The sequence below is a fragment of the Sphingopyxis sp. MWB1 genome (assembly GCF_000763945.1).
In the GTDB taxonomy this organism is placed as follows: Bacteria; Pseudomonadota; Alphaproteobacteria; order Sphingomonadales; family Sphingomonadaceae; genus Sphingopyxis.
Map to the genome: position 1 here is coordinate 1,419,811 of NZ_JQFJ01000002.1, position 55,287 is coordinate 1,475,097.

Consider the following 55,287-nt stretch of genomic DNA (forward strand, 5'->3'; position numbering starts at 1 on the left):
AAGGGCAATTACGGCAATCTTCTCTTCTTCTGGGATGTGCTGTTCGGCACCGCGAAGATCACGCGGCAATATCCAGTGAGCTATGGCGTCGAAAATCTGCCGCCCGCGACGCTCGGCCAACAGCTTCTCTGGCCGATTTTCCCGGAAAACAAGGATATGGAGGCGCGCATCCCTGGCGCCGCCCCGGCCAGGCCCGCCAACCGATAATCTATGGAGAAAACTCTAACAAAATCGAGGTCGCTGTTTCTGGAAGAGGCAGGGCGTTGGCGGCTCCAAAGCCGTGGCAAGAAATGCAGCCAAAACCACGCCCGCACTTCTCTCTTTTGTTCGGCTATGGTGCACCGCGACCGCTGAAGATGAGCACTACCGCTTGGCTATAGCGCTCTAGGATAGCGAGCCGATTTGCCCCAGATCAAGGTTTCAAGCGTTGATCCATAAGCTTTGCGATGATCGCAGGCAGTGCGATGTCATTTCCTCCATCGTCGCCCGTCGGCTGATCGGGCGAGGGCCGAAATAACGCGTTCAAAATCACTAGCCGGTCCTCGTTGGACGCCGCTCCCTCTTTGATAAGCGCCAAATAGGTTTGCGTCATGATCCGCCGTTCTTCGGCGTCGAGCTCAAGCCGACGCTCGGTGAGATAGTTCCGAACGAGCACTCGGGCCGCCCAAAAAACGGCCGTGAGTGCAGTACCGACGGCGGCCGTAACGATCACATAGGTCGCGAGCGCAATAGGGCGATCTTTGTGCGGTTGAATTAGCATCCAATCCCACACGTTGACCCCTGACGCCTCAAGCATGAAGGAGATTGCTGCCCAGAACAAAAGAATGGCGGCCAAACCGGCGATTCCCGAAAACCAGCGCAGATATTTTAGCGCGTCCGCCCGTCCCGCCGAATGCAGATTCTTCTTCGTCTCCCAATACTGAACCGAGGCGCGAAGCTGCATATCCTCTTCATATGCTTTGCGGACATTATCGATTTCGACGATCGATGCGCCCGACCTCTTGGCAAGAGATTGGCGTAACTTGGCGCTTCTACGACCTATCTTCCAGAAGCTGCGAACCGCGAGCTGATCGCTTCGGGCCGACAAAGCTGCGAGCTGGTCTTGATGTTCCTCAAACAAGCCATCGTGGCGCACCAGAAGAGCCTGCGCCTCATCGCTCCAACGCTTGTAATCTGATTGCGAAGCCGCTCTTGTGGCTTCCCTCCCCATCAAGCTGGGGTTGGCAACAAGAAGTACCGCGCGGGCGTGCAGCGGGTTAACCCAGCTGACACCGAGTTGACCAATATAGATGCCTGCTGCCACCGCCGCGACTTCGTCTCCCTGGGTATCGCGAAGTGCAAATATTGCTCGGCCGATGTCACTGGTCGAGTGAATAAGCTGCGGCGGCATCCCCTCGTAATGTCCACGAAGCGTTTGCGGGGGATCATCACCATCCAACGATCCTCGGGCGGCGATGCTCTCTGCATACGCGACAATAGCATTGAGCTGATTCATTATGTGATCGCGAATGCTGGAAGGAAACTCCGCCTCTCCCACGCCGTGCAACCACATCCAGCGATCTCGTTCGCGAGCTGCCCACTTCGCGAACTGCGGCAAAGAGGTAGGCTTGAAGACTTCTCCTCCGCGACCAGTCGTCGCTTCAAAAAGCGAACTTTTCTTTTCAGCCACCCCTACCCCCCAAGATATCGCTCTTCTCGTTTTAATTCACATCTTCCCGTCCGCGAACATCGTTCCGACACTTCGCGGTCGCCTGTCCAGTTTTTAATCACTCAAACTGGATTAAGCATTGTGGGGAGAATGTTCACGCTGATAGGAGGGGCTTTTTTAGGCGCCTCGAAAAAGCGGTTCCTCAATCAAGCCAATCGGCTTGTTTCATGCCTTTATTCGCAGCCTTCGTCATAAAGTTCACTGTCTCGGAAATCTTATCCAGAATGTAGCTTGCCCCGTTCTTATGCCCCACGGCATAACCCGGATGGGAGCTGAGCCCTTCAAATTGCTTCCGAAGATAAGTGTAAAAGTCACGCAAGATCGAAATGCTTTGGCTCTGATTTATTTTCCCAAAACGATTTTCATTCTGCATGAGATCGAAGACCCGTGCCTCAAATACAGAATCGTTTATCGGTGTTGTTGGCAAAACTGAAGTCAGATACTCGGATCTCCCTGCGAGTATCCTCATATGAGCCCAACCGCTCGCAGACGCCTTGATGCTTTCGCTTTGCGACACCAAGAGAGCGGTTGCAGAGTCAGCCTCAATCAGCTCCTTTTCAAGAAGGTATTGGGACGCATCGAGAATATCACCTCTGACGAACCCCATTTTCTCAAGGTGATCTTGGACGCGGGCGATTGAGACAAATCCCATCTGGCCGTTGTCACCTCTAACTTTGCGCTCCCCGATTAGAAAAAACAAAACCTCAATAGTGAGGAAATTATTTGGCCTCGATCAGTTTCTTCCACTATAAAATAGATTAGATACAAATCCCGAATTTTCATTGAAGAATCTGTAATCTTGACGCATCAATATTCTTAGAACAAGATATTCCGGGAAGTTCCTGATCTGCTTTCCCGATGCGACATTGGTGATTAAGTCTTCAGGCATATGGCCAGAAGTTATAATCGCCATGAACATGTCTAACGCCTTGCGAACATTACGCCCAGCAAGGCCCTCAAGAACCCTTGATACGTTATTAGGACGGGAAAAGAGCTCAAGGTATACACCACGCAGGAAATCTCCCGCACGGTCTTTAGAATAAGAAATACTCATCCCTTTAGGCGTGGTGTACCGAATCGTCTTTGGCGCTTGCGCCTCAATTTCTTTTAAGCTGAGCTCTAGTCGTCTTTTCACAACGTCTATAAAACGAGGAGGACTGATGTGAAAAATTTGGCCTGTCTTATATGTATCGAGCGGCCTCTCATTTTTATGCGCTTCAAAGGTCGTGTCGCGCATCTGCAGGATGACGAGACATCTCATCTGATCCATGAACCAGAGCGCAAGCTGGAAGGCCGCAAGCTGATTTTCGACATCCCGCCGGTCGACGTTATCGAACACGACGATGACCACCTCTCCGCGGTCACCTTGCAGGTGCCGAGCCATACCCTTTGCGAGTTCGACCGGCTGTTGCCTCCATCCCTCTAAGTCTCGCGCTTGCTCAAGCAGACCTCTGCCCGGCTCCGCGCGATCCATGCGCTGATAGAATGCAGCGCGATCTTCCAAGTTAGTGGCGAACACCCTCTCTTGATCGTCCGGGTCTCGAAGGTCGATGGGTGCGCCTTCTTCGATCACACTCTTGGCGAACTGGCTACAAATCCAGTCTTGCGCATCAGCCAACACATCTGGCGCGAAATTGAAGTCGAGAAACGCCCAATGGCTGCTATCTTCAAGGTTCTTCGGCTGCAGGTATTCTTTGTAGCGCCGCGAAAAGAGAGATTTTCCTGAACCAACGCCACCGGTAATTAGCTGTAATTCTCCGCTTGGCGACTTGTTTGTAGCAAGATCGCTGAGACGCTTTGATATCTCGTCGGCACGCTTTTTGGTCGTCTGTATCTCAATCCTTGAGCGACTGCGGGAGAGGCGGTCGATCAGAAATGATTCGAGGATCTTGTCGTAGCTAGTTACCTCGTTCGATGAGACGTAGGCGTTCTTATAAATTTCAGGATCGCTGTTTTGGTCACGAGATGAAAAATAGCGCCGCAAAATGGGTGACAGGTCAGCCGCAAAAGTGTTCGGTTCAAGTTTCGATGCAATCAACGCGGGGCCATTCCCCTGATTAAACGGCCTTTTGAAGCCTACAAGTTTGAGAGAAGCGCTTGCTATCTCGCCAAGTCGCTCAAGTTCGGCAGCCCCCATCAGAGACCGAAGCTCATCCAAAGCGGCACTCCCAACCGCCAAGTCAGAGACTTTGGTTGTTAACGTCGGCGTGGAGTTGTCCCACCGCCCAGCCACAAGGTCGATTCCATTGGTGGCGAGAATGATCTCACACGGATTGATTTTTGACGAATATCGTTTGTTCAAAGCATGGGCGTAGAGGGATGCTTCTTCCCACGCTTCCGCAACCGGGACCGCCGGCGCCTTTACCTCAATCGCCGCGATAGGGACGGATAGCTCGTAGATGGAATAATCAGGAACATATCCCTTGCGCTGCTTCGCGCCTTTTCCGATGTCAAAGGCCGCTAGAAACTCTTTGCTCTTCACCTTTTCGACTTGGATGCCGAGGAACTCGGCTCTGGTCAGAAGAGGGGCAACGACCTGTGTTTCAACATCACCCTCTGTAGCATCAGTCGGTAGCGCGAATGCCATTCCTGTTAGGCCCCTTCGAAGAAGACGCCCAACGAATAGCGGCATAAGCAATTGAGCGATACCCACGACCTCCGCCGAGCTGGACGCCGCAAAGTGTGAGGGTTCAGCTAGCCTCATCTCGCTGCTGGTTGAATTGCCGTACGCTAACGAATTGATTTAACACATAATTCCGCAACCGCGTATGGCCGTGTGGAACACCTGCCATACGGCTAATCCTAGATAATCCAGTATGTTAGCGACCATCGGCTGGCAGCGCTTTTATCTCGCCTTCCCAAATCCACCCTCCCCGCCCGCTTTCCCGGCCCCAAAACCGGTCACAGACAACCTTATAGAAACACCCGATTGCAGGCGCTCGATGCAGTGCTAATCACATCACCTCGCATCTTGTGCTTCGGCTCGCAGGGGAAGACAGACAGTGATGTTATGGCGACGATACTTGGCGATCATCGGCGCGCCGGTAGTGTTATCGAGCATGGGCTGTGCGGCCAAAGAGCCGGCGGACTATGTCGAGCGCCGGGTAATCACGCTGCCATACCCCGGCGGGATTGATGCCGAGCGCCTGAAGGAATCCATCGTGATACGGTAGAGGGACTCAAGAAGCGGGCCGCAAGCGAGACGCGCGATGCGGACTATCAGCCCCAAGTAGGCTCATACGCTGTTTATCCTGTCGGAGATGCGCGTCCTTGGGTTGTCTTCGGAGCAGTCACGCCGCGCAAAGGGGTCTTCTACGCGATACCCTATGGCCACTACGCATCGCTCGACGATTATAAGAATGGCCGGATCGAACAACTCAATGGCAAGATCAGCGTGTGCCGGATGGAAATCCGATGGGATCAGCTTCCTGATGGCCCGATCGCGCCCGGACGGGGATGGGCAGGCATGTTTATGTCTGGCGCTGACTGTAAGCCGCCACCCACCGATCAATTGGCCATGTTGGACGAATGGAAAAAGTCGGCCGCAGACTATTTTGTCGAAAGCAAGGCTTCAAACGGCAATGTTAGCGTCGCCCTGATACGAGAGGTTCAGCGGAAAGGAGCCAGATACAGACCTTTCGATCCCGTCGCTGCTTCGGCGACAATTAAGGAAGCCGGGGATGTCATCATATGGGCAATACCGCTGCTCGACGACGATCTGACCGCATCGGTCCTCGCGACACGAGGCGGGGAACTATTCGCGTTTTTCACTGACCGTTTTCAGGGGAGAGACTTCCCCAACCTGGCGTGTGGCGTGAACGGGTTAAAATGGCCTGACATCGCGGGAGAGAGCCCCGGTGTATCCAGCATGTCGACCGCGCGGCAGCTTTGTCGCGACATGATTGAGCAATACAGACAACGACGGAGCGAAGAGGCTCGGCGGGCCTATGAAGGAAATCCGAATACAATCCAGTCGATACCCCTGAATAGCCAAATCGATGGAGAGAAACCGTGATGCGGCGACAACGGGCGAATGGCGCCGCACTTCTCTCCTAACAAGATTACCGGGCCGGAGCGGTCAGTGTTCGCATCACGTTCCCATTAGTAAATTTGCTATCGCCTTTCTGAAACGCCACCTCAAAACGCGATGTTGCCGGGCCGCGATGCTTCGCATCGGACCCACAGTTTATAGTCACACACCTTACGCACGGGTGCATAGCGCATTTCCGCCACTTTTCGAGGGTGCGATCCGGCAGCGCGCGCTGCCTCGCATCTCCAAAACGACGGTTTTCTGCGACATTTCGAGGCTGCGCATCGCACCCTCAATAGACGCGAATATTGCGGACGGACGTGGGTGAGTTGCCTGACCTACCCCTTGCCCCCGACGACCAGCGCCACTGTCGAGCTTAGAGCTTTTGCTCTTCTTCTCGCTGTCGAAGCTCGCGCTCGACCGCCTCGCGAATGAACTTCGCCAGCTGACGATTACCGACCTGCGCTTCGATCCGACGGATCGTGTCCACAGATAGCCGGATAGTCGTGGCTTTCATTCCAAGCGGCGGGCGTCCCATGCCGTCGTCGCTATCGGCCCCGCGCTCAATCTCAAAGAGAATCGCGTTAATGACATCGTTTATTTGCATATACGCTACCGTTTATGATATAAACGATAGCGTAAACAAGGTTTGTTTCATCGGCGGACGATTAGCTGAGGCCGAATCACGATAGCGATGGAGGCGGTATCATCCACGAGGGCACGAGAGGGCGATCCAAGGGCGCCGGGATGATGCCGCCAGCTCCGGCCTTTGCTCCAATCCCTTCGCAGGGCCAGTTTCATCTGGCCCCCGTTCTCGAAAGATCATGCGCCCGACGCGCGCTAAGCAAGACACGCTATCGCAACGCCGAGGGCTTCTTCCTCGCGATTGAGGAGCAGCTTTTCGCGGACAACAGCGACCTTCTCTATCAAACCGGCATCGTGGCGCAGTTGGCGCTCACCTCGCATCTGCTCGACGTCGGGTTCGACGACAGATGGTGCGCCCGACATATCGGCCTGCATATCGACAAGGCGTTGGCCTACGCCAATGCGACCGGCCTCAATTATCACTCCGTCGCGCTCCAGCGGCTGGCCCCGGTGCTGTCGCCCTACAACGTCTGGCGCAATCCCGACCTCGACGGATCGCGGCCCCTGCCACCTATGTCGATGCCGGACATCCCAGCCCTGCTCCGGGAATTGCTCGATCATGTGCGAGGGGTGACGGGACACCCTAGCCCCCGGCGGAGGAAAGCTCATGGCTGACGATAACCTCGCCGCCCGCTTCGCGCGCACAATCCGCGACCTGCTCGTTCCGCCGCCGGTCGTTCCCAATTTCGATGAAGATGTCGATCCCGAGATAGCGCGGATCGAATGGGCGATTGCCCGCCTGCCAAAGCGAACGCGCGATGTGTTCCTGATGCACCGCTTCGACGACCTTCCATACGACCGCATCGCCCACCGCCTCGGCATCAGCGTAAAGACGGTCGAGCGGGAAATAGCGAGGGTGTTATGCGCTATCCGCGAGGCGCGAGAAGATCATGCCCGCGAGCAATCCAAGTAGGCGTTTGGCATCCCTGCACCGGCTGGTGATTCGCTCGACGAGGTCAAAACGGAACCCGAAAAATGCGGACCCGGCTTCCCGCAATCTTTCCGAGAGTCAGTTTTTCTTCGCTGGAGCCCTACTCCCGGTCTTGAAGGGCGGATTTATGTTCCGCCGCGCGCTGAACCGCGCAACCATTGCGGAATGGCCCGCCCCTCCCCCGAGCGAGCGCCCAGCGCATCGGAGCAGCTTGAAGCGCTGCTCGGCAAGCCGTGGCCCTTTCCGGGCCGCCCTCCCAAGCATGACCTCTCGACATGGCGCGTCACCGATGATTGGCCCGATCCCGTTCCGGTCACACTGGAAGAGGTCGAAGTGTTTGAACGCTGGTTCGGCGACCTGTTCAACGAGTTCTTTTCCCCACCCCTCTAAGCTGACCCTACGGAGACTGCCATGACTGCGCCGCAGACCATCACGGGGGGGCGCGCGGCCCTCTACCTTCGCGTCTCGACCGCGCGGCAGGCCGAGCATGACGTGTCGATCCCCGACCAGCGGCGGCAGGGCGAAGGCTGGTGCGCCGCGCGCGGGCTCAAGGTGGTTGATACCTATGTCGAGTCCGGCGCCTCCGCGACGAATGACCGCCGCCCAGAGTTCCAGAGACTGATTGAGGCCGGGACATCGAAACCAGCGCCGTTCGACCTCGTAGTGGTTCACAGCTTCTCCCGCTTCTTCCGCGATCATTTCGAGCTTGAGTTCTACATCCGCAAGCTCGCCAAGAATGGCGTGAAGCTAGTCTCCATCACGCAGGAAATGGGCGATGACCCCATGCACGTCATGATGCGGCAGATCATGGCGTTGTTCGACGAGTATCAGTCCAAAGAGACCGCCAAACATGTGCTGCGCGCGATGCGCGAGAATGCGCGGCAGGGCTTTTGGAATGGATCGCTACCGCCGATCGGCTACCGCGTCGTCGCGGCTGAACAGCGCGGCGCAAAGGTCAAGAAGCGGTTGGAGATTGATCCCTTCCACGCCGAAACAGTGCGAACCATTTTCCGGCTTGCTCTGGCAGGCGATGGGGTATCGGGTTCGATGGGGGTCAAGGCTATCGCGGCTTGGCTGAATGAAAGGTCCATTCGCACCCGCGATGGCGGGCGTTGGGGCCTCGGTGCCGTCCACCAGATACTCACCCGCTCGACCTACACCGGGCGTCACGAGTTCAATCGACGCGGCAAGGACAGGAAGCTCAAACCAAAGTCGGAGGCGGTTGTGGTCGAAGTGCCCCCGATTATCGATCAGGAGACGTTTGACGGGGTGCAGGCGCACTTGCAGGCCCACAACCCCAAGAAGGTGCCCCCTCGCGTCGTAAGCGGCCCTACGCTGCTTACAGGCCTCATTCACTGCGCGAAGTGTGGCGGCGCGATGACCATCCGCACCGGCAAGGGCGGGCAGTATCGATATTACTCCTGCTCGACCAAAGCACGGCAGGGGCCGACCGCCTGCACCGGCATGACGGTGGCAATGGAGAAGCTGGACGATTTGGTCGCAAAGCATCTGGAGGACAGGCTTCTCCAACCCGACCGGCTGGAAGCCATCTTGTCGGCCGTGCTGGATCGGCGGCAGGAACAGACGGCGCGCAAGCGCGCCCATGTGGCCGATTTGAACAAGCGCGCCGCCGAGACTGACCTGCGGCTAAAGCGGCTCTTCAACGCTATCGAGAACGGCATTGCCGACCTGAACGATCCCGACCTCAAGGATCGCATCGCAACGCTCAAGGCGACGCGCGATCAGGCCAAGGCCGACGCGGAGCGCGTAACCGCCTCGCTCGGTGCGACGGGCCAAAAGTCGTTCGCGCCGGACATGCTGGCGAAGTTTGCGGCCACCGCGCGCCAGAGGATGCGAATCGAGGGCGGCGGCTATCATCGCGAGCATCTCCGCGCGCTTGCACAGCGCGTGGAGGTCGATGTTCGAGAGGTTCGGCTTCTCGGCTCGAAGAGCAATCTACTGCAAGCACTGGTCGCGGGGGCCGCCGAGACAAAGCCGGGCGCGGTGCCCAGTTTTGTTCCGAAGTGGTGCACCCGACAGGATTCGAACCTGTGGCCCCCAGATTAGGAATCTGATGCTCTATCCTGCTGAGCTACGGGTGCGTCGTGTTTCGTTTAGCGGGCGGGGCGGCGCAGCGTCAATCGGCCTGTCAGTTTACCGCATCGGGCGGTGCGATCGGGACGAGCAGCGGCAGCGCGGCAATGCCGTCGTCGTGGAGTTCGCGCACCTCGTCGGGCGAGGCTTCGCCGTGGATGGGGTCTTCGGGTGCGCGCCCTTCGTGCATCGCGCGGGCGGCGGCGGCAAAGTCGCGGCCGACCCAGCGCGAGCGGGGTAATATTTCCGCCTGCCGCGCGGCAATTTCGGCGATGACACGCTGTACCAGTTCGGGGGGGAGCGCGGCGGCCGGTTCCTTCCCCGCCGGCACCGGCGCGCAAGCAGGAGCTGGCGCCGGAACCGCCGCGCGCTGGTTCGATTTGGCACCGACGCGCGGCGCCATCACTGCCTTGTCCACATCGCTGTCACCGCAAATCGGGCAAGCGATAAGCCTGCGCGCCTTTTGCTCAGCAAAGCTGTCGCTGCTCGCAAACCAGGCTTCGAACCGATGCGCGCCGCCCGCGCAGCACAGGTCGAATACGATCATGACGCGGCGTTGTGCAGCAAGGGGTCGAGCCCCCCGCGCTGATCGAGCGCCGCCAGCTCGTCGCTGCCGCCGATATGCCGGTCATCGATGAAAATCTGGGGCACGGTGCGGCTGCCATTCGCGCGTTCGACCATCGCGTCAAAGCCTGCGCGGTCCATCGTCACGTCAATTTCCTCAAAGGCCGCGCCCTTGCTTTCCAGCAAGGCTTTGGCGCGGGTGCAATAGGGGCACATGAATTTGGTATAGACTTGGATTTTCGCCATCTATTCTGAGATCCTTCCGCTCTCCATATCGGAATCGAACGTGGCAAAGTCAAATATGTTGCCCGTCATCAGCGCGTCGGGGACGACCCGCGCCCAGCAGAGCGCCGAAACACGCGCCGCACCGCTGCGCTGCAAGGCGCGGGCGGCGGCGCGCAGGGTTGCCCCGCTGGCATGGACATCATCGACCAAAATCAGATGCCGTCCCGCCAGCCGATCGCGGGCACCGGATGCCAGTGCAAAGGCGCCCGAGAGGATGCGCTGCCGCTCGCGCCGCCCCTTACCGCGCAGCGGGGCGGTGGCTTTGCGGCGGACGAGCAGATGCGCATTGGCCTCGATCCCCGTTTCGCGCGCCAGCGCAGCGGCGATCAGCGCCGCCTGGTTGAAACCGCGCGACCAAAGCCGTCCGCGATGCAGGGGAATGGGGAGCAACAACGGGAGGGGCTCCTCGCGCCCTTCCGCCGCCGCGCGCTGCGCTTCCTCTTCGACCAGCCGCCGCAACGGCCGCGCCATCAGTCCCGCCATCAGGCGCGCATGGCCCACGCGCCGCCCATATTTGAGCCGCAGCGCGACGGTGCGCGCGGCGGGACCATAAGCGACCGCGGCGGGCGCCCCTTCAAAGGGTGGCGGGTCGGCCAGGCAGGCGCCGCAAGCGACCGTCTGCCCCGGCAGCGCGGTCGGCAGGGGGATCGAACAATGGATACAGGCCGGGCCATCCAGAAAATGCAGCGCCGACCAGCAGGACAGGCAGAATTGCCGGTCGGCCTCCACCATCACCCCGCATGCGGGGCAGCGTGGCGGAAGGGCATAGTCGAGGATCGCGCGCCCCGCGCGGCGGAGCAAATGCAGCGCAGGCCAGCGGCGCGCCATCGCCGGGCCATCCATGCTGGCAGAAAGGCTGTCGAGCCGGGCGTCCCCCGATGCCGCGTCCATCTGCCTCTTGTGCCGCATGGCGAGGAGCGGCACAAGCGCGCGCATGTCGCACCCCGCTCCCCTCTTCTCCCCCGCGCGCAACGCCGCCCAGCGCGACCGCATGGCGAACTTACCCACCGATGCCAATTTCCTCGCGCCGATCATCGCCGAATCGCTGATCGACCGGCTGGCGATGGTCACGCGCCGCTTTGACCGCGCGCTGCTGATCGGCGCGCATGATGCAGCGCTGATCGAGCAATTGCGCGCGCGGGTCGGGGCGCTGACGCTGGTGGAGGCGGGGCCGGGTCTTGCCGCGCACACTGGCGCCCATCGAGCCGAAGCCGATGCGATGGATTTGCCGATCGGCAGTTTCGATCTGATCGTCTGGCCCGGCGGGCTGGAGGGGATCAACGATGTTCCGGGCGCACTCGTCCGCTGCCGCGCGCTGCTCGCCCCCGATGGGCTGCTGCTCGGCACATTGCTGGGCGACGGGAGTCTCGCGCGCCTGCGCCGCGCGCTGATGGCCGAGGGCGTGCGCTCGATCGCGCGCATGCATCCGCAGATCGACCTTGCCTCGATGGGTAATTTGCTGCAGCGCGTTGGCTTCACCATGCCCGTCGTCGATGTCGAGGCACTGACCGTACGCTATGGCGACTGGCGCGGCCTGGTGCGTGATTTGCGCGCAGGCGGCCTCACAAGCCGCCTCTCCCCCGCCCCGCCGCCGTTCACCCGTACCGAGGCGGCGCATATTGCCGCTGCCTTCGCCGCACAGGCCGACCCCGATGGCCGGGTCGCCGAGCAGTTCAGGCTGGTCCATTTCAGCGGCTGGACGCCGCACCCCGACCAGCCCAAGCCCGCGCGCCGGGGCAGCGCTACCGCTTCGCTGGCCGAAGCACTGAGGCCGGGGAAGGCATAGCCCCTCCCAAGCTGCCTTCTAAACCAGCGCCTCCAGCAGCCCGATGAGCGGCTTGTCCGCAGGCGGCATGGCGAGGCCGTGCAGTTCAACCGGACGAACCCAGCGCAAGGCGCTGGCATGGCGCGCCTCGGGCACGCCGCCCCATTTGCGGCACACATAAAGGAGCAGGAGCAGATGCCGCTCGCCAAGCGTATCGCTCGCGAAACAAGCGGGAGCTAGGCAGCTATGATCGACGTCGATACCAAGCTCCTCGTCGAGTTCGCGGATCAGCGCCGCTTCGGGAGTCTCGCCCGCGTCGACCTTGCCGCCAGGAAATTCCCATAATCCCGCCATCGGCTTGCCCTCCGGTCGCTGCTGCACCAGCAGCCTCCCATCGCGGTCGACCAGCGCGGCGGCGACCACCAGCAGGTAATTTTTCGGCAGCACAAGCCCGCTCGCATCCGACAATTTCTTAATCCTTCCGTGGCATAGCCGTTACGCAAAGCGCGAGACCAATCCGGCTGGCGGCTCCACGGGGGCTTAGCGATGCGTCGCTATGCGGCGCAAGGGCCGGGGACGGACGCATGAGGAAAAAGCAAAGGCGGGGACAAGATATGCGGCGTTTCTGGGCAAAATTGGCGCGATCGACCGCCGGCGCAACGGCGATCGAATATGCGCTGATTCTCACCCTCATCTTCCTCGCAGCGGTTGCGGCCATGACCAATGTGGGCACGAGTACCAGCGCAATGTGGACGCATGTTTCAACAACATTGAACGGCGCAGTCAATTAATGTCCACATATGGGACAGAAGAGCGTTGAACGTCTGTCAGGCCATTAAGATTTTCAAAACCAGTTCGCCGTAAACCCGTCGCTGTTGACCCGACCAGATTGTCAACAGGGTAAGTGAAATTTCAGGAGACCAGAAATGAAATTCTTCAAAAAGCTGGTGCGCGACAACGAAGCCGCCACCGCCATCGAATATGGCCTGATCGCCGCGCTCATCTCGGTTGCTGCCATTGCCGCTCTCGGCACCGTTGGTACGAACCTCACGAGCACCTTCACCACCGTGGGCAGTTCGCTGGCTCCCACCGGCGGCGGTTCGACCTCGACTGGCGGCTAATCGCACAGCGTTCGGCCGCGCCTCACAAAAGCGCGGCTTTGCTGGAAAAGAAAGGGCGGGGGAGCGATCCACCGCCCTTTTTTTCTTGTTCGCCGTGAGCGGCAATCGGCCACCTCACTCCCGTTCGTGTCGAGCGTAGTCGAGACACCCATCGGGGTAGCTCCATGCTCAGCGGTGTCTCGACTGCGCTCGACACGAACGAGACGGAGAAGTCGAAGCGGAAGCGAAGCTATCCCCTGCCCCTTACCGGCTGGCGTAGGTTACAATTTTCACCTTCTGCCCCGGCGACAGGCGGCTGTTGGCGCTCAGCCGGTTGAGCACCTGAAAGCGCTCGGCCTGATAATTGGAATAAGCCATGCGCTGCGACAGGCTTGCCACCGTATCTCCCGGCCGCACTGTCACCACATCAACCCGGCGCGGGCGGATCGCGGCGGCCTCGCTCGCGTTCAGCTTGCGGACGCTGTTGAACATCGAACTGAACACGCCCGCTTGCCCCGCCTTGGTAATGGTCACAAAGTGAAAGGCCTGGTTGCGCGAAAATTCATAGGCAAAGACGGTGACATCGACTTGTCCCGACTGGCTGTTCGCGCGCGCGGTCGAATAATAGGCCGGAATGCCGTTTACCGTGGTGCGTTGCAGGCTCGACGGGCTGATCGCATTATTACCCGCAACGGCGCGGAAGACGGCGGAGACATAGGCATTCATATCGCCATTATAGGCGCCGGTGGAAAATTGCCCCTGCCCGCCATTGCCGCTGATCGTCACGGCGGTGGTGCCATTTTGCATCCCGAAACCGCGCGGCACGGCGAAGGCGAGGCGCAGATCGGGGTGAAGGAAGCGATTCCCCTCGACCACGCCCTGCGCCGGATCGTCGCCGAAAAGCACACCGTCGATCGAGCTGAGGAAGGTGTCGGCGTTACGCACCCCGCCGGTTCCGGCGCGCGCGGCGAGCGACTGGGCGTTGCGCACGCGCGAGGCGGGATCGGGGTGGGTGCTCGCCCATTCGGGTAGCGAGCGCGCATCGCCACCCGCCAGCCGCGCGTCGAGCGTCGTCTGATTGGCGAGGCTGGCAAGCATCGTCGAAAGCGCCAGCGGATCATAACCCGCGCTGCGCAGATATTGGACGCCAAGCTGGTCGGCCTCCAATTCCTGACTGCGCGAAAAGCCCAGCGTCGCAAGCTGTGCCACTTGCATCGCATTATTCTGGAGCAAACCGCCCAGCCCACCGAGCAGGCCGCCGCTGTCGCCGATCGCGCCGCCAATCACCGCGCCCAGCACGCCCAAAATCGTGTTACGCGTCGCGCGCGACTGGCGCTTCTTGCTGTGCTGCGCAGCGACATGGCCGACTTCATGGCCCAAGACCCCCGCCAGCTCGGCCTCGTCATTCATCAGCGCCATCAACTGGCGGGTGACATAGACATAGCCACCGGGAATGGCGAAAGCATTGTTCACCGGCGAATTGAGCAAGGTGACGGTGAAGTCATTGCGGGCGTTGGACAGCCCCGATTGCAGGGCGATATTCTGCCCGACGCGGGTAACATAGGCCGCCTGCGACCCCGAATAGTTGCCGCCAAATTCCTGCATCAACTGCGGATGCGCCTCGGCGCCCTGGCGGCGTTCTTCCGCTGAAATGCTGTTCGTGGTCTTGACCGTCTGGGTGCGCGCATCGGCGGGGCTGTTGACGCCGCCCCCGGCCACGCATCCCGCCAAAATCACCGCGATTGCGGTCGTCATCGTCATACGCGCCATAAACCCACCTCCCTGTCCTGCTGCCATGCCTATGTTATCCCTGATTTTGTCGAGGGCAACCGCTCGCATCCGCAAACGGGGCCTTTTCATAAATCAGGGAACGCGGCGGGAAAGGATCGGGTTCCGCCCTGCCCGAAGGGTCCGCTTCACGGGGTCAGCCCCGATGGATCAACGGCGCCCCATGGCGAGGAATTTTTCCTCGCGCGCCGAGAGCAGGCTGTCGCGCGGCTGGCCCGACAGGGCGTCGAGCTCCTCGGCCAGCGCATCGCCCAGCGATTGGATCGCCACTTCGGGCGCGCGGTGCGCGCCGCCCACCGGTTCGGGCACGATCCGGTCGATGATCTTCAGCGCCAACAGGTCGGGCGCCGTCATCTTCATCGCCGCCGCCGCATCCGCCGCCTTGTCCGACGTGCGCCACAGGATCGAGGCGCAGCCCTCGGGCGAGATCACCGAATAGACGGCATGTTCGAACATCAGCACGCGGTTTGCCGCCGCCAGCGCAATCGCGCCGCCCGATCCGCCTTCGCCGACCACCGCCGCGACCATCGGCACGCCCAGCGCCAGACATTGTTCGGTCGAGCGGGCAATGGCTTCGGCCTGCCCCCGCTCCTCGGCCTGAATGCCGGGAAAGGCGCCCGATGTATCGACGAGCGTGATGACCGGCAGGCCGAAACGGTCGGCAAGCTGCATCAGGCGAATGGCTTTGCGATAGCCTTCGGGCTTTGCCATGCCGAAATTATGTTTCATGCGCGAGGGGATGTCGTCGCCCTTTTCATGGCCGATCACCATCACGCGCCGCCCGCGAAAGCGCGCAAAGCCACCCAATATGGCCTGATCGTCGGCGAAGTTGCGGTCACCCGCCAGCGGCATCCAGTCCTCGAACAGGCCCGCGACATAATGTTTGAAATGCGGGCGGTCGGGGTGCCTCGCAACCTGCGTTTTCTGCCAGGGCGTCAGCTTCGAATAAATGTCGCGCAAAAGGCGCGAGCTTTTATCCTCCAGCCGCGCAATATCATTTTCGATATTGAGCGTCGGGTCATCGCCCATTTCACGCAGTTCGGAAATCTGCCGGTCAAGCGCGGCGACCTGTTTCTCAAAGTCCAAAAAGGCTGTCATAGCGCGCTTCGCTAGGCCGAAGGCGCGTCGTCGTCAACGTTTCGCATGTCGGTCCGCATTCGCGCGAGCGGGTGGCGGTGGTTGACCAGTTCGACGAGGCGGCGGCTGTCGACATGGGTATAAATCTCGGTCGTCGCAATATCGGCATGGCCCAGCATCATCTGCAAGGCGCGCAAATCGGCGCCGCCCTCCAGCAAATGGGTGGCAAAGGCGTGGCGCAGCACATGGGGGCTGATCGACGCCGGATCGATCCCGGCGCGCGCCGCCAGTTCGCGCACCATCTGATAGAGGCGCACCCGCGACAAATGCCGCTTTCCCGACGGGAACAGCCAAGACGTGCCATCGGGCAAAAAACCTGTCCAGCGGTCCAGCGCCGCGCGCGCGCGCGCCGACAGCGGCGCCAGCCTTTCCTTGTCGCCCTTTCCCCGGATGATCAGAAATTCGCGCTGTCCCGCCAGCGCGCGGCGCGGCAAGGACACCAATTCGCTCGCGCGCAGCCCCGATCCGTAAAGCAGTTCGAGCAGCAACAGCATCCGCACCGCGCGCGCGGGTGGATGCGTGCCCCCGGCCTCCGCGCTCGCCTGTTCGAACAAGCGGTCGACATGCGCATGGCTCAAAATGCGTGGCAACGGGCGGCGCGTCGCGGGCCGCGCAAGATCGAGCGCCGGATTGTCCGCCCGCTCGCCTTCATCGAGCAAAAAGGCGAAAAACTGCCGCAGCGCCGATAATTTGCGCGCCGCGCTGCTCGCCGACACATCGGCATAGCCTGCCATCAGCGCGCGTAGCGCGGCGAGATCGGCCCCGGCCAGCGCGCCCTTGGCGCGCCCGGACGCTTGCTCCAGATCGCGGCGATAGGCGAGCAACGTGTTGCGCGATGCCCCGCGCTCGGCCGCCATCATTTCCAGAAACCGCTCGATCAGCGCGGCGTCAGACACGCACCAATGCTTCGGCGGCGATCATCCGCGCTTCCGCCTCCAGCCCGACCGCGCGCAGCGAGCGAACGATATGATAGAGGTGATAGGGCGGCATATCGGCCCATTCGCCCTGCATCCCCGTCGCGGCGAGCAGCGCGACCATCCCCGGCTCGCGCCGCCGTGCCGCCTCTACAATGGCGCGGGTCCAGCGCGATTGCTTGCCCAGCGGAACGTTCAGATCCTCGGCCGCCGACGCGATTTCGCTCTGCTCCATCCGCCCAAGCCCGGCAAGGCCCGCGAGGAAAAATTGCGAACGCAATTCGCCCGCGCTGTCGTCATTGCCGGCAAAGGCAGAGACATCGCCGGCGTCCATGGCCTGCCCCTGGGGAAGCCCCACGGCGAGTACGCCCCATGCGCGCGTGCCGCGGTCGACGCGCGACGCCCAGGCGGCGGCATTGCGGTCGAATCCGCCCGCCATCATCGACCCCATCAGCTGCCACGGATCGTCATTCACCTCGGTCGAGGGGGGCAATCCTGCGGCGGCGCGCGCGGTGCCGACCATCGCGGCATAGCGCTCAATCGCATTGGCGCCGCCGTCCCACAGCGCGGCCATGGCGACATAGCGGTCCGCGCCGCTGGGCGCGCGAAAGGCGCGGCGCAGCGCCTCGGTACGCGCGACCAGTTCGGCATCGGGTTCGGCCTCGCTCGCCGCGGCGCTGAGCAGCGAGACGAAGGCCTCGTTCGACAAAACGCCCCGCGCCGCCGCTTCGGGAGCGGCCGCCACGCGCTCAGCCATGTCAGCCATGGGCGCCAGCACGGTCCAGCCGCGCATATAAAAGGGCGCCTTGGCGCGCAATTCGGCCGGAATCTCGATGGCCGTCGCGGTGGCGAGGCCAAAACGCCATGGGGTCAGGCGGTCGACATCGGTCCACTCGATCGTCGTCGCACGTCGCGCTTCACCCGTCGCGCCCAGCACCCGCTCGGCCAGCAAAATATCGAAATTGTCGACCTTTCGACTCGACCGCACCCGGCTGATCGACCATCCGGCCGGTCCTGCTTCGCCCGACATGCCCGAACACATGCCCGATGCCAGGCGCCATGTCTGCTGATCGCCATGGTCCATCCCGGCGCGCACATAGGGGCACAGGCCCGCCGGGTCGGCATTGGCGAGATAGGTTTGCTGCGCGACGCTCACCAGCTTCTGGCTCGCCCGGTCGAAATCGACCGACTGGACGATCCGCCGCGCCGCGGTCGATTCGCCAAGGCGCAGCAGCAAGGCCGCGCGTTCGGCGGCCAGATCGGCGCCATTGATCGTTTCCGGCGTATCGATCGACGAGGCGAGCGCGCGGCGCAGCAGAATCTGCGCCCAGCGCGACGCGAGCGGCCCCTTCGTCTCGCGCATCAGCGTTGCGGCATATTGGCCGCGTGTCCCAAAGGCGTCGGGCGCCATCCCGCCGGTCGCCGGGGTCAGCGGGCCGATGCGGTCCAGCGAGCGGCGCGCGCCGGGGGGCAGGTCATATTTGAGTTCACCCGGCTCGACGCGGCCATCCTCGTCCGCGTCGGTCTCTTCGGTGCTGCTGCCCGACGCACCCGATTGCGGGCGCGTGGCGGGGCGGGACGGGCGTGCGGTCGAGCCAGCCTGACTGGCCCCCGACGAAGGGGTGGAGGAGCTATTGCCCGATTCGCCCGTGGTCCCCGTTCCGCCCGGCGTTGCGGGACGCGGGGTTGGGCTCGGCGCGGGCGCGGGGCTTGGCGTTTCGGCGGGCGGGGGGCCAAAGCCTTCGGGCAAGAGCGATTCCTGCGCCAGCACGGGCAGGACCAGCGCCGCGGCGAGCGCGGTGCCCGACAGTCCAAGCGAAAGAGACAGGATTTTGCGGTTCATCACATTGCGCTTTCGGCGATCTTGTCGGTCACGTCCACCTCAATCATCCGCGGTTCGACGGGGCGCCCCAGAAAATAGAGCAGCGCCCAAAAGGCCAGAAGGATCAGCACCAGAAGCAGCAGACGCGCCGTCCAGCGCCCTTTTCCCCCTCTGTAATTTCCGCGCAATATCCGATGCCTGTCCATTCGTCCCCGGCTGTGTTGCAGCAAAAATATTGTTCCAAGCGCTTCGCGCGGTATAGCCGCGCCCACCATGAGGCGAAACCCGAAAAGCCGCACCTATGCGATACCGCCCGCGATCCGTTCGCGGTCGATCGTGCTTGTCGGCCTGATGGGATCAGGCAAATCGACGATTGGCCGCCGTCTGGCAACCCGGCTGCACATGCGTTTTGCCGATGCCGATGACGAGATTGAAGGCGCGGCGGGCATGACCATTGCCGACATGTTCGCGCGTTTCGGCGAATCCTATTTTCGCGATGGCGAACGCCGGGTGATCAGTCGGCTACTCGACGGTCCGCCCCTCGTGCTCGCGACCGGCGGTGGCGCCTTCATGAACGACGAAACCCGCGCGCTGATTCAGGAAAAATCGCTGTCGATCTGGCTCGATGCCGATATTCCTACACTTGTCGAGCGGGTCGAACGGCGCAGCCACCGCCCGCTGCTCAAGGACCGCGATGCGGGCGAAGTGCTGCGCGAGCTCGCCGCGGTCCGCAATCCCATCTATGCCGAGGCGCATCTGCGCGTCAGTTCGGCCAGCACGCCGCACGAACATACGGTGCGCGCGATTTTGGAGGCATTGTCCACATGGAAAAACTGACGGTCGATCTGGGCGCGCGCAGCTATCCCATCCTGATCGGCGACGGCTTGCTGGGCGATGTCGCTGCGCAGGTCGCGCCGCTGCTGCGCCGTCCGCGCACGATGATCGTCACCGACGCGCATGTCGCGCCCCTTTATCTGCCCCGCATCGAAGCCTCGCTTGAAGCTGCGGGCATCAAGAGCTCCTCGCTGATCCTCGATCCCGGCGAGGGAAGCAAAAGCTGGGGGGGGCTGGCGCACGTCACCGAATGGCTGATCAGCGAAGGCGTCGAGCGCAGCGACCATGTGCTCGCGCTCGGCGGCGGCGTGATCGGCGATCTCGTCGGTTTCGCCTGCCATATCGTCAAGCGCGGCTGCGCCTTCATCCAGCTTCCCACGACCCTGCTCGCGCAGGTCGACAGCAGCGTCGGCGGCAAGACCGCGATCAATGTCGCGGCGGGCAAGAATCTGATCGGCGCCTTTCACCAGCCCGCGCTTGTCCTGATCGACCCTGAAACGCTCGGCACCCTGCCCCCCCGCGAGCTTGCGGCGGGCTATGCCGAAGTCGTCAAATATGGGCTGATCGATGACGCCGCCTTCTTCGCCTGGTGCGAGGAAAACGGCGCCGCGCTGCTCGCGGGCGACAGCGCCGCGCGGCACAGGGCGATTGCCCACAGCGTCGCTGCCAAGGCGCGGATCGTGGCCGCCGACGAGCGCGAAACGCAGGATGTGCGCGCACTGCTCAACCTCGGCCACAGCTTTGGCCATGCGCTGGAGGCGGAGACGGGCTATTCGGACAAGCTGCTCCACGGCGAAGCGGTCGCGGCGGGCATGGTGCTCGCCCATTATTTCTCCGCCGCGCAGGGCCTGTGCAGCGAAGCCGACGCCCAAAGGGTCCGCGACCATCTCGCCGCCGTCGGCCTGCCGCACAGCCTCAAGAGCGCGCGCATCACCGCCTCGGGCGAGGCACTCGTCGCGCATATGGCGCATGACAAGAAAGTGCGCGGCGGCAAATTGCCGCTGATCCTCACCCACGGCATCGGCCAAAGCTTCGTCACCGAAGATTATGGCCTGGGCGCCGTCGCCGCCTTCCTCGACACCCCCCCGGCCTGACCCCCAAGGGTCCCTCCGGCACCCGGGAGGGGCAGCGAGACTTGCAAGCCCGCTCGCCAGTCACAGCACGGTGGACCAAAGCGACCCGCCCCCGTCCCCGCTCGTGTCGAGCGATGTCTAGACGCGCCTCGCCAAAGAACAGCCCTGTCCAAAAAGGGGGCGCACCCTGCCCTCGAACGTCAGGCCTTCGGGTCGGCCGCCTGCATCGCTTCCTCATCGCGTATGGCCGCTTTGGCCATCTGGCGCCGCTCGCGCAGCCCTTCGAGCACGCTCGCCGCCTCGCGCCCGCCGCCGGGCATGAAACGATGATCCTTGCCCGCTCCCATATCGCCTTCTTCCATCTGGGCGGCGAGCCGTGTTTCGTCGAGCTGGCGCAGCGCCGCCTCGACATCCTCGCGCTCGCGCGGATCGACATCAAGCGCCTCCAGCGCCAGCCGCCCCATCAGGATCGAACTTTCGAACACTTCGCGCACGCTTCCGGCAATTCCCGCCCCGTCGATCGCCATCAACTGCCGTCTGTCGAACACGCGTACCAAAATTTTCGCCTGAGGGAAGGCGTGGACAATGGGGCGCAACGCCTCGACATCGAGCGAAGGATCGTCGATGCAATAGATGATCAACCGCGCGTCATCGGCGCCCGCCCGGCGCAGCAGGTCGAGCCGCAGCCCGTCGCCATAATAGACTTTGGTGTCGAATTGTCCCGATTGTTCGATCTGGCTCGGCTTCTTGTCGATCAGCGTCACCGAACAATCGACGGCATGCAGCATCTGCGCGACCGTCTGCCCAAAACGGCCATAGCCAATTACCAGCGCCGATCCCTGGGGCGCTGTGTCGGGATCGTCGAGATCCTCCGCATCGCGGTCGCGCGCAAATTCGAAATTGCGCGCGAACAGCATCAGGAAAGGGGTGGAGACCATCGACAGGGTCACGACCGCGCTGAACAGGCTGGCCGCCTCGGCGTCGATCAGCATCGCCTGTTCGGCCTGGGTGAAAAGCAGAAATCCGAACTCGCCCCCCTGGCTCAACAGCAACCCCAGCCCCAGCGCGGTTTTCCACGACCGCGAAAACCACCATGCGAGCAGGGTGAGAACCGCGAACTTGACCGCCACCAACGCCGCCGCCAGCCCGATCACGCGCAGCGGTTCGGCAAGCACGACATTGATGTCGAGGACCATGCCGACCGCGAGGAAGAACAGGCCGAGAAGGATAAGGCGGAAGGGTTCTACATCGGCCTCAATCTCGTGGCGATAGGGCGAATCGGCAAGCATCACGCCGGCCACAAAGGCGCCGAGCGCGGTCGACAGATGAAGGCTGTGCATCAGCGCTGCGCTCGCCAGCACCGCAAGCAGGCCGACAACCACGAACAATTCGCGTTCGCCATAACGGCCAATCAGGCGGAGCAACGGGTTCAGGATGAACCGCCCCGCGAGCACCAGCCCGATGATCGCCCCCACCGTATACAGCGCCAGCATCCCGCCCGGCGGGGCATTGGGGTCCGCGGGCGCGCGCGACAGGGCAGCGACGATGGTGATCATCGGCACAATCGCCAGATCCTGAAACAACAGGATCGAAAAGGCACGCTCGCCAAAGGGCGAATTGATTCGACCCGAGCTTTTCAGCCCCGGCAATATCTGTGCGGTTGAGGACAGGGCAAGCGGTAGCCCGAGGGCAATGGCGGCGGCCAAGGTGAAGCCCTGAAACCAAAGCAGCAAAGCCGACAGGATCAGCCCCGTCACCACCACCTGCGTCATCCCCAGGCCAAAAATGGCACGGCGCAATTGCCACAAGCGTCGGGGGTGAAGCTCCAACCCGACGAGGAACAGCAGAAAGGCAATGCCCAGTTCGGCAATCGCGAGTTTTGATTCCGCGCCGCCGACCAGCGCCAGCCCGTGCGGACCGACGAGCGCCCCGGCGATCAGATACCCCAGCACCGCGCCCAGCCCCAGGCGGCGGAACAGCAGGACAAAGAAAGTGGCGACCCCCAACAGGATCGCGCCTTCGAACAACAGCGTGTTCGTCGCTGCTTCGCCTGCGCTTTCCGCGCCTGCCGCCGCCGCGGCGATCAGTGGGGCCATCATGCGCGCGCGCCCGCAGGATCAAGCGCGGCGAGCACGGCATCAAAAGGCAACAGAATCGCGCCATGGCGCGCGGGATAATCACGCGCAGGCGCAAGCAACGAAAAGTCGGGCCAGTCGGGTAGCTCCCCTTCGCCCGCCTCTTGGCCTGCGAACCAGCGCGCAATCTGGTCGCGCGCGGCGCGCAAATCCGCGACCGAACGGCCCGGCGCATGGCGTGCCATCAACGTCGCCGCCGCTTGCCCCAGCGCGCAAGCCTCGACATGCATGCCCACCGCCTCGACCCGGCCCGCCGTGTCGGTGTCGAGGTCGAGCAATATCCGGCTGCCACACAAGGGCGCGCGCAAGCTGGCATGGCGGCGCGCCTCGGGTCGCGGCAGATAGCGCGCGGTTTCAACCGCCAGCGCCAAAATGTCGCGATTATAAAGGGGGGCGCTCATTCCGCCTCTTCGGCCTCTGCCGCGCGCATCGCGTCGCGCCGTTCAGCAACCACCTTGCTCAGTGCCGCGCTCGCGGCGTTGAGCGCCGGATAGCTGCGGCTTTCGACCAGCCATTGCGGACGCTGCGACGCGCCATAACCCAGATCATAAAGCAGGGTGACGCCCATGAAAGCGACGGTTGCCACCAGCAACCCCTTCACCGCGCCAAAGCCCGCGCCCAGCCCCCGGTCAAAACCGCCGACAAAGGAGGCGCGGCTGCGCCGTCCCATCGCCCGCGCACCCCAGCGCACGAGCAGATAGGCGCCGCCGAACAACAGGACAAAAGCCAGAACGGCCCCGCCCCCTTCGGTTCCGACCCAGGGCGTCACCCAGTCGGTCACCACCGGGTGAAACAGGCGCACGGCGGCAATCGCCGCCACCCACGCCATCAGGCTGGCGACTTCCTGCACCAGCCCGCGCGAAAAGCCCAGAATCGCGCTGCCGCCGACAAGCGCCAACACGATGATATCAAGAGCGGTCAGACTTCCCATAAAGCCGAGCTAATCGCGACCGAGCATCAGGTCAACGAGTTCGCCGAGCCGGGCAAAGCCCGTGACTCCAATTCCCTTGACCGATTTCATTCCCTTCGGTCCCCATCCGGTTGAAAAACCAAGCTTTGCCGCCTCGCGCAGCCGCAGCGCATCATGCGCCACCGGGCGAACTTCGCCCGAAAGCGACAATTCGCCAAACACAATTGCATCCGATGGGACCGGCCGCTCGCTGAATGCCGAAATCAGCGCCGCCGCCACCGCCAGATCGGCGGCGGGATCGGTCAGCCGATAGCCCCCCGCAATATTCAGATAGACTTCGGCGGCCCCCATTTGCAGCCCGCAGCGCGCCTCCAGCACTGCCAGCACCATCGCCAGTCGCCCGCTGTCCCAGCCGACGACGGCGCGACGCGGCGTCGCCCCGCTCGCCAGCCGCACGGTCAGCGCCTGCACCTCGACCAGCACCGGGCGTGTGCCCTCCAGCGCAGGAAAGACGACCGACCCCGGTACGTCGCGGCTGCGGTCGGTCAGAAACAGGCTCGACGGATTGGACACTTCGCCCAGCCCATCCTCGGCCATGGCAAAGACGCCGATTTCGTCGGTGCCGCCAAAACGGTTCTTTACCGCGCGCAGAATGCGATATTGGTGGCTGCGCTCGCCCTCGAACGCCAGGACCGTATCGACCATATGTTCGAGCACGCGCGGCCCCGCGATCGTTCCGTCCTTGGTAACATGGCCGACGAGCACCAGCGCGGCATCGCTGTCCTTGGCATAACGGATCAGCTCCTGCGCGCTTGCGCGAACCTGGCTCACCGTGCCCGGCGCGCTGTCGATCAGGTCGCTGTGCATCGTCTGGATCGAATCGATCACGACGAAATCGGCGCCGCGCCCGTCGAGCGTCGCAAGGATATCCCGCACCGACGTCGCGCTCGCGAGCGCGACGGGCGAATCGCCCAGCCCCAAACGCTGCGCGCGCAGCCGCACCTGCGCCGCCGCCTCTTCGCCGCTGATATAGACGACCGACTTGCCGCTACGCGCGAGCCGCCCCGCCGCCTGCAACAGCAGCGTCGACTTTCCGATCCCTGGATCGCCGCCGATCAAGGTCGCCGATCCCGCAACGAAACCGCCGCCCAGCGCGCGGTCGAACTCGGCAATCCCGCACAGCATCCGGTCGGGCATGACGCTGTGTGCGTCCAGCGATTCCAGTGTGAGCGTGCGTCCGCCGCGCGACAGGTCGTGCTTCGCCGAAAAGGCGGTTTCGGCAGCCTCCTCGACGAGCGTGTTCCACTCGCCGCAATCGGCGCATTGCCCCTGCCAGCGATAGGTTGCAGACCCGCAATTCTGGCAAACATATTGGCGTTTAGCTTTGGCCATGGCTCCGCATAATCGGAACAAAGATGGAACGCCAGTCCTTTCGCCGCGTCCCTCCTTTCGCCCCCCCGGACTTGATCCGGGGGCCCATGCAGCGCCGCGGGCATGGATGCCGGATCAAGCCTGTCCTGAGCGCGTCGAAGGGTCCGGCATGACGAAAGCGGGAGCGGATGGTTCATATTCCGCGCCCGTTGTTCTACGGCATCCTCAAGCCCGAATCACCTTCCCAAGGAAAGCCCCACGCCATGAAATTCTTCGCCGACACCGCCGAAATCGACGCCATCCAGGAACTCGCCGCGACTGGCCTGCTCGACGGCGTGACCACAAACCCGTCGCTGATCGCGAAGTCTGGGCGCGATTTCAAGGAAGTGACCAAGGAAATCTGCGCCATCGTCGATGGTCCTGTGTCGGCCGAAGTCGTCGCGCTCGACCATGAAACGATGATGAAAGAGGCCGAAGTCCTCCGCAAGATCGCCGACAATGTCTGCATCAAGGTGCCGCTGACGATCGACGGGCTGAAGACCTGCAAGGCGCTGACCAGCGACGGCACGATGGTCAATGTCACCCTCTGCTTCTCGGCGAACCAGGCGTTGCTCGCGGCCAAGGCGGGCGCGACCTTCGTCTCGCCCTTCGTCGGCCGCCACGACGACAATGGCTTCGACGGCATGCAGCTGATCGCCGACATCCGGCTGATCTACGACAATTATGATTTCGGGACCGAAATCCTGGTCGCCAGCGTCCGCCACGGCATCCATGTGCTCGAAGCGGCCAAGATCGGCGCCGACGTGATGACCGCGCCGCCCGCGGTGATCAAGGGACTGTTCAAGCATGTCCTGACCGAAAAGGGCATCGAGGGCTTCCTCGCCGACTGGGCGAAGACCGGCCAGTCGATCTGATTGAATAGCGTCGTCCCCGCGAAGGCGGGGACAGCTGACAAACCTGGCGCTACGTCGATAGCGGCCTGGCCTTCGCTGGGGCGAAGACCTGTTCGGCAGCCTTTCCAGTTGACGTAAACGTCAACCACCCGCGATACTCGCCCGAAAGGGAGAGATTCGCGATGACCGATAGCACCATTCTCACCGAACGCCGCGGCCACATGTTGATCGTCACGATCAACCGGCCCGAGGCGCGCAACGCGGTCAACGCCGCGGTCCACATCGGCATCGGGACCGCGCTCGAAGAGGCCGAGGCTGACGCCGAAATCCGCGTGGTGGTCATCACCGGCGCCGGCGACAAGGCCTTTTGCGCAGGCGCCGATCTGGTCGCGCTGTCGCGGGGCGAAAGCCTCTATCCCGACGATCCCGCACAGCAGGCGTGGGGCTTCGCCGGCATGGTCGCGCATCCGATCTCGAAGCCGATCATCGCGGCGGTCAACGGCTTCGCCTTTGGCGGCGGGTGCGAGATTGCGCTGATGAGCGACATTATCGTGGCCGCCGACCATGCCCAGTTCGGCCTGCCCGAGGTGAAGGTCGGGCTGTTCGCCGCGGCGGGCGGCGCCTTTCGCCCCGTCCAGCAACTGCCTCGCAAAATCGCGATGGAACATATGTTCACCGGCGATCCGATCAGCGCCGAGCGCGCCGCGCACTATGGTCTCGTCAACCATGTCGTCCCGCTCGCCGACCTGATGCCAACCGCGCTCGCGCTTGCGGAAAAGATCGCCGCCAACGCGCCCTTGTCGGTGCAGGTGACCAAGCGCGTCGCGCTCGGCATCCAGCACGGCCATACCGCCGCCGATGCCCCCCGGTGGGAGCATAATGCCATCGAACGCAGCGCGCTGATGCAGAGCGAAGACGCCCGCGAAGGCCCGCGCGCCTTTGCCGAAAAGCGCAAACCCGAATGGAAAGCGCGCTGATTCAATGACGGTTGATACCAATTCCGTTCGCCTTGAGCCCTTCGACTGCCCTGCGGGCGCTCAGGATAAACTTCCGGCGAATGCCGGAAGTCGAGATGCCCCTCGACTTGGCGCTTGCTCTCGGCGTGTCTCGACTTCACTCGACACGAACGGAGACATCGGATGACCGACCCCGAACGCATTCCCGTGATCATCGGCGTCGGGCAGGTCAATGATCGCCCCGACGATCCCGACCTTGGCCTCGATTCGCTCGGCTTGATGATCGCCGCGCTGAATGTGGCCGCCGAAGACGCAGGCGTTCCGCTCGCCGAGATCGACAGCCTCGCCATCGTCGATCAGATCAGCTTTCGCCAGCTGGGCAAGCTGTGCGAGCCGCTCGCCGCGGCGATTGGCGCGTCACCCGCCATCAATTACCAATCCGCCGCCCCGCACGGCGACACGCCGGTCCGCCTGCTCAACGAAGCCGCGAACCGCATCGGCGCGGGCGAGATCAAACTCGCGGCCATTGTCGGCGGCGAAGCGCTGCGCACCGCCGCGGGCCGCGCCGCCAAGGCCGCGAGCGGCGAGGACAAAAGCTATAACGCCATCCGCAAGGCGGCGACACGGCGCGAGCCCGACTATGCACAGGCGTATGGGCTGGCCGCTCCGGTCGATGTCTATCCCCTCTACGAAAATGCGACACGCGCCGCCTGGGGGCAAAGCCTGTCCGAGGCGCAGGAAGAAAGCGCCGCCATCTGGTCGCGCTTCTCCGAGGTCGCCGCCGCGAATGACGGCGCGTGGATCAGAAAGGCCGCCACCCCCGCCGACATGCTGCGCATCGACGAACGCAATCGCCCCATCGCCTTCCCCTATTCGAAGCTGATGGTCGCAAATTCCTCGGTCAATCAGGGCGCTGCCTTTCTGGTCGCCAGCCTCGCCGAAGCACGCCGCCGCGGGATTGCCGAGGACCGGCTGGTCCATATCGGCATGGGCGCGGCGGCCAAGGAACCACCCTCCATCCTCGCGCGCGACCGCTATGATCATAGCGTCAGCATGGAGGTCTCGATCACCCGTACGCTCGCGCTCAATGGCATGACGGCGGCGGATTTCGACCATGTCGAACTTTATAGCTGTTTTCCCTGCGTCCCCAAAATGGCGCGGCGCATTCTTGGCTGGCCGGCGGGCCGCCCCGCCAGCGTCTTTGGCGGCCTCACCTTCGGCGGCGGCCCCATCGCCAATTATATGAGCCATGCCATCGTCTCGATGGTCGAGCGGCTTCGCATCGAAGGCCGCTATGGCTTCCTCTTCGCCAATGGCGGCTTTGCCACCGACAATCATTGCATCGTCCTAGGGCGCGAACCCATATCGGCGGCCAGCTTTCCGCAGGATTTCGACTATCAGGCCGAAGCCGAAGAAAAGCGCGGTCCGGTCCCCGCGCTGGCCGAGGATTATAGCGGCCCCGCGACCATCGAAAGCTACACCATCTTTTACGCCCGCGACGGCAGCCCGCGCGCGGGGGTAGTGGTCGCGCGCACGCCCGAAGGAGCGCGCACATTGGCGCATGTCGATGTGGCAGATGCGGCCATGCTGGCGTTTCTGACCGACGGTAAGATCGAACCCGTCGGCACCAGCGGACGGGTCGTGACGCTGGATACAGGGTATGGCTGGCGCTCCGCCTAACCCACAGCGTCATTGCGAGCGAAGCGAAGAATTTCCAGCAATCAACAGCGCGTAAGGCCGAGAAGGGAAGATTGCCACGTCGCCTCCGGCTCCTAAATGACAACAAAGAAGAGCCCCTTCCCCGTTCGTGTCGAGCGAAGTCGAGACACCCATAGCCATGGCGCGTCCTATCAAGGAGCATCTCGAACCTTGGGGAAGCCCTAAATCTCGAACGACACCCCCTGCGCCAGCGGCAGCGCATCCGAATAATTCACCGTGTTTGTCGCGCGCCGCATATATTGGCGCCACGCATCGGAGCCGCTTTCGCGCCCGCCGCCGGTTTCCTTTTCGCCGCCAAAGGCGCCGCCGATCTCGGCGCCACTGGTACCCAGATTGACATTGGCGATCCCGCAATCGGACCCGCCCGCCGCCAGAAAGCGTTCGGCCTCGCGCATATCGGTGGTGAAAATGGCGGAGGACAGCCCCGCCCCCACCGCATTATGCGCCGCAATCGCTTCATCCAACGCCTCATAGCGCATGACATAGAGGATCGGCGCGAACGTCTCCTCCAGCACCGGACCTGTCTGCTTGGACATTTCGACCAGCGCGGGGCGGACATAATAGGCATCGCCCGTCCCCACCCGTTCGCCGCCATGGACGCGGCCACCCGCCGCGCGCGCCGCCGCCAGCGCCGCCTGCATCGCGTCAAAGGCCGCGCGGTCGATCAGCGGCCCGACCAGCACATCGCCCTCCAGCGGATTGCCCACCGCCACGCTGGCATAGGCGCTTTTGAGCCGGGCGACGAAATCATCATAGATGCTGTCATGGACGAACAGGCGCCGCGTCGTCGTGCAGCGCTGCCCCGCCGTCCCCATCGCACCAAAAGCGACACCGCGCAGCGCGAGATCAAGGTCAGCTGAAGGCGCGACAATCGCACCATTATTGCCGCCCAGTTCCAAAATCGCGCGCGCAAACCGCGCCGCCAGCCGGGGCGCCACCGCGCGGCCCATGCGTGTCGATCCGGTCGCCGACACCAGCGCAACACGGCGATCATCGACCAGCGCCTCGCCAAGCTCCGCCCCGCCGATCAGGCATTGCGCCAGCCCCTCGGGCGCTTCGCCGAAACGCGCGGCCGCCCGGTCAAAGATCGCCTGGGTCGCCAGCGCGGTCAGCGGCGTCTTTTCCGACGGTTTCCACACCACGCTATTCCCGCACACCAGCGCCAGCGCGGCATTCCACGCCCAAACGGCGACCGGAAAGTTGAACGCCGAAATTACCCCGACGACGCCCAGCGGATGCCATTGCTCCATCATCCGGTGCCCCGGTCTTTCGGTGGCGATGGTCAACCCGTAAAGCTGGCGCGACAGGCCGACGGCAAAGTCGCAAATGTCGATCATTTCCTGCACTTCGCCCGCGCCCTCGGACGGGATCTTGCCTGCCTCGATGGTGACCAGTTCGGCAAGGTCCGCCTTGGCCGCGCGCAATTCCTCGCCGAACAGGCGGACAAGCTCGCCCCGGCGCGGCGCGGGGACGTCGCGCCATGCGCGAAAAGCGGCCGCGCTGCGGCCAATCGCAGCCTCCATCGCCGCCGTATCGGCCAGCAGCACCGCCCCCAGCGCTTCCCCGGTCAGCGGTGTGCGCACCGGCAGCGCTCCGCCCTGCCATGCCCCGCGCGCCACGCCCAGCCGATCGAGCAGCTCCCCGGTCCTCGCCGTCATCGCCATTTTGCCCGTTCCTTTCGTATTCACATGGCCCCGCCCTTGAAAACTGCGGCCTGCCGGTTATCGCAAGGACAGAATAAAGCAATCGAAAGCGGGAGACTCCTCACCATGTCCGACCTTCCCCCCTCTGAACCGCTGGTTCCCGTCCCTGCCGACGCCGCGGCGCGCACGCATTGCAGCGCCGCCGATTATGATCGCCTCTATGCCGAAAGCATCGACGATCCCGACGGCTTCTGGACCAAACAGGCCGAACGCGTCGAATGGGTGAAGGCCCCCACCAAAATCGCCGGCTGGTCCTTTGATCCGGTCGAGATCAAATGGTTCGAGGATGGCGTCCTCAACCTCTGCCACAATGCCGTCGACCGCCATGTCGCCGCGGGCCATGGCGAACAGACCGCGATCATCTTCGAACCCGATGCGCCCGATGGCGAAACGCGCCATATCAGCTATGCCGCGCTCCTCGCCGATGTCATCCGCATGGCGAATACGCTGAAGAAAATGGGCGTCAAAAAGGGCGACCGCGTCACCATCTATATGCCGATGATCCCCGAAGGCGCGGTGGCGATGCTCGCCTGCGCGCGGATCGGCGCGATCCACAGCGTCATTTTCGGCGGCTTCTCGCCCGACGCCATCGCCGGACGGATCGAGGATTGCGCGAGCGACTGGGTGATCTGCGCCGACGAAGGGCTGCGCGGCGGCAAGACCATCCCCCTGAAGGCCAATGTCGACAAGGCGCTGGAAAAGGTCGCGGTCAAGGCGGTGCTCGTCATCGCCCACACCGGCGGCGATATCGTGATGAAGGAAGGGCGCGACCATTGGTATGATGCGCTTTCCGCCGATGTCGGGGGCGAATGCCCGTGCGAACCCATGAACGCCGAAGACCCGCTCTTCATCCTTTACACCTCGGGATCGACGGGAAAACCCAAGGGCGTGCTCCACACGGTCGGCGGCTATTCGGTCTGGACCGCGGCCACCTTCCATTATGGTTTCGACTATCGGGCGGGCGAGATTTTCTGGTGCAGCGCCGATATCGGCTGGGTCACCGGGCACAGCTATGTCGTCTATGGCCCGCTGCAAAATGGCGCGACGAGCCTGATGTTCGAAGGCGTGCCCAACTATCCCGATCATGACCGTTTCTGGCAGATCGTCGACAAGCATCGCGTCAACATCCTCTACACCGCCCCCACCGCCATCCGCGCGCTGATGCGCGAGGGCGATGATTATGTCACGCGGCACAATCTCAGCTCGCTCCGCCTGCTCGGCAGCGTCGGCGAGCCGATCAATCCGGAGGCGTGGCGCTGGTATCACGACGTCGTCGGCCAGGGGCGCGTCCCCGTCATCGACACCTGGTGGCAGACCGAAACCGGCGGGATCATGATCACCACCCTGCCCGGCGCCCATGCGATGCAGCCGGGCAGCGCGGGCCGACCCTTCTTCGGCATCCGGCCCCAGCTTGTCGACGCCGATGGCGGCGTGCTTGCCGATGAACAGACGGGCGGCGCAGCCGAAGGCAATTTGTGCATCACGCACAGCTGGCCGGGACAGATGCGCACCGTCTACGGCGACCATGACCGGTTCGTGCAAACCTATTTTTCAACCTATAAGGGCAAATATTTCACCGGCGACGGCTGCCGCCGCGATGAGGACGGCTATTGGCGGATCACGGGCCGCGTCGATGATGTCATCAACGTATCGGGCCACCGCATGGGCACTGCCGAGGTCGAAAGCGCGCTCGTCCTGCATGACAAGGTGGCCGAGGCTGCCGTGGTCGGCTTTCCGCACGATATCAAGGGACAGGGCATTTACGCCTATGTCACGCTCAACGCCGGGGTCGAGCCCAGCGAGGAATTGCTCACCGAATTGAAGCAACAGGTGCGCCGCGAAATCGGCCCCATCGCGACCCCCGATCATATCCACTTCACCCCCGCGCTTCCCAAGACGCGTTCGGGCAAGATCATGCGCCGCATCCTGCGCAAGATCGCCGAAAATGACTTCGGTTCGCTGGGCGACACGTCAACGCTTGCCGACCCCAGCCTCGTCGACGGCCTGATCGAAGGGCGAATGAAGCGCTAGATTGGCGTGAACGAGTCGGCGCGGGCACTATGCCCTGTGCCGGCCCGATGCCATCGGCTTATTGCCGTTCATCGATCTCCGCATGGATCTTCGCCATCGTCCGAGCGGTATGCATCGCTTCCTGCCGCATTTCGTCCAAATTCTGCACCGCGATTGCAATCTCTTGCTGCTGCGCTTTCGATCGGTCGAAGGGCCGCCCCTCCAGTGTAGCGTGAATATGTTCCTCGAACATCGGGACCCGCAGGGCGTCCTGGGTCCGGCTAATCGCTGAGGGATTATCGGGATCGCTGCCGCAGTCGGCCATGACCCGGCTTTCGTTGAGCGCAATGGCGGTCACGAGAGCCTTGCATTCCAACACCGGGGAGGCGCTGGAATATTGCATTCTCAATGTAACCCCCTCGGGTGACCGGCCTGCACTCCATATTCGGATTTGGTCATTGCCGTCGCCGCGCGGCAGAATCGTCTCTGCCAACTCCAGTGCGGTTTCGACTTGATCTTTGGAAGCTGAAATCATCGCAGGATCATGATTCATTATTGTGTGGCCGACATATCCCCCGACCCCAAATGTTCCTGCTATGAATAAAAGTTTAGCGCTCATGTCCCGCATCCTCCCCCCTAGGCGGGGAACCTAGGCGCGAAGTCTGTATCAAGACTGGCTAAATAAGCGATAAAGTGAGAGCAGAATTTTGCACAGCGCGCCAGGGCATCGCTGCCTGCAATATCATGTTTCTTCTACGCTACATGATGGCGGTTCGCCGCACATCTGGCCGCGGCCCCTGCCTGCGCAGGGGCCGACGTCTTTCTGGTTCAGAGCGCCCCGTGGCAATGCTTGTATTTACGCCCCGATCCGCACGGACAGGGTGCGTTGCGGCTGATGTCCATGCCGGCATAGGGATTTTCCCCCTCGGCATTGGTTTTCGACCGCGGCACCTGCATCGGCGGCAGGGTGTTGGCGATGACCCCGCGCGTTCCCGCGTCGATGTCGGCGCTATTATCCTCGCCCGTAAAGGGATCGATATGCGTCGTCAGGAAATCGGGAAGGTCGGGCAGCGGCATCGGCTCGGGATCGGCCAGACGCAACTCCATGCGCGCGACGGTCCGCGTCACATCCTCACGGATGTTGGTCAACATTCGCTCGAACAGGGTAAAGGCTTCCTGCTTATATTCGTTGATCGGCTGTTTCTGGGCATAAGCACGCAGGAACACGACTTGCCGCAGCGCATCGAGCGTCGCCAGATGCTCTTTCCACTGATGATCGAGCGTCTGGAGCAGTACCGATTTCTGGATGCTGCGCCATGTTTCGGGATCGACCTGCTGTTCCTTTTCGGCGGCCAGGGCGTCGGCGGCCTGCTGGATTCGGCTTTCGAACAATTCGGGTTCGATCGCGTCTTCCTGCATCCATTCGTCGATGGGCAGTTCCAGGTCGAGCACCTCGGCGACGCGCTCCTTCAGCCCGGCAATATTCCATTGTTCAGGATAGCTGCCCGGCGGGCAGGCGTCGGCGACCAGCGCATTGACCGTTTCGACGCGCATCGCGTGCATCACTTCATCGACGGTTTCGCTGTCGATGATCTCGCCGCGCTGTTCGTAAATCACCTTGCGCTGGTCGTTCATGACATTGTCATATTCGACGACCTGCTTGCGGATATCATAGTTGCGCGCTTCGACCTTTTTCTGCGCGGTCTCGATCGCCTTCGACAGCCATTTCGACCCGATCGCCTCACCATCATCGAGGCTCTTGTTCATCATTTTCGAAAACAGCGTTTCGGGGCCAAAGATGCGCAGCAAATCATCGTCGAGGCACAGATAGAATTTCGACAGGCCGGGGTCGCCCTGACGCCCCGAACGGCCGCGAAGCTGATTGTCGATGCGGCGGCTTTCGTGCCGCTCGGTGGCAAGGACGAACAGGCCGCCCGCTGCTTTCACCGCCTCGCGCTCGGCGGCGACCTCTTCGCGGATGCGCGCTGTGGCGGCTTCGCGCTCGGGGCCTTCGGGCATATCGCCCACCTCGTCCTCGATGCGAAACTCTTCATTGCCGCCCAATTTGATGTCGGTGCCGCGGCCCGCCATATTGGTGGCGATGGTCACCGCGCCCAGCCGTCCCGCCTGCGCGACGATATGCGCCTCGCTTTCGTGGAAACGGGCGTTGAGGACGCTGTGCTTCACCCCTTCCTTCTCAAGGAAAGACGACAGAAGTTCCGACTTTTCGATCGACACTGTGCCGACCAGCACCGGCTGGCCGCGCTCATTCGCCTCACGGATTGTACGCGCGATGGCGCCGAACTTATCGGTGATATTCTTGTAAAATTCGTCTTCCTCGTCGATCCGCGCGATCGGGCGGTTGGTCGGGATGGTGACCACATTCATCTTGTAAATGTCGAAGAATTCGGCCGCCTCGGTCGCGGCGGTGCCGGTCATGCCCGAAAGCTTCGGATACATGCGGAAATAATTTTGGAAGGTGATCGACGCCAGCGTCTGGTTTTCGGGCTCGATCTTCACCCCTTCCTTCGCCTCGACCGCCTGGTGCAGGCCGTCGGACCAGCGGCGCCCGTCCATCATGCGCCCGGTGAATTCGTCGATGATGACGACCTTGTCATCCTTGACGATATAGTCGGTGTCGCGGCGGAACATCTGGATCGCCTTCAACGCCTGATTGACGTGATGGACGACCTGGGTGTTCTCTATGTCATACAGATTATCGCCCTGAAGCAGCCCCGCCTCTGCGAGCAATTGCTCGACATGTTCGGTGCCTTCTTCGGTCAGGCTGATCGACTTGGACTTTTCATCCTTCTCAAAATCCTCATCGCCCAGCTTCAGCACCACTTCATTGACGCGGACATACATGTCCGACTTGTCGTCGGTGGGACCGGAGATAATCAGCGGTGTACGCGCTTCGTCGATCAGGATCGAATCGACCTCGTCGACGATGCCGAAATTGAACGGGCGGTGGACCATCTGCGCCCGGTCGAACTTCATATTGTCGCGCAGATAATCGAAACCCAGCTCATTGTTGGTGGCATAGGTGATGTCGCAATTATAAGCCGCACGGCGCTGCGTTTCGTCAAGGTTGGGGACGATGATCCCGGTCGTCAGCCCAAGAAAGCCGTAAACCTCGCTCATCCATTCGGCGTCGCGGCGGGCGAGATAGTCGTTGACCGTCACGACGTGGACGCCCTTGCCCTCCAGCGCGTTCAGATAACAGGGCAAGGTCGCCATCAGCGTCTTGCCTTCGCCCGTCGCCATTTCGGCGATCTCGCCGCGATGGAGCACCACGCCACCGATCATCTGCACGTCGAAATGGCGCATTCCCAGCGTGCGCCGCGCCGCCTCGCGCACGGTGGCAAAGGCTTCGGGGAGCAGATCGTCGAGCGTTTCGCCCCCCGCCAGCCGCTCGCGAAATTTCACCGTCTGCGCCTGCAATGCGGCGTCGTCCATCGCCTCCATATCGGGCTCAAGCGCGTTGATCTTCTCGACGATCTTGCGGATCGACTTCACATATCGGTCGTTCGACGAACCGAACAGGCTCTTGGCGAGACCTGAAAACATGGCGATTATCCTTAGATTACAAGCAGGGAAAGCGGCGCACGGACCGCAAGAAAAGGGGCGCAGAAACGCCAGATGCCGCCCGCCATCCGGCAAGGCGGCGGGCCAAAGCCTATTCCAGCGCGCGGTCGCTGCCGGTCAGAAATCCGGGAAGATGCTCTGCCGCACCGCGGCGCGGTTTGCAGCGGGCCTGGCTGGCGACCCGCCGGTCGGGCACCGCGGCCATGGGGCGGCGATCCTTGTCGCCTCTTTCGGCCTGTGCCGCGCCTTCGGCAAAAAGCACGAGCGACCCCATCGCCGCCGGAACGGCAGGCGCAGCCGCTGCCCGGTCGGCGGTCGCCAACCCGCTCAGCAAAGCCAAAAGGGTCAATAATAAACGCAAGAGAGGCCCCTCAAACTGTCGGACGCACCGTTCATAGCGCGTTCGGCGCTGAACATAGGGTGAAAGGTGGAAAAGTCCAGAGGCGCGGCCCGCAGCGGCCTGCGCCTCACTCGTCCGCTGGCGCTTCCACTGCCAACTGGCTTTCGAGGATGATCTGCCGTGCAACCGGGCGTCCCTCACTATCTTCAAAGGGCGTGAAGCGCTTCCCCTTCACGAAGAAATCGCACGGGGTCTTGCCCGCCGGCACCTCACTCTCGCGCCCCTCGGCCTTGAAGGCGCAATCCTCAATCTCGCCCTCGGCGCTGACCGATATGCGGAGCCAGGTCGTACCGGGGTCGGTGAAGGGAAATTTCACTGGCGAGGCCTGTGTTATCGCGTCGCCCTTTTCCATTCCTTCGACCGGGAGCCTCCAGTGAAAACGCACGGGCAACCGCCCGGCGGTCGACTTGCCATCGAGCGCCCGCGCAGGGATAAAGCGGCCATGCTCGCGCATCACATCACAGGATGCGGCATCGAGCGCATCCGATCTGCTCGCGGTTTCAACGACGCAATGCGAAACCCGCCCGTTGGTGTCGATATCAAGCAGCATGCCGACAAAGCCTTCCTCCCCTGCCGCGCGCGCCGCCGGGGGGTAAAGCGCGGCAACATCAAGCATATGCATTGCCGGAGACAGATGCGGAGGCTGCGGCAAGCTGGCGCCCATCACGGCCCTCACCCCGCTGAAAGGCAATTCCCCCTCGGGTATTTTCCAGCGAATGCGATTACTGTAAATCCCGCCAGCGGCCTGCCCCTTGGCATCGCGCCCGGGGGTAAAGCGCGCGCGCCGCATCAGCAAGTTGCACGTCTGCCCGTCCAGAATATCATGCCCGCTCGACTGGCTGATTTCACAGCGATAGGGCCGTCCGTCCGCATTATAATGGAGGCGAAAACCGGTCGTTCCTTCCAGCCCCTCCCGCATTGCTGCCGCCGGATAATCCGCGCTCGATACCCATAATCCGGGATTTCCTGCGGGCACCCCGGTACGCGCGACCGGCTTGACCTCCTCTACCGAGAGGAACATCACCACCATCGCCGTCAACATCTTTGCTCTCCTAGTCTAAACCCGGATTCAGCCGCTTCACTTCCAGTAGAAAACTCTTCGGCTTTTTAAAAAATTTACTCTTGCGATTTACCTTCAGCCCGGCAACCTCGGCCAGCTCCATCACGAAATGAACGCAATTGCTCTTGCCGAGATTATAGCTCGGCTGCGCGCGCGCTTCCCATTCGCGCACCTTGGCGATCAGCCGGGCATAGGCGGCATCCTCTATCGTTACGCTGAACTGCCGGTCGCTTTTGGCGATATAGGCCGGCTTTTGCGTCTGCACCTCGCCCTTAACCGATCCGAACAAAATGGCGGGGCTGACCGTGGTGGCGGTAAAGCCGTAATTTGTGTCGATGCTCCGCCCGTCCTTCGCCAGCCTTCCCTTCACCACGATGAAAGCATGGGGGAAATTCTCCCCGAATTCATGGCTGTAAAAGCTTACCGTAACATCGGCGCGCGCCGGGGCGGCGAGGGCCAGAAACATCAGCGCAAGCGCCTGAAGGATCGTACAAATGCCCCGGGTCATCCCCGCCGTCATAACCATGGGCGTTGCCGCTTGCCAAGCCGTCATTGCAGCCCGCCCCGCAGGAAGCGATCCGCATTGCCCCTTGACCTGCGCGCCTGTTCGCCAGAGAAGTAACTAACAATAATGTCAGGAAGGGGAAGAGGATATGGCGCGCAAGGCGATTTTCATCACCGGGGCGGGATCGGGCATTGGCCGCGCGGTCGCCGTCTTTTTTGCCCAAAAGGGCTGGTTCGTTGGCCTCGCCGACATCAATGCCCAGGGGCTGGACGAGACCACGCAGCTTCTGCCCGAAGGCAGCGCCTCGCGCCATGTCATAGATGTGCGCGACCGCGACCAATGGGCCGCCGCGCTCGACGCTTTTGCCAAGGCTTCGGGGGGCCGCCTCGACATATTGTTCAACAATGCCGGTATCGGGTCGGGCGGGCAATTTGCCGATATGCCGCCCGAGGAAGCCGACCGGCTGATCGCGATCAATTTCGGCGGGGTAGTGAACGGCATTTACGCCGCCCTCCCCCTGTTGCGCGCGACGCCGGGGGCGACGATCCTCAACACCGGATCGGCATCGGGCCTTTATGGCATTGCCGGGCTGGCGCTTTATTCGGCGACCAAATTTGCGGTGCGCGGGCTGACCGAGGCGCTCGATATCGAATTTGCCAAATATGGCATCAAGGTGCGCTCGCTGATGCCCGGCTTCATCGACACGCCCCTCCTCGATCAGGTCAGCGCCGACAGCAATGAACCCGCCCGCGCGCGCCTGTCAGCGCATGGCTTTGAAATCATCCCGGTCGAGCGCGTCGCCGAAGCCGCATGGGACGCGGTGCACGGCAAAAAGGTCCACCGCCTCGTCGGCAAAACCGCCCACCGCCTCGCCCGCGTCGCCCGCTTCTTCCCCGCGCTCGTCGCGCGTCAGGCCAAGAAAATGGACGCGCTGGACCATAAGGACTGAAGGCCCGCCGCCTTCCGATAAATGTCATTGCGAGCCCGGCGCAAGCCGGGCGAAACAATCCCCAGCCCGCACCCTGACACAATCGTCAACGGAAGGTTGCGCCAGCCCCTCTCCCCCTCGTCACCCCGGACTTGATCCGGGGTCCATCGCGCGGCCTATCCAATGGCCCCGGATCACGACGGGGACAGGACAACCCCTATCGCCCCCCGCACACCACCGATCCCGCGCCGATATTGCGAACCTTGCACGTCGGGCGACCCTCGACGATCGTGCGCGCATTGCCGCGCGTGGTGATCGTCGCGCTTTTTACCGCGTGGAAAATATGCTCGCCCGCGCCTTCGCTGTCGTTCACCAGCGTATCGGCGCGCAGGTTCCGCGCATCCAGACTGCCCGCACCCGACAGGATGACCCGCGCCTGATTGACCGCGCCGCCCAGCGTCATCACGCCATTGCCGACCATCGCGACCGCCAGCCGGTCGCCATCAATCGCCTTGACGCTCAGCCGCCCCGGTCCTTTCAGCGCAATGTCCATCTGCCGGCCCTGCAGGCGATCAATTTCCAGCGACCCTACGCCTACCAGCATCGCCGCGCGCAAATTGGCGGCGTTGACGCGCACCGTGACGGGGCCGGACGTGCGCGCGCGCCGGTCATCGCCCGCAAATTGCCGCATCGAAATCACCAGCCGCCCGTCGCGCGCCTCGACGCTGAGCCGGTCGAGCGCCGCCTGCGGCCCGCTCGCTACCGCGCTCACCGGCGCGCGCGCGGTCACTTCAACGGTCACATCGGCCAGCACCTCGATCGACTCGAAACTGGTCAGCCCATAACGCTTCTCCGCTGCCCCGGCCGTACCCGCCAGCCCGGAACAAAGCAGAAAAAGGGCGAAAATCCGAAAAACACCATGCATCCCGCCCCCATAGCCGCTTTCGCCGAAACGCGCCAGCCGCCCTACCCGTCACCCGAGCTCGACCGAGAAAACCCGTCCTTAACGACAGGTCACATCGCCCGATCCCATGGTGCGCGTCGAACATTTGGCGCCGCCGGTCAGCGTGACATCGCCCGATCCCATCACGCGCACATCGGCTTCGCCTGTCGCGCCCGCCTCAATATCGCCCGATCCGGCCAGCGTGATGTCGAGATTTTTCGCGACCAGTTTTTCGGCATCGATATTGCCCGATCCGGCAATATTATATTCGCCCTTGTCGATCGTACCGCCATCGACCTCGACATTGCCTGATCCGGCAATGCTGATTTCGCCGCGCCGTCCGGCCAAATTCCCGATTTTCAAATTGCCCGATCCGGTCAGCGTGGCCGAAACGGCATCTTCTTCCAGCGCATCCGCCTCAATATCGCCCGATCCGGTCAGCCGCACTGCCGACAGACGCGGCATGGTGATGCTGATCTTCACCGCCTTGTGAACGATGCGCCCGACCTGAAAGCCTTGGCGCTTGCGTCCGATTTTCAGTTCCTTGCCATCCGCTTCGATTTCCAGCCGCGCCAGTTCCGACTCCGGTCCGCTTGCTTCGACCGCAAAGCGTTCGCCCCGGCGGATGGTGACATCATCAGGCCCGGTCACGGTGACGCTTTCAAACCCTTCAAAAGCATAGCTGCGCGTTCCCTTGGCATCCGATGTGCCGCTGTCCGCCACGCTTTCGCTCTTCGAATCGTCATTGCCCAGGGTGAGGCTGCCGTCGCATCCCGCTACCGTCAGGGCCATTGCCAGCGGCAGCGCCGCCATTGTCCAGTTTCGCATCTTGCGTCTCCTATGTGTATTATGCATATAATACGGCGTCGCCGCCCTGTCCAGCAGCGCGTCCTTTTTGCCCGTTCCGCCTTCTTGTCGCCACCTTCCTGTGCCAGACGAGCGGCTTGCCCACAGGATAGAGACGATGAGCGTAGCCTTCCGGCGCGAAAGCGACGATGAACATAAAGAACCCGAATATGAACTGCCGATCCCGCTCGGTCCCAATCTGGTGACCCCGCGCGGCGCGCGGCTGCTGGGCGAATGGGAAAACGAGCTCAAAGCCGCCATCGCCGCCGAAGTTGCCGAGGAGCCGCGCAAAAAGCTTCAGCGCCAGTTTCGCTATGTCGCAACCCGCAAGGCCAGCGCCGAAATCGCGCCCCCGCCGCCTGCTGGCACCATCGGCATCGGCAGCATCGTCACCTATCGGTTGAACGGCGCCGAGCGTCAGATCATCATCGTCGGCCATGACGAGGCTGACCCTGCCGCCGCACGCATCGCCTTCACCGCGCCCTTGGGCCGCGCGATGATCGGCGCCGAAACGGGCGACCTCCTTGCCTTTCAGGGGCGCGAGGATGCGCTGGAAGTCATCGATGCGCGGCCCGATGAAGAGGTGCAGCAATGAAAGACAAGTTCGAACGCCATAAACAGCCCTGGACCCCGGCGGAAATCGACAAGCTGCACCGGCTGGCGAAGAAGGGCACCGCGCTCAAAGCCATTGCCAAGGCGCTGACCCGCAGCGAGGAATCGGTGAAAATCCGCGCCAAAGCCGACGGGCTGTCGATCGCCAAGCTGCACTGATCCTCCATGGCCACTTCCGACGACAAGGGCGCATCCTATGATGCGGTGATTTTGGGCGCGGGCGCCGCCGGGCTGATGTGCGCCGCGGTCGCGGGACAGCGCGGCAGGCGCATTCTTTTGCTCGACCATGCCGATCAAGTCGGCAAGAAAATCCTCATTTCGGGCGGCGGACGCTGCAACTTCACCAACATCCACACCCTCCCCGACCGCTATGTTTCCGCCAATCCCCATTTCGCCAAATCGGCGCTTGCTCGCTATGCGCCGGCCGATTTTATCGCTCTGGTTGAGCGATATGGGATTGCTTATCATGAGAAAACGCTGGGGCAGCTGTTTTGCGACGGATCGGCGAAGCAGATTGTCGCGATGCTGCTTGATGAATGCGCCAAGGGCGGCGTCGATGTTCGATGCGGCCAATCGGTCAACCAAATCGCCCATTCAGATGCGATGTTCCGTGGCACTTTCGGCGACTTCCGCTTCTCCGCCCCCAATCTCGTCATCGCCACCGGGGGTCCGTCGATCCCCAAAATGGGCGCCACCGGCTTTGCCTATGATCTCGCCCGCCAGTTCGGCCTCAAGATCGTCGAGCCTCGCCCCGGCCTCGTACCGCTGACGCTGGGGGGCGAGGATGTGCTGTTCCGCGACCTGTCGGGCGTCGCCACCCCGGTTGAGGCGCGCGCGGGCAAGACGGCTTTTCGCGAGGCTGCGCTCTTCACTCACAAGGGGCTTTCCGGCCCCGCTATCTTGCAGGTCAGCAGCTATTGGCGGCGCGGCGATCCGGTGCAGATCGACTTCCTGCCCGATGCCGCCTCCGGCTGGCTGGTCGAGGCGAAACGCGCCCGCCCGCGCGCCTCGGTCGCTGCCGTCCTGGGCACCGTGCTTCCCGACCGGCTCGCCCAGACGCTCGCCGAACGCCTCGCGCTGCCCGGCGAACTGGGCACGCTCACCGACCGCAAACTCGCCGAAGCCGAGGCCCGGCTCGCGCGCTGGATATTCCATCCCAATGGCAGCGAAGGCTTTGCCAAGGCCGAGGTAACGCTGGGCGGAATCGCAACCGCAGGCCTTTCTTCGCAAACAATGATGGCCAAAAGCGTTCCGGGCCTGTATGCGGTCGGCGAAGCCGTGGACGTCACCGGGTGGCTGGGCGGCTATAATTTTCAATGGGCCTGGGCCAGCGGACATGCGGCAGGACAGGCGCTTTAGGAAAAATACAACAACCCGCGTCATGCCGGACTTGGTCCGGTATCCATGCGTCGATGCCATCCCGCACGGCCGTGGCCCCCGGATCAAATCCAGGGTGACGACCATATAAAGGCGCCAGACGCCGCACAGGATAAGAAGAACATAATGGCTTTTGACAATCTACCCCCCGTCCTCGCGGACGCCCTCACCGCGCGCGAATATGACGCACTCACCACCGTCCAGGCCCAGGTCAGCGAAGAAGAGGCGCGCGGCCGCGACCTGCTCGTCTCCGCGCAAACCGGTTCGGGCAAGACCGTCGCCTTCGGCCTCGCCATGGCCGACGAGCTGATCGAGGGCGAACGCCTGCCCTTCGCCTCCGCGCCGCTCGCACTCATCATCGCCCCCACCCGCGAACTCGCCCTTCAGGTCAGCCGCGAACTTGGCTGGCTCTATGCCAAGGCCGGCGCACGCATCGCCACCTGCGTCGGCGGCATGGATGCCAGCAAGGAACGCCGCGCGCTCAACCAGGGCGTCCATATCGTCGTCGGCACGCCGGGACGCCTGCGCGACCATCTCGAACGCGGCGCACTCGATCTCACCGCGCTGCGCGTCGCCGTACTCGATGAAGCCGACGAAATGCTCGACATGGGCTTTCGCGACGATCTTGAAGAAATTCTCGACGCGACCCCCGAAACGCGCCGCACCCTGCTGTTCTCCGCAACGATCCCCAAGCCCATTGCCCAGCTCGCCAAACGCTATCAGCGCGATGCGCTGCGTATTTCCACCGTCGGGGAAACGCGCGGCCATGGCGACATCGCCTATCAGGCCGTGACCGTCGCCCCCGCCGATATCGAAAGCGCAGTGATCAACCTGCTGCGACTGCATGAGGCGGAAACCGCGATCCTTTTCTGCGCGACCCGCGACAATGTCCGCCGTCTCCACGCGCGGCTTGTCAATCGCGGTTTCGCCGCCGTCGCCCTGTCGGGCGAGCATAGCCAGAATGAGCGCAATCACGCGCTGCAGGCGCTGCGCGACCAGCGCGCGCGCGTCTGCGTCGCCACCGATGTTGCCGCGCGCGGCATCGACCTGCCCAGCCTCAGCCTCGTCGTCCATGTCGAAATTCCGCGCGACGCCGAAACGCTCCAGCATCGCTCGGGCCGCACGGGCCGCGCGGGCAAAAAGGGCACCGCCGTGCTCATCGTTCCCTATCCGCGCCGCCGCCGCGTCGATGGCATGTTGCGCGGCGCGAAAATCGCCGCCGAATGGATGCAGGCGCCGACCGCCGCCGATGTCCATGCCCGCGACAAGGAACGGCTGATCGAAGCACTGCTCGAACCCGTCGAGCATGAGGCCGACGATATCGAGCTGGCGCAGCGCTTGCTCGCCGAGCGCTCACCCGAAGATATTGCAGCGAGCCTGGTGCGCGCGCACCGCGCCAAGCTTCCCGCGCCCGAAGAATTGATCGACAATGGCCCGCCCGCACGGCGCGAACGCGGGGAAGGCGGCGAGCGTCCCGACACCGGCGCGCGGCGCGAAGGCTTTGACGACAGCGTCTGGTTCCGCCTCGACGTCGGGCGGCGGCAAAATGCCGACCCGCGCTGGATCCTGCCTTTGCTCTGCCGCCGCGGCCATGTCACCAAGCATGAAATTGGCGCGATCCGCATCGGGCCGAACGAGACCTTGTTCAACATCCCACTCGCCATCGCCGACCGCTTTGCGGAAGCGGTCGAACGCACCGCGGGTCAGGATGGCGAGGATGACAGCGGCGTCACCATCACCCCCGCTCCCGAAGGTGACCGCTATCCCCCGCGCCGCGAACAGCGGGGGGTCAAGGACCGTCCTTTCAAGGGCGGACCCAAAGGCGATTTCAAGGGCGGTTTCAGGGGCGGTCCCGGCGGCGGTCGACCGCGCGGCGACGGCCCGGGGCGCGCTCCCGGCGCTCCGCGCGGCGGCAAACCGCCCTTTGGCGGCAAGCCTTTCGGCGGAAAGCCCGGCGGCCCAAAGGGGAAACCCTTTGCCAAAGGTAAAAAGGGTCGGCCGGACTAATCCGGCCAGCCTTCCGGCTTTCGCCCCGCCCCCTTTCCGGGGCGGCGGCGTCAGCCTTTCAGCCGCTGGGCGTGCCAAGCGATATGCTCGGCCATAAAGGTCGAGATGAAATAATAGCTGTGATCATATCCCGGCTGCATCCGGATCAGCGCCTTCTGTCCGGCCTTCTCACAGGCCTCGGCCAGCAAATGCGTCTTGAGCTGATCGGCCAGGAAATTATCCGCCTCGCCCTGGTCGACGAGCAGATCGGGCAGGCGCGCGCCTTCCTCGATCAGCGCACACGCGTCATATTCGCGCCACGCCGCGCGGTCGGCACCCAGATAGCTGCTCAGCGCTTTCTCGCCCCACGCACATTGTATCGGCGCGACAATCGGCGCGAAAGCCGACACCGAACGAAAACGATCCGGATTCCGCAGTGCGATGATAAGCGCGCCATGCCCACCCATCGAATGACCCATGATGCCCTGCCGCCCCATATCGGCCATGGCAAATTCACGCGCGATCAGCGCGGGCAATTCCTCCTCGATATAGGATCGCATCCGGTAATGCTGCGCCCAGGGCGCTTCGGTCGCATCGACATAAAAGCCTGCGCCCAGCCCGAAATCCCAGGCGCCTTCGGCATCGTCGGGCACCGCTTCGCCCTGAAGATCGGGGCCGCGCGGGCTGGTGTCGGGCGCAACAAAGATCAGGCCATGCTGCGCGCAGGCCGCGCGATATTCGCCCTTCTCCATCACATTGGCATGGGTGCAGGTCAGCCCCGACAGATAGAAAAGCACCGGCAGCTTCGCCCCCGGCGCATGATCGGGGACAAAGACGGCAAAGTTCATCGCCGTGCCGGTCGCGCTGCTTTCGTGGCGATAAACGCCCTGAACGCCGCCATGGCTGCGATTGGTGGAGAGGGTCTCAAAGTTCATGCTGGTTCCTGAATCGGGATGCTCGCCACCTGTGGCTCATGCCCCCAGTGACCCAAAAGCGTGAGGATGTCAGCCCCCGCGAGGCCCAGCGTGCCCGTGTTGCGTAGCGGATGGACATTGACCCGCTCCGCCGCCGCCAGCGCGCTATCGAGCACGACGGCGATGCTTCCCGGCGCGGCATTAATCGCGGCGAGCGGCGTCACTGATCCGGGCAAAATTCCCAGCAGCCGCTCCATATCCTCCGCCTTGCCAAAGCTTACGCGCTTGCATCCAATGGCAGCGGGCAAGGCCTTCAGATCGACGCGCGCTTCGGCTGGCACGGTGACAAGCCAAAAGGCGCCGCCAGCATCTTTCAGAAACAGATTTTTGGTGTGCGCGCCGGGGATATCGGCGTTCACCGCATCGCTTTCGGCAACGGTGAACACCGCCGCATGTTCATGGGCGGCAAAGCCGATCTCCAGCATCTCCAGATCCGCCAGCAACCCGGCTTCGCCGCGCATCATATGCTTACATCCGGTGCAGCGCGCACAGCTTGTTGCCGCTGGGATCGCGCAGATAGGCCAGATACAGCTTCATGCCATTGCCTTCGCGCACGCCCGGCGGGTCTTCGATCGCAGTGCCACCCGCTTCCAGTCCCGCCTTGTGCCAAGCGTCAGCCTGCGCGGGATCGTCCATGGCAAAGCCCACGGTGCAGCCATTGCCCGCCGTCGCCGGCTCGCCATCAATAGGTTTGGTGACCAGGAACAGCCCGCCCTTGTGGACATAGATGATCCGCCCCTTGGGATCGATCACCCCCGGCTTGCCGCCGATGGCCTGAAAGGTCGCGTCGTAAAATTTCTTCGACGCATCTATGTCGTTCGATCCGACCATATTATGACTGTACATCGCCTTGGCTCCTCCTGATTGGTTGCGATTCGATACTCACCTTGGAGGGTGGCTCAACGGAAGACAACCGTCTTGCGCCCGTCGATCAGCACGCGCTGCTCGGCAACCCAGCGCACCGCCTTGGCCAGCACCTGCGCCTCGATATCGCGCCCGGTGCGGATCAGATCCTCGACCGAATGGCGATGATCGACGCGCTCGACCGCCTGTTCGATGATCGGCCCTTCATCGAGGTCGCTGGTCACGAAATGGGCGGTCGCGCCGATCAGCTTCACCCCGCGCTCATGCGCGCGGTGATAGGGTTTTGCACCCTTGAAACCGGGCAGAAAACTGTGGTGAATATTGATGCAGCGCCCAGCAAGCCGCGCAGACAAATCTTCGGAGAGTACCTGCATATAACGCGCAAGCACCAGATAATCGGCCTGCCCCCGTGCCATCACGTCAAGGATCGCCGCTTCCTGTTCGGCGCGATTATCATTGCTGACGGGCAAATAGTGAAAGGGGACGCCATGCCATTCGGACAGGCGGCGCAGCACCTCATGGTTCGACACCACCCCGACAATATCGATCGCCAGATTGCCGGTAGACCAGCGGTGGAGCAGGTCGTTCAAGCAATGGCTGCCCTGCGACACGGCAATGACAAAGCGCGGCTTCGCGCCCGCATCGCTGATCCGCGCCTCCAGCGCAAAATGTTCAATCACCGGCGCAAAGGCGGTACGCACGCCGTCTAGCCCTTGGAGAAAGCGCGGCCCCGCCCCGCGAAATTCGACGCGCATGAAAAAGCGCCCCGAATCGAGATCGGCATATTGCTGGCTGTCGAGAATGAAGCCGTCGCTTTCGGCCAGCACCCCCGTCACCGCCGCGACAATGCCCACCGCATCGACGCAGCTGAAGGTCAGCACATAGGCGCTTGCGCTTTGCCCGTCCGTCATATCAGCCCGAAATCTTGTGCGTCGCGCACAGCTTGTTGCCGCTGGGGTCGCGCAGATAGGCCAAGTAAACCACCCGCCCCTCGGTCGCATGGCGAACGCCCGGCGGGTCTTCGGCCGTCGTTCCGCCATGGGCGACCCCCGCCGCATGCCAGGCATCGACCGCCTCGGTCGAGGGGGTGAGGAAGCCCAGCGTATGGCCATTGCCGCAATCGGCGGGCGCGCCATTGACGGGCCGGGTGATCACCAGTCGCCCGCCGGCATGCATATAGATGAGCCGCCCGCGCTCATCGATCACGCCTTCGGGTGCACCGAGCACGCCCAATATGGCGTCGTAAAAACGCTTGCTGGCGTCGATATCGGTCGACCCCAATGCAACATGGCTGAACATCGGCCCCCTCCCTTTGGCTATCAGTAAACGACGACGCTGCGGATGCTCTCACCAGCGTGCATAAGGTCGAACCCCTTGTTGATCTCTTCCAGCGACAGCACATGGGTGATCATCGGGTCGATCTCGATCTTGCCGTTCATATACCAGTCGATGATCTTGGGCACATCGGTCCGCCCCTTGGCGCCGCCGAACGCCGTCCCTTTCCACACACGCCCGGTGACAAGCTGGAAGGGCCGGGTCGAGATTTCCTTGCCCGCTTCGGCGACCCCGATGATGATGCTTTCGCCCCAGCCGCGGTGACAGCATTCGAGCGCGGTGCGCATCACCTCGGTATTGCCCGTTGCGTCAAAGCTGTAATCGGCGCCGCCGTCGGTGACTTCCAGAATTTTTGCGACCGTTTCGTCGCGCGACAGCCCCTTGGAATTGATGAAGTGCGTCATGCCGAATTTGCGGCCCCATTCCTCGCGCTCGGGGTTGATATCGATGCCGATAATCTTGTCGGCGCCGACCATCTTCGCGCCCTGAATGACGTTCAGGCCAATGCCGCCAAGGCCAAAAACGACGACATTTTCACCCGCCTGCACCTTCGCCGTATTGACGACCGCGCCCACGCCCGTTGTCACGCCGCAGCCGACATAGCAGCTCGTCTGAAAGGGCGCGTCCTCGCGGATTTTCGCCACCGCAATTTCGGGCAACACGGTAAAGTTCGAAAAGGTCGAACAGCCCATATAATGATAGACGGGCTGGCCCTTGTACGAAAAGCGCGTCGTACCATCGGGCATCAGACCCTTGCCCTGCGTCGCGCGGATCGCGGTGCAAAGATTGGTCTTGCCCGACAGGCAGCTTTTGCACTGGCGGCATTCGGGGGTGTAGAGCGGGACGACATGGTCGCCGGGCTTCACGCTGGTTACGCCCGCGCCGACCTCGCGCACGATCCCGGCGCCCTCATGCCCCAGCACGCTCGGGAAGATGCCCTCGCTATCGAAGCCATCGAGCGTATAGGCGTCGGTGTGGCAAATGCCCGTCGCCATGATCTCGACCAGCACCTCGCCCGCCTTTGGGCCTTCCAAATCGAGTTCGACGATTTCGAGCGGCTTCTTCGCTTCGAACGCAACGGCGGCGCGGGTCTTCATGTGCGGTCTCCTTCTTGCGGGCCCCAATCAGGCAAAGCGCACGGCAATGCAAGATGCGAGGCCACTCGCCCGAAACTTCGTCATGCTGACCCTTGTTTCAGCATTCATGGCCCTGCGGTCTACCGCCAAGGCTGCGCGAATTGTTTTTCACACAAAGGTACAAAGACACAAAGGTGTCGTGCAGACCGCGAGCTGTCACCATTGGCCCCAGCTTCGTCATCCCGGACTTGATCCGGGTCCACTATTTCAGCGCTGGCGTGAATGGACCCCGGATCAAGTCCGGGGTGACGATGAAGGAAGCGTCCTCAACATTCCACCACATTCACCGCCAGTCCGCCCTTCGATGTTTCCTTATATTTGTCGCGCATGTCGCGCCCCGTTTGCAGCATCGTCGCAATCACCGAATCGAGGCTGACGAAATGGGTGCCGTCGCCGATCATCGCGATGCGGCTCGCGTCGATCGCCTTGATCGCGCCCATGGCATTGCGTTCGATGCAGGGGATTTGCACCAAGCCGCCAATGGGATCGCAGGTCAGCCCCAGATTATGCTCCATGCCGATCTCGGCAGCATTTTCGATCTGGGCATTGGTGCCGCCCAAAGCCGCGGTGAGCCCCGCCGCCGCCATCGAACAGGCGACGCCCACTTCACCCTGACAGCCGACTTCGGCGCCCGAAATGCTGGCATTGCGCTTGTAAAGCGCCCCCACCGCGCCCGCCGCCAGCAGAAAGGTGCGAACCCCCTTGGCATCGCCGCGATAGCTGCGCCGATAATAGCGGATTACCGCTGGAAGGATCCCCGCCGCGCCATTGGTCGGCGCGGTGACGACTCGTCCGCCGGCCGCATTCTCCTCATTCACCGCCATCGCCCACAGGTTGATCCAGTCCATCATCTGCATCGGGTCGCTCAGATTGGCTTCATGCCGCTCGCGAATATCGGCGGCAATTTGCGGCGCGCGGCGTTTGACCTTCAGCCCGCCGGGTAAAATGCCCTTGCTCGAACAGCCGGCGTCGATCGATGCATCCATGGCGGCGGCGATGGCGTCGAGCCCCGCTTCCACCGCTTCGATGCTGCGATGGGCCAGTTCATTATCGAGCATCATCTCGGCAAAGCTCTTGCCCGACGCTTCGCCCATGGCGAGCAGGTCGGCGCCCGAGGTGAAGGGATAGGGCAGCGTCACCTCATCCTCCGCCCCGCGGCTGTTGCGCCCCGCTTCCTCTTCATCGACGACAAAGCCGCCGCCGATCGAGAAATACATGCGCTTCGCCAATATTTCGCCATCGCTATCGCGCGCGGTGAAAGACAGGGCATTGGTGTGAAAGGGCTGGCGCTGGCGCATCTGGAAATGCAGGTCGCGCGCCGGTTCGAAACGCACGCGCCGCCGCCCCAGCAGATAGAGCGCGCCTTCCGTTTCCGCGCGTGTCCAATGCGCCTGAATGGCGGCGAGGCTCGTCTCGGCGGGTATTTCTCCTGCCAGGCCCGCGACGAGCGCGGTGTCGGAGGCATGGCCTTTTCCGGTCAGCGCCAGCGAGCCGTAAAGATCGGCCTCGACATGCGCGGTGCGCGCCAGCAGATCATGCGCGTCGAGCCACAGGCCGAAACGCCGCCCGGCGACCATAGGCCCGACCGTATGCGAGCTGGAGGGTCCAACACCGATTTTGAAGAGTTCGAAAAGGCTGATTGTCATGGCGGCGCTATATAAGACGCGCGGCGCCAGGGATAGGTCACATCAGCGAGGGTCAGCACCCTGGGCAAACACCCCGCCGACAAAAGCTGCCAGCGGGGTGAAATCATCAGGCCGGATAGGTCCAGACGCCATCGCGGGCGAGATTTTCCGCCGCGAAATCCCAGTTCAGCAGTTCATCGACCACCGCATCGACATAGGCGGGGCGGACATTCTTGCGGTCGATATAATAGGCATGTTCCCACACATCGACGACGAGCAGCGGCTTGGTGCCCGAGGTCGCCTCGGTCCCGGCGTCGTGCGTGTCGGTGACCGACAGCTCGCCGTCCTTGGCGACCAGCCACGCCCAGCCCGACGCGAAATGATTGACGGCGGTTTCCTTCAGCTTCTTTTTCAGCTCGTCGAGCGATCCGAAATCGCGGTCGATGGCGGCGGCCAGATCACCGGCGGGCGCGCTCTTCGACGGGCTCATGCTTTCCCAGTAAAAAGCGTGGTTCCACGACTGGGCGGCATTGTTGAACAGCCCCTTGTTGCCGCTGCTTTCGGCATGACGGATAATCTCTTCGAGGCTCTTGTCCGCAAGATCGGTGCCTTCGATGGCGGCATTCACCTTGTCGACATAGGCTTTGTGATGCTTGCCATGGTGCGTCTGCAGCGTCTCGGCCGAAATATGCGGCGCCAGCGCATCATCGGCATAGGGAAGCGGGGGGTGAGCGATCGTCATGGCAGTCTCCTTTTTTGGTGTCGCCTCGCTAACTCGGTATCAAGAGCCACAGTTGCAACCCCATGACGCGGAAAAATTGTTCGAAAGTCCGCGGTTTTGCGCTTTCCCATTCGTCCGATGGGGTCAGGTCACCATCGCTTGCAATGTCGCGATCCGGTCGGCCTCCTCGGGGGGCTTGTCGCGGCGGATGCGCGATATGCGCGGAAAGCGCATCGCGAGGCCCGACTTGTGCCGCTTCGACGCGTGGATTGAATCGAACGCCACTTCGAGCACCAGCGTCTTTTCAACCTCGCGCACCGGGCCGAAGCGGTCGACCGTGTTGGTGCGCACGAATTTGTCGAGCCATTTCAGCTCCTCGTCGGTGAAGCCCGAATAGGCCTTGCCCACGGGGAGCAATTCGCCCGCTTCGTTCCAGCAGCCGAAAGTATAATCCGAATAAAAGCTCGCGCGGCGGCCGTTGCCGCGCTGCGCATACATCATCACGCAATCGGCGGTCAGCGGGTCGCGCTTCCATTTATACCAGAGCCCCGCGCGCCGCCCGGCGACATAGGGCGCATCGCGCCGCTTGAGCATCACCCCCTCGATCGCCGCATCGCGCCCGCCCGCGCGCTTTTCCGCTAGCTCCTCGAAATCGGCGGCCTCGACCAAGGGCGACAGGTCGAAATGGCTTGCGGCGAGGCGCGGGACAAAGGCTTCGAGCTGCTGCCGCCGCGCCGTCCATGGCAAGCCGCGCAAATCCTCTCCATCGACCGCCAGAAGGTCATAGATACGGACAAAGGCTGGAGATTCCGCCAGCATCTTCTTCGTCACCGTCTTGCGCCCCAGCCGCTGTTGCAGCGCGTTAAAGCTTGCCGCGCCGCCCTCTTCACCGCCCTGCGCCGCGCCGCGCACCAGCAGTTCGCCGTCGATCACCGCCTCCTGATCGAATGCCGCGACGAGTTCGGGAAAGGCCGCGCTGATCTCCTCGCCGCCGCGGCTGTAGATGCGCGTCTCGCCGCCGTCGCCACTGCCCGCATGCACGATCTGCACACGGATGCCGTCCCATTTCCACTCGGCGGCATAGTCGGCAAGATCGACGCTCCCCTCCTCGAGCGGATGCGCGAGCATGAAGGGGCGAAAGAAAGCGACATCAGCGAGGTCGGGCCGCGCCGCCCGCCCCTCGCCCCACGCGAACAGCGCCTCATAGGGCGGAGCAATGGCGTGCCAAAGCTCCTCGACATCGTCGATGCCAACGTCAAACGCCTGCGCGAACGCCTGCTTCGCAAGCCGCGCCGACACGCCGACGCGCATCCCGCCGAGCGCCATCTTGAGCAGCGCGTAGCGCCCGTCGGCATCGAGCCGGTCGAGCAGCCCGGTCAGCACGGCGGCGGCATTGCTCCGCGTGGCGGCCGACAGCGCGGCGACGGCGTCGGCGACGCTGATATCCTCCCTGATCGCCACTGCGTCCGGCCACAGCAGTGCCGCCGTCTCCGCCGTATCGCCGACGAAATGCCGCGACAGACGAAACAATTCCTCGTCCACGCGCGTCGCGAGCAGCGCGCGCACTGTCCCCGCCTTCACCGCCGGAAAATCAAGCGCTTCGGTGAGCGCGGCGAGCGCCCAGCCGCGGTCGGGATCGGGGCTATGCTTCAGATAATCGACGATCAGCGCGAGCTTTGAATTGCGCGACCGCGTGTAGATCAGCCGGTCGATGAGCGCGGCAAAGGCTTTCACGCCTCCTCCTCCCCGCCCTCATCGTCGACATCGCGCCCGACCATGTGCAGCGCGCGCGCCTTGCGCTGGTGAAGCTCGCACCAGCGCAGCAGGCCGTCCTCGCTGCCGTGGGTGATCCAGCTTTCCTTCGGGTTCACCTCGGCAATCGTCGCGGTGAGTTCGTCCCAATCGGCATGGTCCGAAATGACGAGCGGCAGTTCGACCATCCGTTGACGCGCGCGCTGGCGAACGCGCATCCAGCCCGACGCCATGGCGGTGACCGGGTTCGGCAGCCGCCGCGACCAGCGATCGTTCAGCGCGGAGGGCGGCGCGAGCACAATCTGCCCCGCCATCTCCTCCTTGCCCGCCTCGCTCACCAGCCGCAGCGGCCCCAGATCGACGCCATGCTCGGCATAAAGCGTGCACATTTTCTCCAGCGCGCCGTGGATGAAGATCGGCGCGTCCCACCCCGCCGCGCGCAGTTCGGCAATCACGCGCTGCGCCTTGCCGAGCGCATAGGCGCCGACGAGCACCGACCGGTCGGGCTCGGCGCGCACCGCCGAGATCAGCTTGGCGATCTCCTCGCCCGTAGGCGGGTGACGGAACACCGGCAGGCCAAAGGTCGCCTCGGTGATGAAAATGTCGCACGGCACCACCTCGAACGGCGCGCAGGTCGGGTCGGCGCGGCGCTTGTAGTCGCCGGTGACGACGATGCGCTCACCCGCATATTCCATCAAGATCTGCGCGCTGCCGAGCACATGCCCCGCCGGATGAAAGGAAAAACGCACCCCGCCGCGTTCAAAGCCGTCGCCATAGGCAAAGCCACGGTTCGCGCTTGCCGCGACATCGACGCCATAGCGCAGCGCCATGATCGCGAGTGTTTCGGGGGTCGCGAATACCGATGCGTGCCCGCTGCGCGCATGGTCGGCATGGCCGTGCGTCACCGCCGCGCGTTCGACGGGCCGCGACGGGTCGATCCACAAATCGGCGGGCTTCACATACAGCCCGTGCGGATGCGGTTCGAGCCAGGGCTTCGCCATCAGGCGGCAAGCTTTCGCGCGCGGGCAAGGTCGGCGACAAAGGCTTCGCGCTCCCTCGCCGCGCGCTCGCGGTCCGGAAGCCGCAGGAGGTAAGAGGGGTGCACCGTCGCGACCAGCTTCGCCCCGCCCTCCAGCGCGTGCACCGCGCCGCGCATCGACGCGATGCTCGCGCTCTTGCCCGTCACGCCGCGCAGCGCGCTTGCGCCAAGCGTGACGATCAGTTCGGGCTGGACGAGCGCGCGCTCCTTGTCGAGCCACCAGCGACAAACGTCGATCTCGCCCGCCGTCGGCGTCTGGTGGATCCGCCTTTTGCCGCGCGGCTGAAACTTGAAATGCTTGACCGCATTGGTGAGGAAAATCCGCCGCCGGTCGATCCCGGCTTCGTCCAGCGCCGCGTCGAGCAATTGCCCGGCGGGTCCAACGAAAGGACGCCCCTGCAAGTCTTCCTGATCGCCCGGCTGTTCACCGACCACCATGATGCGCGCGCCTTGAGGCCCCTCGCCCGCGACGCCCTGCGTCGCATCGCAATGGAGCGGGCAGCGCGTGCAGCGGTCGACCGCGTGGGCAAGCTCGCCCAGCGTCGCCACTTCATCTGTCGGGGTGCCGGTTTCGGCCACGCGCGTCCGCCATTTCTCCGTCCGGGGGTTCGCCATCGAAACGGCCTCGGCGCGCATCCGTTCCACCCGCGCCTCGGCCCCGGCGAGCAGCGGCGCGATATCCTGCGCCTCGGGCAAATTGTGCCAATATTTCTTCGGCATTTCGGCGCGCATCGCCGCAATCTTGACGCGCGCGGGATTGAAGATCGCGCCATAATAGGTGCGCCATTGATCCTCGACGACATCGCTGACCGGCACCTCGTCGCGCGTCCCGCCGGGACCGAAGCGGAGCTCGTCGTCGGCCCAGATCGCGCGCGCATCGGGGGTCACGATTGCCCAGTCCATGCCGGTGAAGCGCCGCTGGAAAAAGGGCGCGGTCAGGCGAAGGATACGGTGCGACGGTTCGAACCATGCCGCGAAACGCTCACGCCCGGCATCGTCGCCGATCCGGCGAAAGCGCACAAAGGCGTGCATCTTGTGAATGTCGCGGCGGATCGCCTTGTCGGCCTTCATCAGCCAATCGATATCGGCATCGGTGCGCCGCGCGAGCAATTGCTGGTCGCGCGCCGCGCGCCAGACGATACGGTAAAGCCGCGCGGGAACCTCGGCATCGCGGTGGCAGATCACGCGGTCGGCGATGACGAGCAATTCGCG

The 55,287-nt window shown here is 63.1% G+C and carries 57 protein-coding genes, 1 tRNA gene and 1 pseudogene (2 of these 59 cut by a window edge); 21 read left to right on the plus strand and 38 right to left on the minus strand.

Features of this window, described 5'->3' with window-relative positions:
• Positions 1-207, plus strand: partial view of a sterol desaturase family protein gene (locus JV18_RS0107315; RefSeq protein ID WP_033073992.1) — the end only. The gene continues 657 nt to the left of window position 1, outside the view; only the last 207 of its 864 coding nucleotides appear in the window; its start codon lies off the left edge, out of view; the stop codon is at positions 205-207.
• 205 nt (positions 208-412) lie between these two features.
• On the opposite strand, the gene JV18_RS0107320 is transcribed toward JV18_RS0107315, so the two are convergent.
• The 3 genes from JV18_RS0107320 to JV18_RS0107330 form a co-directional block, all read right to left on the minus strand.
• The gene (locus tag JV18_RS0107320) at positions 413-1,669 is read right to left on the minus strand and encodes a DUF6161 domain-containing protein (RefSeq protein WP_144243890.1); all 1,257 of its coding nucleotides are present in this window, start codon (positions 1,667-1,669) and stop codon (positions 413-415) included.
• Positions 1,670-1,850: 181 nt separating this feature from the next.
• Positions 1,851-2,408: a hypothetical protein gene (locus JV18_RS0107325; protein WP_144243891.1), complete on the minus strand. Its 558-nt coding sequence runs from the start codon at positions 2,406-2,408 to the stop codon at positions 1,851-1,853.
• A gap of 33 nt (positions 2,409-2,441) precedes the next feature.
• Entirely contained in the window at positions 2,442-4,295 is a 1,854-nt protein-coding gene (locus JV18_RS0107330) for an ATP-binding protein (protein ID WP_144243892.1), read from the minus strand.
• Positions 4,296-4,731: 436 nt separating this feature from the next.
• Between JV18_RS0107330 and JV18_RS15420 the strand changes: the two genes are divergently transcribed.
• Both JV18_RS15420 and JV18_RS0107335 read left to right on the plus strand, forming a co-directional pair.
• Positions 4,732-4,881, plus strand: coding sequence for a hypothetical protein (locus JV18_RS15420; RefSeq protein WP_160174181.1), 150 nt, complete (start codon positions 4,732-4,734; stop codon positions 4,879-4,881).
• Positions 4,882-5,174: 293 nt separating this feature from the next.
• A complete protein-coding gene (locus tag JV18_RS0107335) occupies positions 5,175-5,723 on the plus strand; it encodes a hypothetical protein (protein WP_144243893.1) in 549 nt (182 codons plus the stop codon).
• Positions 5,724-6,114: 391 nt separating this feature from the next.
• Here the strand turns inward: JV18_RS0107335 and JV18_RS0107340 are convergent, their stop codons facing one another.
• Positions 6,115-6,345: a hypothetical protein gene (locus tag JV18_RS0107340; RefSeq protein WP_033073997.1), complete on the minus strand. Its 231-nt coding sequence runs from the start codon at positions 6,343-6,345 to the stop codon at positions 6,115-6,117.
• 140 nt (positions 6,346-6,485) lie between these two features.
• Here JV18_RS0107340 and JV18_RS0107345 point away from each other — a divergent pair, with 140 nt between their 5' ends.
• The 4 genes and pseudogenes from JV18_RS0107345 to JV18_RS15620 form a co-directional block, all read left to right on the plus strand.
• Positions 6,486-6,998 carry a hypothetical protein gene (locus tag JV18_RS0107345; protein WP_081944735.1) on the plus strand — a complete coding sequence of 171 codons (513 nt, stop codon included), beginning with the start codon at positions 6,486-6,488 and terminating at the stop codon, positions 6,996-6,998.
• On the plus strand, positions 6,991-7,296 hold the full coding sequence (locus JV18_RS0107350; protein WP_052071808.1) for a sigma factor-like helix-turn-helix DNA-binding protein: 306 nt from the start codon (positions 6,991-6,993) through the stop codon (positions 7,294-7,296). Before JV18_RS0107345 ends, JV18_RS0107350 begins: the two co-directional genes overlap by 8 nt.
• A gap of 183 nt (positions 7,297-7,479) precedes the next feature.
• Positions 7,480-7,704, plus strand: coding sequence for a hypothetical protein (locus JV18_RS0107355; RefSeq protein ID WP_033073998.1), 225 nt, complete (start codon positions 7,480-7,482; stop codon positions 7,702-7,704).
• A gap of 21 nt (positions 7,705-7,725) precedes the next feature.
• Positions 7,726-8,766, plus strand: a pseudogene (locus tag JV18_RS15620) (recombinase family protein); the annotation flags it as partial.
• A 195-nt stretch (positions 8,767-8,961) separates the two neighbouring features.
• Here the strand turns inward: JV18_RS15620 and JV18_RS15625 are convergent.
• The 5 genes from JV18_RS15625 to JV18_RS0107385 form a co-directional block, all read right to left on the minus strand.
• On the minus strand, positions 8,962-9,201 hold the full coding sequence (locus JV18_RS15625; protein ID WP_033074000.1) for a hypothetical protein: 240 nt from the start codon (positions 9,199-9,201) through the stop codon (positions 8,962-8,964).
• A gap of 138 nt (positions 9,202-9,339) precedes the next feature.
• Positions 9,340-9,416 (minus strand) — tRNA-Arg (locus tag JV18_RS0107370).
• Positions 9,417-9,463: 47 nt separating this feature from the next.
• Positions 9,464-9,955 (minus strand): DUF1178 family protein, encoded by a 492-nt coding sequence (locus tag JV18_RS0107375; protein WP_033074001.1) that lies wholly within the window; start codon positions 9,953-9,955, stop codon positions 9,464-9,466.
• Positions 9,952-10,218 (minus strand): glutaredoxin 3, encoded by a 267-nt coding sequence (gene grxC, locus JV18_RS0107380; protein ID WP_033074002.1) that lies wholly within the window; start codon positions 10,216-10,218, stop codon positions 9,952-9,954. The genes JV18_RS0107375 and grxC overlap by 4 nt, the downstream gene beginning before the upstream one ends.
• Entirely contained in the window at positions 10,219-11,085 is an 867-nt protein-coding gene (locus tag JV18_RS0107385) for a ComF family protein (RefSeq protein ID WP_052072141.1), read from the minus strand.
• A gap of 106 nt (positions 11,086-11,191) precedes the next feature.
• Between JV18_RS0107385 and JV18_RS0107390 the strand changes: the two genes are divergently transcribed.
• Complete coding sequence (locus tag JV18_RS0107390) at positions 11,192-12,043, plus strand: methyltransferase domain-containing protein (protein WP_033074003.1); 852 nt, start codon at positions 11,192-11,194, stop codon at positions 12,041-12,043.
• Positions 12,044-12,061: 18 nt separating this feature from the next.
• Here JV18_RS0107390 and JV18_RS0107395 read toward each other — a convergent pair whose 3' ends face one another.
• A complete protein-coding gene (locus JV18_RS0107395) occupies positions 12,062-12,490 on the minus strand; it encodes a (deoxy)nucleoside triphosphate pyrophosphohydrolase (protein WP_443027769.1) in 429 nt (142 codons plus the stop codon).
• Positions 12,491-12,636: 146 nt separating this feature from the next.
• Between JV18_RS0107395 and JV18_RS14935 the strand changes: the two genes are divergently transcribed.
• Positions 12,637-12,813 carry a Flp family type IVb pilin gene (locus tag JV18_RS14935; RefSeq protein WP_081944737.1) on the plus strand — a complete coding sequence of 59 codons (177 nt, stop codon included), beginning with the start codon at positions 12,637-12,639 and terminating at the stop codon, positions 12,811-12,813.
• A 135-nt stretch (positions 12,814-12,948) separates the two neighbouring features.
• Positions 12,949-13,143 (plus strand): Flp family type IVb pilin, encoded by a 195-nt coding sequence (locus tag JV18_RS0107400; RefSeq protein WP_033074004.1) that lies wholly within the window; start codon positions 12,949-12,951, stop codon positions 13,141-13,143.
• Between the two features lie 243 nt (positions 13,144-13,386).
• Here the strand turns inward: JV18_RS0107400 and JV18_RS0107405 are convergent, their stop codons facing one another.
• The 5 genes from JV18_RS0107405 to JV18_RS0107425 form a co-directional block, all read right to left on the minus strand.
• Complete coding sequence (locus tag JV18_RS0107405; RefSeq protein ID WP_033074005.1) at positions 13,387-14,892, minus strand: M48 family metalloprotease; 1,506 nt, start codon at positions 14,890-14,892, stop codon at positions 13,387-13,389.
• A gap of 168 nt (positions 14,893-15,060) precedes the next feature.
• Positions 15,061-16,008: an acetyl-CoA carboxylase carboxyltransferase subunit alpha gene (locus tag JV18_RS0107410; protein ID WP_033074006.1), complete on the minus strand. Its 948-nt coding sequence runs from the start codon at positions 16,006-16,008 to the stop codon at positions 15,061-15,063.
• A gap of 11 nt (positions 16,009-16,019) precedes the next feature.
• Positions 16,020-16,943: a tyrosine recombinase gene (locus JV18_RS0107415; protein WP_033074007.1), complete on the minus strand. Its 924-nt coding sequence runs from the start codon at positions 16,941-16,943 to the stop codon at positions 16,020-16,022.
• A complete protein-coding gene (locus JV18_RS0107420) occupies positions 16,936-18,804 on the minus strand; it encodes a hypothetical protein (RefSeq protein ID WP_052071809.1) in 1,869 nt (622 codons plus the stop codon). The genes JV18_RS0107415 and JV18_RS0107420 overlap by 8 nt, the downstream gene beginning before the upstream one ends.
• Positions 18,804-18,989, minus strand: a complete 186-nt coding sequence (locus JV18_RS0107425; RefSeq protein WP_144243894.1) for a hypothetical protein — start codon at positions 18,987-18,989, stop codon at positions 18,804-18,806. The genes JV18_RS0107420 and JV18_RS0107425 overlap by 1 nt, the downstream gene beginning before the upstream one ends.
• Positions 18,990-19,056: 67 nt before the next feature.
• On the opposite strand from JV18_RS0107425, the gene JV18_RS0107430 reads away from it, so the two are divergent.
• Both JV18_RS0107430 and aroB read left to right on the plus strand, forming a co-directional pair.
• Positions 19,057-19,620, plus strand: a complete 564-nt coding sequence (locus tag JV18_RS0107430; protein ID WP_033074009.1) for a shikimate kinase — start codon at positions 19,057-19,059, stop codon at positions 19,618-19,620.
• Entirely contained in the window at positions 19,608-20,711 is a 1,104-nt protein-coding gene (gene aroB, locus JV18_RS0107435) for a 3-dehydroquinate synthase (protein WP_033074010.1), read from the plus strand. The genes JV18_RS0107430 and aroB overlap by 13 nt, the downstream gene beginning before the upstream one ends.
• A gap of 179 nt (positions 20,712-20,890) precedes the next feature.
• Here the strand turns inward: aroB and JV18_RS0107440 are convergent, their stop codons facing one another.
• Genes JV18_RS0107440 through radA form a run of 4 tightly spaced genes read right to left on the minus strand, consistent with a single transcriptional unit; the run spans position 20,891 to position 25,127 of the window.
• Entirely contained in the window at positions 20,891-22,789 is a 1,899-nt protein-coding gene (locus tag JV18_RS0107440) for a cation:proton antiporter domain-containing protein (RefSeq protein ID WP_052071810.1), read from the minus strand.
• Entirely contained in the window at positions 22,786-23,226 is a 441-nt protein-coding gene (locus JV18_RS0107445; protein ID WP_033074011.1) for an iron-sulfur cluster assembly scaffold protein, read from the minus strand. Before JV18_RS0107445 ends, JV18_RS0107440 begins: the two co-directional genes overlap by 4 nt.
• The gene (locus tag JV18_RS0107450) at positions 23,223-23,756 is read right to left on the minus strand and encodes a CvpA family protein (RefSeq protein WP_200879077.1); all 534 of its coding nucleotides are present in this window, start codon (positions 23,754-23,756) and stop codon (positions 23,223-23,225) included. Before JV18_RS0107450 ends, JV18_RS0107445 begins: the two co-directional genes overlap by 4 nt.
• A gap of 9 nt (positions 23,757-23,765) precedes the next feature.
• Positions 23,766-25,127 (minus strand): DNA repair protein RadA, encoded by a 1,362-nt coding sequence (radA, locus tag JV18_RS0107455; RefSeq protein ID WP_033074012.1) that lies wholly within the window; start codon positions 25,125-25,127, stop codon positions 23,766-23,768.
• Positions 25,128-25,369: 242 nt separating this feature from the next.
• Here radA and fsa point away from each other — a divergent pair, with 242 nt between their 5' ends.
• The 3 genes from fsa to JV18_RS0107470 all read left to right on the plus strand — a co-directional run bounded on the left by fsa (position 25,370) and on the right by JV18_RS0107470 (position 28,635).
• Positions 25,370-26,020 carry a fructose-6-phosphate aldolase gene (gene fsa, locus JV18_RS0107460; protein WP_033074013.1) on the plus strand — a complete coding sequence of 217 codons (651 nt, stop codon included), beginning with the start codon at positions 25,370-25,372 and terminating at the stop codon, positions 26,018-26,020.
• Positions 26,021-26,181: 161 nt separating this feature from the next.
• The gene (locus JV18_RS0107465; protein WP_033074014.1) at positions 26,182-26,976 is read left to right on the plus strand and encodes an enoyl-CoA hydratase-related protein; all 795 of its coding nucleotides are present in this window, start codon (positions 26,182-26,184) and stop codon (positions 26,974-26,976) included.
• Positions 26,977-27,138: 162 nt separating this feature from the next.
• Positions 27,139-28,635 (plus strand): acetyl-CoA acetyltransferase, encoded by a 1,497-nt coding sequence (locus JV18_RS0107470; RefSeq protein ID WP_033074015.1) that lies wholly within the window; start codon positions 27,139-27,141, stop codon positions 28,633-28,635.
• A gap of 200 nt (positions 28,636-28,835) precedes the next feature.
• On the opposite strand, the gene amaB is transcribed toward JV18_RS0107470, so the two are convergent.
• Positions 28,836-30,338, minus strand: a complete 1,503-nt coding sequence (gene amaB / locus JV18_RS0107475; protein WP_033074016.1) for an L-piperidine-6-carboxylate dehydrogenase — start codon at positions 30,336-30,338, stop codon at positions 28,836-28,838.
• Between the two features lie 105 nt (positions 30,339-30,443).
• Between amaB and acs the strand changes: the two genes are divergently transcribed.
• The gene (gene acs / locus JV18_RS0107480; protein WP_033074017.1) at positions 30,444-32,408 is read left to right on the plus strand and encodes an acetate--CoA ligase; all 1,965 of its coding nucleotides are present in this window, start codon (positions 30,444-30,446) and stop codon (positions 32,406-32,408) included.
• Positions 32,409-32,466: 58 nt separating this feature from the next.
• On the opposite strand, the gene JV18_RS15215 is transcribed toward acs, so the two are convergent.
• The 5 genes from JV18_RS15215 to JV18_RS0107505 all read right to left on the minus strand — a co-directional run bounded on the left by JV18_RS15215 (position 32,467) and on the right by JV18_RS0107505 (position 37,940).
• On the minus strand, positions 32,467-33,006 hold the full coding sequence (locus tag JV18_RS15215) for a hypothetical protein (RefSeq protein WP_144243895.1): 540 nt from the start codon (positions 33,004-33,006) through the stop codon (positions 32,467-32,469).
• Between the two features lie 209 nt (positions 33,007-33,215).
• Positions 33,216-35,954 carry a preprotein translocase subunit SecA gene (secA, locus tag JV18_RS0107490; protein WP_033074019.1) on the minus strand — a complete coding sequence of 913 codons (2,739 nt, stop codon included), beginning with the start codon at positions 35,952-35,954 and terminating at the stop codon, positions 33,216-33,218.
• A 109-nt stretch (positions 35,955-36,063) separates the two neighbouring features.
• Entirely contained in the window at positions 36,064-36,321 is a 258-nt protein-coding gene (locus JV18_RS0107495) for a hypothetical protein (RefSeq protein ID WP_235302945.1), read from the minus strand.
• 118 nt (positions 36,322-36,439) lie between these two features.
• The gene (locus tag JV18_RS14660) at positions 36,440-37,414 is read right to left on the minus strand and encodes an energy transducer TonB (protein WP_052071811.1); all 975 of its coding nucleotides are present in this window, start codon (positions 37,412-37,414) and stop codon (positions 36,440-36,442) included.
• 10 nt (positions 37,415-37,424) lie between these two features.
• Positions 37,425-37,940, minus strand: coding sequence for a hypothetical protein (locus JV18_RS0107505; RefSeq protein WP_033075091.1), 516 nt, complete (start codon positions 37,938-37,940; stop codon positions 37,425-37,427).
• A gap of 145 nt (positions 37,941-38,085) precedes the next feature.
• On the opposite strand from JV18_RS0107505, the gene JV18_RS0107510 reads away from it, so the two are divergent.
• Positions 38,086-38,886 (plus strand): SDR family oxidoreductase, encoded by an 801-nt coding sequence (locus JV18_RS0107510; RefSeq protein WP_033074021.1) that lies wholly within the window; start codon positions 38,086-38,088, stop codon positions 38,884-38,886.
• Between the two features lie 196 nt (positions 38,887-39,082).
• Here the strand turns inward: JV18_RS0107510 and JV18_RS0107515 are convergent, their stop codons facing one another.
• Together JV18_RS0107515 and JV18_RS0107520 are read right to left on the minus strand one after the other, a co-directional pair.
• On the minus strand, positions 39,083-39,790 hold the full coding sequence (locus JV18_RS0107515; RefSeq protein ID WP_052071812.1) for a head GIN domain-containing protein: 708 nt from the start codon (positions 39,788-39,790) through the stop codon (positions 39,083-39,085).
• A 78-nt stretch (positions 39,791-39,868) separates the two neighbouring features.
• Positions 39,869-40,636 carry a head GIN domain-containing protein gene (locus tag JV18_RS0107520; protein ID WP_033074022.1) on the minus strand — a complete coding sequence of 256 codons (768 nt, stop codon included), beginning with the start codon at positions 40,634-40,636 and terminating at the stop codon, positions 39,869-39,871.
• Between the two features lie 136 nt (positions 40,637-40,772).
• Here JV18_RS0107520 and JV18_RS0107525 point away from each other — a divergent pair, with 136 nt between their 5' ends.
• The 4 genes from JV18_RS0107525 to JV18_RS0107540 all read left to right on the plus strand — a co-directional run bounded on the left by JV18_RS0107525 (position 40,773) and on the right by JV18_RS0107540 (position 44,650).
• Entirely contained in the window at positions 40,773-41,249 is a 477-nt protein-coding gene (locus JV18_RS0107525; protein WP_033074023.1) for a GreA/GreB family elongation factor, read from the plus strand.
• Positions 41,246-41,425: a hypothetical protein gene (locus JV18_RS0107530; protein ID WP_033074024.1), complete on the plus strand. Its 180-nt coding sequence runs from the start codon at positions 41,246-41,248 to the stop codon at positions 41,423-41,425. Before JV18_RS0107525 ends, JV18_RS0107530 begins: the two co-directional genes overlap by 4 nt.
• A gap of 6 nt (positions 41,426-41,431) precedes the next feature.
• On the plus strand, positions 41,432-42,625 hold the full coding sequence (locus JV18_RS0107535; RefSeq protein WP_033074025.1) for an NAD(P)/FAD-dependent oxidoreductase: 1,194 nt from the start codon (positions 41,432-41,434) through the stop codon (positions 42,623-42,625).
• Between the two features lie 144 nt (positions 42,626-42,769).
• The gene (locus tag JV18_RS0107540) at positions 42,770-44,650 is read left to right on the plus strand and encodes a DEAD/DEAH box helicase (protein ID WP_033074026.1); all 1,881 of its coding nucleotides are present in this window, start codon (positions 42,770-42,772) and stop codon (positions 44,648-44,650) included.
• A gap of 50 nt (positions 44,651-44,700) precedes the next feature.
• On the opposite strand, the gene fghA is transcribed toward JV18_RS0107540, so the two are convergent.
• The 11 genes from fghA to JV18_RS0107595 all read right to left on the minus strand — a co-directional run.
• A complete protein-coding gene (fghA, locus tag JV18_RS0107545) occupies positions 44,701-45,564 on the minus strand; it encodes an S-formylglutathione hydrolase (protein ID WP_033074027.1) in 864 nt (287 codons plus the stop codon).
• On the minus strand, positions 45,561-46,067 hold the full coding sequence (locus tag JV18_RS0107550; RefSeq protein WP_443027770.1) for a prolyl-tRNA synthetase associated domain-containing protein: 507 nt from the start codon (positions 46,065-46,067) through the stop codon (positions 45,561-45,563). Before JV18_RS0107550 ends, fghA begins: the two co-directional genes overlap by 4 nt.
• Positions 46,068-46,071: 4 nt before the next feature.
• Entirely contained in the window at positions 46,072-46,449 is a 378-nt protein-coding gene (locus JV18_RS0107555; RefSeq protein ID WP_033074029.1) for a VOC family protein, read from the minus strand.
• Between the two features lie 53 nt (positions 46,450-46,502).
• Complete coding sequence (purU, locus tag JV18_RS0107560) at positions 46,503-47,378, minus strand: formyltetrahydrofolate deformylase (protein ID WP_033074030.1); 876 nt, start codon at positions 47,376-47,378, stop codon at positions 46,503-46,505.
• 1 nt (position 47,379) lies between these two features.
• Entirely contained in the window at positions 47,380-47,766 is a 387-nt protein-coding gene (locus JV18_RS0107565) for a VOC family protein (RefSeq protein WP_033074031.1), read from the minus strand.
• A gap of 20 nt (positions 47,767-47,786) precedes the next feature.
• Entirely contained in the window at positions 47,787-48,899 is a 1,113-nt protein-coding gene (locus JV18_RS0107570; protein WP_033074032.1) for an S-(hydroxymethyl)glutathione dehydrogenase/class III alcohol dehydrogenase, read from the minus strand.
• Between the two features lie 305 nt (positions 48,900-49,204).
• Positions 49,205-50,584, minus strand: a complete 1,380-nt coding sequence (locus JV18_RS0107575) for an L-serine ammonia-lyase (RefSeq protein ID WP_033074033.1) — start codon at positions 50,582-50,584, stop codon at positions 49,205-49,207.
• Between the two features lie 106 nt (positions 50,585-50,690).
• The gene (locus tag JV18_RS0107580) at positions 50,691-51,305 is read right to left on the minus strand and encodes a superoxide dismutase (RefSeq protein ID WP_033074034.1); all 615 of its coding nucleotides are present in this window, start codon (positions 51,303-51,305) and stop codon (positions 50,691-50,693) included.
• A 123-nt stretch (positions 51,306-51,428) separates the two neighbouring features.
• Complete coding sequence (locus JV18_RS0107585) at positions 51,429-53,018, minus strand: cisplatin damage response ATP-dependent DNA ligase (protein WP_033074035.1); 1,590 nt, start codon at positions 53,016-53,018, stop codon at positions 51,429-51,431.
• Complete coding sequence (locus tag JV18_RS0107590; RefSeq protein ID WP_033074036.1) at positions 53,015-54,037, minus strand: ligase-associated DNA damage response exonuclease; 1,023 nt, start codon at positions 54,035-54,037, stop codon at positions 53,015-53,017. The genes JV18_RS0107585 and JV18_RS0107590 overlap by 4 nt, the downstream gene beginning before the upstream one ends.
• Positions 54,037-55,287, minus strand: partial view of a UdgX family uracil-DNA binding protein gene (locus tag JV18_RS0107595; protein WP_033074037.1) — the 3' portion only. 177 nt of this gene lie beyond the right edge of the window; the window shows 1,251 of its 1,428 coding nt (coding positions 178-1,428); its start codon lies off the right edge, out of view; its stop codon occupies positions 54,037-54,039. The genes JV18_RS0107590 and JV18_RS0107595 overlap by 1 nt, the downstream gene beginning before the upstream one ends.

Bases quoted from the DNA above. Each gene is read 5' to 3' on its own strand.
- JV18_RS0107450 (WP_200879077.1), bottom strand. From the start codon at position 23,756: ATGGGAAGTCTGACCGCTCTTGATATCATCGTGTTGGCGCTTGTCGGC.
- amaB (WP_033074016.1), bottom strand. From the start codon at position 30,338: ATGGCGATGACGGCGAGGACCGGGGAGCTGCTCGATCGGCTGGGCGTG.
- JV18_RS0107445 (WP_033074011.1), bottom strand. From the start codon at position 23,226: ATGAGCGCCCCCCTTTATAATCGCGACATTTTGGCGCTGGCGGTTGAA.
- JV18_RS0107515 (WP_052071812.1), bottom strand. From the start codon at position 39,790: ATGCATGGTGTTTTTCGGATTTTCGCCCTTTTTCTGCTTTGTTCCGGG.
- JV18_RS0107340 (WP_033073997.1), bottom strand. From the start codon at position 6,345: ATGCAAATAAACGATGTCATTAACGCGATTCTCTTTGAGATTGAGCGC.
- JV18_RS0107335 (WP_144243893.1), top strand. From the start codon at position 5,175: ATGTTTATGTCTGGCGCTGACTGTAAGCCGCCACCCACCGATCAATTG.
- JV18_RS0107405 (WP_033074005.1), bottom strand. From the start codon at position 14,892: ATGGCGCGTATGACGATGACGACCGCAATCGCGGTGATTTTGGCGGGA.
- JV18_RS14935 (WP_081944737.1), top strand. From the start codon at position 12,637: ATGCGGCGTTTCTGGGCAAAATTGGCGCGATCGACCGCCGGCGCAACG.
- JV18_RS0107470 (WP_033074015.1), top strand. From the start codon at position 27,139: ATGACCGACCCCGAACGCATTCCCGTGATCATCGGCGTCGGGCAGGTC.
- JV18_RS0107375 (WP_033074001.1), bottom strand. From the start codon at position 9,955: ATGATCGTATTCGACCTGTGCTGCGCGGGCGGCGCGCATCGGTTCGAA.
- JV18_RS0107510 (WP_033074021.1), top strand. From the start codon at position 38,086: ATGGCGCGCAAGGCGATTTTCATCACCGGGGCGGGATCGGGCATTGGC.
- JV18_RS0107410 (WP_033074006.1), bottom strand. From the start codon at position 16,008: ATGACAGCCTTTTTGGACTTTGAGAAACAGGTCGCCGCGCTTGACCGG.
- JV18_RS0107590 (WP_033074036.1), bottom strand. From the start codon at position 54,037: ATGGCGAAGCCCTGGCTCGAACCGCATCCGCACGGGCTGTATGTGAAG.
- secA (WP_033074019.1), bottom strand. From the start codon at position 35,954: ATGTTTTCAGGTCTCGCCAAGAGCCTGTTCGGTTCGTCGAACGACCGA.
- JV18_RS0107390 (WP_033074003.1), top strand. From the start codon at position 11,192: ATGTCGCACCCCGCTCCCCTCTTCTCCCCCGCGCGCAACGCCGCCCAG.
- JV18_RS0107440 (WP_052071810.1), bottom strand. From the start codon at position 22,789: ATGATGGCCCCACTGATCGCCGCGGCGGCGGCAGGCGCGGAAAGCGCA.
- acs (WP_033074017.1), top strand. From the start codon at position 30,444: ATGTCCGACCTTCCCCCCTCTGAACCGCTGGTTCCCGTCCCTGCCGAC.
- JV18_RS0107420 (WP_052071809.1), bottom strand. From the start codon at position 18,804: ATGAACCGCAAAATCCTGTCTCTTTCGCTTGGACTGTCGGGCACCGCG.
- JV18_RS0107555 (WP_033074029.1), bottom strand. From the start codon at position 46,449: ATGTACAGTCATAATATGGTCGGATCGAACGACATAGATGCGTCGAAG.
- JV18_RS0107330 (WP_144243892.1), bottom strand. From the start codon at position 4,295: ATGGCATTCGCGCTACCGACTGATGCTACAGAGGGTGATGTTGAAACA.
- JV18_RS0107535 (WP_033074025.1), top strand. From the start codon at position 41,432: ATGGCCACTTCCGACGACAAGGGCGCATCCTATGATGCGGTGATTTTG.
- JV18_RS0107345 (WP_081944735.1), top strand. From the start codon at position 6,486: ATGATGCCGCCAGCTCCGGCCTTTGCTCCAATCCCTTCGCAGGGCCAG.
- JV18_RS0107385 (WP_052072141.1), bottom strand. From the start codon at position 11,085: ATGGCGCGCCGCTGGCCTGCGCTGCATTTGCTCCGCCGCGCGGGGCGC.
- JV18_RS0107530 (WP_033074024.1), top strand. From the start codon at position 41,246: ATGAAAGACAAGTTCGAACGCCATAAACAGCCCTGGACCCCGGCGGAA.
- JV18_RS0107565 (WP_033074031.1), bottom strand. From the start codon at position 47,766: ATGTTCAGCCATGTTGCATTGGGGTCGACCGATATCGACGCCAGCAAG.
- radA (WP_033074012.1), bottom strand. From the start codon at position 25,127: ATGGCCAAAGCTAAACGCCAATATGTTTGCCAGAATTGCGGGTCTGCA.
- JV18_RS0107525 (WP_033074023.1), top strand. From the start codon at position 40,773: ATGAGCGTAGCCTTCCGGCGCGAAAGCGACGATGAACATAAAGAACCC.
- JV18_RS15215 (WP_144243895.1), bottom strand. From the start codon at position 33,006: ATGAGCGCTAAACTTTTATTCATAGCAGGAACATTTGGGGTCGGGGGA.
- JV18_RS15625 (WP_033074000.1), bottom strand. From the start codon at position 9,201: ATGCTCGCGATGATAGCCGCCGCCCTCGATTCGCATCCTCTGGCGCGC.
- aroB (WP_033074010.1), top strand. From the start codon at position 19,608: ATGGAAAAACTGACGGTCGATCTGGGCGCGCGCAGCTATCCCATCCTG.
- JV18_RS0107355 (WP_033073998.1), top strand. From the start codon at position 7,480: ATGGCCCGCCCCTCCCCCGAGCGAGCGCCCAGCGCATCGGAGCAGCTT.
- JV18_RS14660 (WP_052071811.1), bottom strand. From the start codon at position 37,414: ATGTTGACGGCGATGGTGGTGATGTTCCTCTCGGTAGAGGAGGTCAAG.
- JV18_RS0107520 (WP_033074022.1), bottom strand. From the start codon at position 40,636: ATGCGAAACTGGACAATGGCGGCGCTGCCGCTGGCAATGGCCCTGACG.
- JV18_RS0107550 (WP_443027770.1), bottom strand. From the start codon at position 46,067: ATGATGCGCGGCGAAGCCGGGTTGCTGGCGGATCTGGAGATGCTGGAG.
- JV18_RS0107425 (WP_144243894.1), bottom strand. From the start codon at position 18,989: ATGGACAGGCATCGGATATTGCGCGGAAATTACAGAGGGGGAAAAGGG.
- fghA (WP_033074027.1), bottom strand. From the start codon at position 45,564: ATGAACTTTGAGACCCTCTCCACCAATCGCAGCCATGGCGGCGTTCAG.
- grxC (WP_033074002.1), bottom strand. From the start codon at position 10,218: ATGGCGAAAATCCAAGTCTATACCAAATTCATGTGCCCCTATTGCACC.
- JV18_RS0107430 (WP_033074009.1), top strand. From the start codon at position 19,057: ATGAGGCGAAACCCGAAAAGCCGCACCTATGCGATACCGCCCGCGATC.
- JV18_RS0107580 (WP_033074034.1), bottom strand. From the start codon at position 51,305: ATGACGATCGCTCACCCCCCGCTTCCCTATGCCGATGATGCGCTGGCG.
- JV18_RS0107505 (WP_033075091.1), bottom strand. From the start codon at position 37,940: ATGACCCGGGGCATTTGTACGATCCTTCAGGCGCTTGCGCTGATGTTT.
- JV18_RS0107570 (WP_033074032.1), bottom strand. From the start codon at position 48,899: ATGAAGACCCGCGCCGCCGTTGCGTTCGAAGCGAAGAAGCCGCTCGAA.
- JV18_RS0107465 (WP_033074014.1), top strand. From the start codon at position 26,182: ATGACCGATAGCACCATTCTCACCGAACGCCGCGGCCACATGTTGATC.
- JV18_RS0107350 (WP_052071808.1), top strand. From the start codon at position 6,991: ATGGCTGACGATAACCTCGCCGCCCGCTTCGCGCGCACAATCCGCGAC.
- JV18_RS0107575 (WP_033074033.1), bottom strand. From the start codon at position 50,584: ATGACAATCAGCCTTTTCGAACTCTTCAAAATCGGTGTTGGACCCTCC.
- fsa (WP_033074013.1), top strand. From the start codon at position 25,370: ATGAAATTCTTCGCCGACACCGCCGAAATCGACGCCATCCAGGAACTC.
- JV18_RS0107400 (WP_033074004.1), top strand. From the start codon at position 12,949: ATGAAATTCTTCAAAAAGCTGGTGCGCGACAACGAAGCCGCCACCGCC.
- JV18_RS0107540 (WP_033074026.1), top strand. From the start codon at position 42,770: ATGGCTTTTGACAATCTACCCCCCGTCCTCGCGGACGCCCTCACCGCG.
- purU (WP_033074030.1), bottom strand. From the start codon at position 47,378: ATGACGGACGGGCAAAGCGCAAGCGCCTATGTGCTGACCTTCAGCTGC.